Source organism: Streptomyces sp. NPDC002513, from assembly GCF_053595355.1.
Map to the genome: position 1 here is coordinate 1 of NZ_JBSFXK010000048.1, position 56,564 is coordinate 56,564.

Sequence of the window (56,564 nt, forward strand, 5' to 3'; positions counted from 1 at the left end):
CCGGTGATCACAGAGCGTCGCAACTCCATGATCGCCCAGACCTGTGCCTGCCTTGCTGTCGCGACTGCCTCGTGCCGCCTATCTGCGCGGCCTCTAAGGCCCGAGGAACCCGAAGTCCGGGAATCAGACGTCCTTTCGGCACAGAATTTCTCCGTGCAGCACCGCGAACCAGCCGTCCGCGTGCCGCCCCCATTCCCGCCAGGCCCGGGACACGGCCGCCAGTTGCTCCGCAGTCGCATGACGGCCCTCGGTGACGCGGTCGGCGTACGCGGAGGCGAGCGTGCGGTCCGCCCACAGCCCGCTCCACCAGTCCCGCTCCTGCGGCGTGGCGAAGGTCCAGGTGCTGGAGGTCGCCCTGACGTCTCGGAGGCCGGCCCGCAACGCCCATGACCGCAGTCGCCGCCCGGCGTCGGGCTCGCCCCCGTTCGCGCGGGCGACCCGCCGGTACAGCTCCAGCCAGTCCTCCAGGCCCTCGGATGCCGGGTACCAGGCCATCGCCGCGTAGTCGGCGTCGCGCACGGCGATGAATCCGCCCGGACGGGTGACCCGGTGCATCTCGCGCAGCGCCTGCACCGGGTCGCCCACGTGCTGGAGCACCTGGTGTGCGTGGACCACACAGAAGGTGTCGTCCGGGTAGGTGAGCGCGTGCACGTCCGCGACCGCGAAGTCGATGTTGGTGAGGCCGCGGGCGGCGGCCGTGTCCCGGGCCTGCTCCAGGATCTCCGGCGCGCGGTCGACGCCGGTGACATGGCCGTCGGGGACCAGCTCCGCCAGGTCCGCGGTGATGGTGCCGGGACCGCAGCCGATGTCCAGGATCCGCATGTGCGGCTTGAGCGAGTCGAGAAGGTACGCCGCGGAGTTGGCGGCGGTCCGCCAGGTGTGCGAGCGCAGCACCGACTCGTGGTGGCCGTGCGTGTAGACGGCGGTCTCCTTCGGCATGCCCGTCCTCTTCTCCTCGTACGGGTGGGGTGCCGCCCTGCGGATTTCGCCGTGGAGCGGTACGCATCACCGTAGGCGCTCATGCCGAATAATGAGACCTGCGTCTTGCCAGTCGGACGGGTTCGGGGGGTCGGTCCGGGCCGGTGCCGGGCGTTATCCGGTTGCCCGGTCCCGTCGTGGCCGTCCACAATGCGCCGCATGGGTCATCTGGAAGCCGCGCACCTCGAGTACTACCTCCCGGACGGGAGGGCGCTGCTCGGCGATGTGTCCTTCCGGGTCGGCGAAGGCGCCGTCGCCGCCCTCGTCGGGCCCAACGGGGCCGGGAAGACCACCCTGCTGCGGCTGCTCTCCGGTGAGCTGAAGCCCCACGGCGGGACCGTCACCACCAGCGGCGGGCTGGGTGTGATGCGCCAGTTCGTGGGGTCCGTACGGGACGAGACGACCGTGCGGGACCTCCTGGTCTCGGTCGCTCCGCCCCGTATCCGCGAGGCCGCCCGCGCCGTGGACGCCGCCGAGCACGCCGTCATGACCGTCGACGACGAGGCCGCCCAGCTCCGGTACGCGCAGGCCCTCGCCGACTGGGCCGAGGTGCGCGGCTACGAGGCGGAGACGCTCTGGGACATGTGCACCATGGCAGCGCTCGCCATCCCGTACGAGAAGGCCCAGTGGCGCCAGGTCCGCACCCTCTCCGGCGGCGAGCAGAAGCGGCTCGTCCTGGAGGCGCTGCTGCGCGGCACCGACGAGGTCCTGCTCCTCGACGAGCCCGACAACTACCTCGACGTACCCGGGAAGCGATGGCTGGAGGAGCGGCTCGCGGAGACCCGCAAGACCGTCCTGTTCGTCTCCCACGACCGGGAACTGCTGGCCCGCGCCGCGCAGCGGATCGTGTCACTCGAACCGGGTCCCGCCGGCGCCGACGCCTGGCTGCACGGCGGCGGCTTCGCCACGTACGACGAGGCCCGGCGTGAACGCTTCGCCCGCTTCGAGGAGTTGCGCCGACGCTGGGACGAGAAGCACGCACAGCTGAAGAAGCTGGTCCTGAATCTGCGTCAGGCCGCGACCGTCAGCCATGAGCTGGCGTCCCGCTACCAGGCCGCCCAGACCCGGCTGCGGAAGTTCGAGGAGGCCGGACCGCCGCCCGAGCCGCCGCGCGAGCAGGACATCAGAATGCGGCTCAAGGGCGGCCGAACCGGCGTCCGGGCCGTCACCTGCGCGGGGCTCGAACTGACGGGCCTCATGAAGGCCTTCGACCTGGAGGTCTTCTACGGCGAGCGCGTCGCGGTCCTCGGCTCCAACGGCTCCGGGAAGTCGCACTTCCTGCGGCTGCTCGCGGGCGGTGATGTGGCCCACGCGGGGCAGTGGCGGCTCGGGGCACGCGTCGTGCCCGGACACTTCGCCCAGACCCACGCGCACCCCGAACTTCAGGGCCGTACGCTCCTCGACATCCTGTGGCGCGAACACGCCCAGGACCGGGGCGCGGCCATGTCCCGGCTGCGTCGCTACGAGCTGACCGGGCAGGCCGAGCAGACCTTCGACCGGCTCTCCGGCGGACAGCAGGCCCGCTTCCAGATCCTGCTGCTGGAACTTCAGGGGGTGACGGCCCTGCTGCTCGACGAGCCGACGGACAACCTGGACCTGGAGTCCGCCGAGGCGCTCCAGAAGGGCCTGGAGGGGTTCGAGGGCACGGTCCTCGCGGTGACCCACGACCGATGGTTCGCCCGCTCGTTCGACCGCTATCTGGTCTTCGGCAGCGACGGCCGGCTCCGCGAGACGCCGGAACCGGTGTGGGACGAGCGGCGGGTGGAGCGGGCGCGGTAGGAGCGTGTGCCGTGGCGCACGTCGTGGCGGGCGGGCGCCGCGGAAACGTGCGCCCGGTGCGTCTCGGGCCCCGGGCGTACCGGGGACCTGGCGCGCAATGTCGGCTAGGACCAGCGCAGCAACGCCCCCACGCCGCCCACCGGTACGTCCGCCGTCGCCGCCGTCACCGACACGGCCTCCGCCCGCGTCTCCACCACGGAGCGCACCAGGGCGTCGTCCGCGCGGACCGGCCAGGTGTGCCGCTCGCCCCGTGCCCTGAGGTCCTTGCGGCGCATCGCGAGCTGGTCCGGGTCCTCGCCGACCCACACCTCCCGACCGGTGTCCGGGCCGTCCGGCCGGATCAGGAGTTCGTCGATCCGGTGTTCGCGTGCCGCCTCGACGACCGCGGACACGCCCTCGACCGCGCGCGCCTGTCCCTCCTCGTCCGGTGCCAGGGCCGCCAGGAACCGCTCCAGCTCCTCGTCCGCCCGCCGGCGCACATGCGCGTTCCGGATCCGCTCCACGTCCTCGTCCAGCAGCCGGCTGCCCACGCCGTGCGAGGCCTCGGCCACCCGGTTCCTCAGCCGTCGCGGCAGCCGCTCCCGCACGGCGCGTCGCTCACGCTGCTCGCCGACGAGGATCACCAGATCGGCACGGGTCTCCTCCTCGCAGACGGCGAGCGCGTCCGCGATCTCCGCCGCGTTGTGCTCCCAGGTGTTCTCCACCCGTAGCTGGAAGTGCCGCACCGACCAGTCCGAGGTGCCCGCCTGGTGCAGCGGCCACTGCTGCCCGGTCACCGGCCCGGCCTCCCCGCTGCCCAGCGCCCCGCGCAGCTCGAATTCGGCGCCCTTGCGGTCGATGTACGCCACCACGCACACCGGGTCCTCGCCGGCCAGCTCCAGCAGCGGCGCCGTATGGGGCAGCGGCGACCAGTGGGCCGAGGAGCCGGGCGGGGCGGCGACCAGGGGCGGATCCAGGACCACCTCGCCCGCACGGGCGAACATGGCCCTCCCGTACGGCTCGGGCGAGTGGCGCAGGTCCTCGACCGCCTCCCGCACGGCCCTGCACGTGGGCTCGTCCGCGCCCTGCCCGGCCAGCCACCGGGCGAGGGCCTGGGCGGTCAGGGAGAAGTCATGGGGGGTGGACTCGGTGTGCCGGGAGGTGTCGACGTATACGGAGGCCCAGGGGCCGGGATGTTCGTACAGTGGATGGAGGAACGCGAGATCCATGGCTCCCTCCCGGATGCTGCTCGGGGTAGTGCCTTTCCGGGCGGGTACCCGGACCACACCGAGGAACACGACGAGCGGGGTGCCACCATGACCGGAGTCGACCCGGGCCGGCTGACCGACCAGCAGCTCATGAAGGAGCTGCAGACGATCCACCGCACCCGTCACGACACGCTGCTGCACGGTTCGAACGACGCGCTGCGGGCGCACAACGACCGCATGGCACAGCTGGAGGGCGAGTACCTGCGCCGCCATCCCCGCCGCCCGGTCGTGGCGAGCCGGACCCGCAACGGGGCACGGGAACGGGGGGCGGCCGACATCGGGCCGTGCAGGGGAGCCGAACCGGCTCGGTGAACTCGCGCCCCGCGCCGACCGCCGCGCGTCCCCCGCCTCGTGCCGGCCGCCCCGGGCCACGGTGGCCGACCGGACTCCGTCCGGCTTCCTGAGTGCTAACCGCCGAACTCCGTCAGGATCGCCTCGTCGAAGGCCTTCAGGTCGTCCGGCTTGCGGCTGGTGATCAGCTTGTTCTGGCCCTGGTCGATCCGCACCTGCTCGTCCACCCAGGTACCGCCGGCGTTGCGGATGTCCGTCCGCAGGCTCGGCCACGACGTCAGGGTCCGGCCCCGTACGACATCCGCCTCGACCAGGGTCCAGGGCGCGTGGCAGATAGCGGCGACCGGACGGCCCTGCTGGAAGAAGGACCGGACGAAAGAGACGGCCCGCTCGTCCATCCGCAGGAAGTCCGGATTGGCCACGCCACCCGGCAGGACCAGCCCGTCGAAGGACTCGGCCTCCACCTGGCCGACGACCGCGTCCACCGGGAAGGTGTCCGCCTTGTCGAGGTGGTGGAACGCCTGGATGCGGCCCGGCTTCGTCGACACCAGGACCGGCTCGTGACCGGCGTCCGACACCGCCTTCCACGGGTCGGTGAGTTCGACCTGCTCCACGCCCTCGGGCGCGGTCAGGAACGCGATACGCATGATGTTCACCGTCCTTTCTCCGCCTCCGCGCACCCTGCGGCCTCGGGCACCGCGGTCCCGGCCAACTGCACGCACGGCAGAAGAGGGTTGACCTCGTAGCACCCGTCCGGCGCTGGTCATCCGCCCGGGCGGGGGAGCTCGGCCATCCGTTGTGGTTCATTCCCGGGTCCCCCGGCCGTCGCGGGGCACCTCAGCGGGACCACGCCCGCAGTACCCCCCAGCCGGGGACCCATGCCTTCCCCGCGATGCCTCATGCCTCCACGACGGCCTCGGCGAGCTGCTGGGCGTTGGCGTAGCGCGCCGAGCGCGGAAGCCGCGCCACGGTCTCGACGAGCGTGTCCGGGGCGTGGCTGCGGCGCAGGGCCTCGATCAGGTCGTCCCGGCGCGCCGGGAAGGCCGTACGGCCCAGGATCCGTGCGAACTCGTAGCGCACGTCGGCCACCGAGCGTGCGCCGCCCGGAACCGCCGGACCGCCCCAGACCGCCGGGTCGTCGTCGGCGCTCGGCTCGGGGTCGTGCCACTCCTCGGTCCGCGTCGGGTGACCGGACCGCAGCAGCCCTTGCAGTTCGTGCTTCATCTCGTCGTCGCGGTGAACGTTCAGCCGGTCGCTGCCTCGCTGCATGACTCCCTCCAGAGTTCGGGGGTGGCAGTCGCGTACCCGGTGGGTGGCGATCGACACGGAAACCCGGCAGGCGGTCGGCCGCCCGGGCGGCCCGGGGTGCGGGGTGAGTGCCGCGGAGGCGGCGGGGCAGGCGATGCAGCGCGCCACCGCCGGAGGGGGAGCCGGCCTCGCGGCTCGGCCTGCCTGCGGACGCGCGGGCGTCACCCGCGCGGAGGTCCCGGTCGCGCGAATGGGGCACGGCCGCGCGCGGGCCGGGGCCGGGCGGGCTGTCATGGGCTTTGCGAGGGCACGGCCGCCGTGTCCAGCAGGCCCCCCGCCGAAGGAGCACCTATGCGTCGTAGTGCACGCGTCCTGTCCGCCACCGCTCTGGCCGGTGCCGCCCTGGGCGCGGTCGGCCCGTCCGCGGTCGCCTTGGGCGCGATCACCCCGGTCACGTCCGCCGACCCCGCCGCCGACCTCACCTCACGCTCCGCGGGACCCGGCGGCACGGCCACGGTCCCGGTCTCCTGCGACTCGGCCGACGACCTCGACGGCTCCGACGACTCCGACGGCCCGGACAGCCCCGACGACCCGGACGACTTCGACGGCCCGGACAGCCCTGACGGTCTCGGTGGCTACGGCGGCAACGACGCGTCCCGTGGCCGCGCCGGCACGCCGACCGGGCGGGGCGAGGGCGGCGCGGGCGTCCGGTACGGCGGTACGGCGCGGATTCGGGCCGGCGCGTCCGCCTCCGGCGGCGGTACCGCCGCCGATGCCCGTGACGGGCTGGGGGGCGTGGACGGACGGTGCCCGGGGGACCCCGGCGGCGAGAGGCCGTGGGACACCGCGTCCACGGACACCGGCGACGGCAGCCCCCGCCGGACGGACGGCCGGGACCAGCCGCTGGTACGGCGGCAGCCGGAGACCCGGCCGGAGCAGCAGGGCCACACCAGACCGAGACCGCAAGGGGAGTACCTGGACGGGCTGCCGGGGGAGGGCGGGGTCCAGCGGCCCGGGCGGCAGTACGGGGAGGGCAGGCGGCCGGGGGGTGGCGAGGCGCCGCAGTCCGGGCGGCAGCCGGGCGGGACGCTGGACGACGGGCCGGGGTGGCAGGCGGACGAGGGCCGGTACGAGGGGCCGGGGCGGCAGCAGGGGCTGGGCGGGCGGCGGGAGGATGGCGAGGCACAGCAGTTCGGACGGCGGCCGGGCGACAGCGAGGCGCCGCAGTACGGACGGCGGCCGGGCGACAGCGAGGCGCCGCAGTACGGACGGCGGCCGGGCGACAGCGAGGCGCCACAGTACGGACGGCAGCCGGGCGGGCACGAAGCACAGCAGTACGGGCGGCAGCCGGGCGGGGAGCTGGACGACGGGTCGGGGTGGGAGCCGGATGAGGGCCGGTACACCGGGCCGGTCTCCCGGCCGGACGGGGGCCGCTACGAGGGGCTGAGCTTGCAGCAGGGGCGGGGGCAGGGGCAGGGCAGGCGGCCGGGCCAGATCCAGGATGACGGGTCGGGGTGCCTGCAAGGTCAGGGTCAGGTCGGCGGCGATGAGGCGGGGCGTTTGCAGGGCCGGGGTCAGGTCGGCGGCGATGAGGTGGGGCGTTTGCAGGGCCGGGGTCAGGTCGGCGGCGATGAGGTGGGGCGCCTGCAAGGCCCGGGTCGAGTCAGCGGCGATGGGGTGGAGCGGCAGCAGGATCAGGGTCGAGTCAGCGGCGATGGGGTGGAGCGGCAGCAGGATCAGGGTCGAGTCAGCGGCGATGGGGCGGAGCGGCAGCAGGATCAGGGTCAGGGCCAGGTGAGCGGCGACGGTCAGGGGCGCGGGCAAGGTCCGAGCCAGGCCCGTGGCGACGGTCAGGGACGCCGGCAAGGACCGGGTCAGGTGAGCGGCGACGGTCAGGGGCGCGGGCAAGCTCCGGGCCAGGCCCGTGGCGACGGTCAGGGGCGGCAGCAGGAGCCGGGACGAGGCAGGCAGCCGGGAGAGGCTCGAAAGGACGGGCCTGGGCAGCAGCAAGGGGCGCGAGGGCAGGGGGACAACGGCGACCGACCGCCGGTCGGGTCCCCGCACGGGGTCCACGCGGGCCTGGGCGGCTCCTTCACCGGCTCCGTCCCCGCGCTCGTCGTCGGCGGCCTGCTGATCGCGGGCGCGCTCGCCGCCGCCCTGCACCGGGTCTGGCCGCGCCGCGCCCGGTCGCGGCTGAACCCGTGATCCGTTGAACCCGGCCGAACGCCCATGATCGGCTCGAACCTTGGGTACTCAGATCCCTGGGGCACCACCAGCCCCGTAGGGGAACAGGGGTACGCCGGGCCGGGGTGCCGGTCGGCCGGGCAGCGGGTGCCCGTGGCGAGCCGGGACCGGGGACGGCATCAGGGACTGCGCGGAGGCACGCATGCGGCGGACGGATCCGGAAGGGCACGGCCCCGTCCGTTACGGCCCGTCCTTGCCCGGCCATGGACTGCCCCTCCTGCCCGCGCTGTCCACCGCGCTCGTCCACGCCGCGGGCCACGACGGCGCCGAGCCCACCGGCGGCGTGCCCGGACTGCCCGGCGCCGCCTGCGGCTACTTCGCACGACGCGGACTGCCCGTCCGGCCCGACGAGGTGGCCGCCGCGCCCGGCGCCGCCTCCCTGCTTCTCGCCATCACCGCCGCGCTCGGCGGTGACGTACTCGTCCCGCGGCCCTGCGCCGCCTGGTGGATGCCCGAGGTCAGGGCGCTCGGACGGGCCGTGTTCCCGGTGGCGACACCCGCCGAGTGCGGCGGCGTCCCCGACCCGTACGCCCTCCTGGAGACCGTACGCAGGATCCGCGCCGAAGGCGGCAACCCACGGCTGCTGGTGCTCGCGGTCGCCGACGACCCGACCGCCACCGTGGCGCCGCCCGAGCTGGTGCACGAGACCGTGGAGGCCGCCGCCGGGGAGGGGCTCCACCTGGTGAGCGACGAGACATGGCGCGACACCGTGCACCGGCGGCACGACACCGTGCTGCTCAGCCCCGCCGAGATGCTGCCCGAACGGGTCACCGTGGTCACCGACCTCGCCGGAGCCTTCCTGCCGACGGGCTGGCCCGCGGCCGTCGCCCGCTTCCCGGCCACCGCCGACGGCGCCGGGCTGCGCGCCCGCGTCCTCGACGTGCTCACCGCCCTCGGTGCCCGCATCGCAGACCCGGTCGCCGCCGCGGCCGCGTACGCCCTCGACGAGCCCCCCGAGATCGCGCAACGCCTCGGCGCCGGTATCGCGCTGCACGCGCGCGTGGCCGACGCCATGCACCGGACCGTGGTGTCCGCGGGCGCCCTCGCCCGCCCCCCGCAGGCGGGGCGCCACCTCTACGCCGACCTCGACCCGCTGCGCCCCGCGCTCGGCGCGCACGGCGTCGGCGACGCCCAGGAGCTGGAGGACTTCCTCACCGCCCGGCTCGGTATGCCCGTGCCCGGCGGGCACCGCTTCGGCGACGACCTGGCGGCGCTCCGCGTCCGGCTGTCCACCGGCCCGCTCCTCGGCACGACCGCCGAGGAACGCATCCAGTCCCTTCTTTCCCCCGCGCCGTTGGAACTGCCACATCTGCAACGCGCGTTGGACCTCCTGGGATCGGTCTTCGACGATCTACGCGACGACGCTCAGCGATGGGAGCCTCCTCGATGACGCAGCAGTCCGAGCCGGCCGCGAGCCCCGCTCCGGGGTATCAGAACCGGGGTGAGCCGATGCCCGCCTCCCTGCTGAGCGTGGTCCCCGGGCCGCCGGCCGCGATCCCACCGCTCGCCGAACCCCGTCCGCTCGGCGAGCGCCGTCTGTGGCCCCGCTCCTTCGCCGACCGGCTCACCGCACCCCTGCCCGGCTTCAAGGCCATGGCCCGCTTCGCCCGCGAGGGCGCGGTGCGGCCCGGGCCCGAGGGGCTCAGAGACATCCCGCTGCTGCCGTACGAACCGGAGCCGCTGCCCGCGGCCGGCACGGGCACGATCGCCGCCTCCTGGGCGGGGCACGCCAGTTGGGTGGTGCGCATCGGCGGGCTGACCGTCCTCACCGACCCCGTCTGGTCCCGGCGCATCCTCGGCACGCCGGCCCGGATCACCCCCGTCGGCATCGCCTGGGGCGCCCTGCCCCCCATCGACGCCGTCGTGATCAGCCACAACCACTACGACCATCTGGACGCCCCGACCCTGCTCCGGCTCCCGGTCACGACACCGGTGTTCGTACCGGCCGGGCTCGCCCCGTGGTTCCGGCGGCGCCGGTTCACCTGTGTCACCGAGCTGGACTGGTGGGAGGGCGCCGAACTCGGCGGCGTCCGCTTCGACTTCGTCCCCGCCCACCACTGGTCCAAGCGGACCCTGACCGACACCTGCCGTTCCCTGTGGGGCGGTTGGATCATGACGGCGCCCGACGGACGGCGCGTGTACTTCGCGGGCGACACGGGGTACGGCCACTGGTTCGAGCGGATCGGCCGCCGCTATCCGGGGATCGACCTGGCGCTCATGCCGATCGGTGCCTACGACCCGCGATGGTGGCTCCGCGACGTCCACTGCGACCCGGAGGAGGCGGTGCGGGCGACGGCCGACCTCGGCGCGCGCCGGATGGCGCCCATGCACTGGGGCACGTTCGTGCTGTCGGCGGAGCCGGTCCTGGAACCGCTGACCCGGGTGCGGGTGGCCTGGGAGAAGGCGGGGCTGGCCCGTGAGCACCTGTGGGACATGCCGGTCGGGGCGTCCCGGGTGATGGACTGACAGCCGCCGCTCAGGAGGCGGCGGAGCGGCGCACCCGGTGCCAGACCCCCGGCGCCGCGCCGATCACGAGGGTCAGCACGACCGCCGCCACCACGCCCTCCCAGGGCTTCGAGAACAGGGAGCCGCCCAGGATGCCGATCAGCTGGTACGTCACGGCCCAGGCGAGGCAGGCCGGGGCGTCACCGCGGGCGAAGTCCCTGAGCGGCATCCCGGCCAGCAGACAGGCGAGCATCACCGGGATTCGGCCGGCCGGGACGAGCCGGGAGAGAGTGAGCACCGCGATGCCGTGGTCGTTCAGCTTCTGCTGGGCCTGAGCCAGCCGTTCCTCCGGGGCGCGGTCGCGGATCGTCTCCAGCCAGCGGGAGCCGTTCTTCGACCGCATGCCGCGCTGCCCCAGCCAGTAGAGCCCGACATCCCCGAGGAAGGCCGCGGCCGAGGAGACGACGAAGACCAGTGCGAGCGAGTACGGCGTGGTGTGATGGAAGGCCACCGCCGCCGCCGAGCTGACGAGGGCCCCCGTGGGCACGACCGGCACCAGGGCACCGATCAGCACCAGCAGGAACAGCGACGGATAACCCACCACCTGCTGTGCGGACTCCGGGGGCACGGCCCCGCTTGTGACGGCGGAGAACATCACCGGGCGCCCCCCGGGGTCGTGGGTATGCGACCGTCCGGGGTCGTGGGGGTGCGACCGTCCCCCGGACGCCCAGGAGCGCGCCCGGTCTCCCGGTGACGGCAGCCGGCGGCGGTCATCGGGTGGTTTCCAGTCGTACGCTCTCCCCGTGGGAGAGGAGGTGCACCGTGACCTCCGGCGCACGTTGTGCGGCGAGGCGCACGAACTCCTGGCCCGGCGTGTGGAATTCATGGGGGCGCACGGCGTCCATTCCGATCGGCCAGTACGTGCCGTAGTGCACCGGCACCGCACTGCGCGGCTTCAGCTCGGCCAGCGCCTGTGCCGCGCGCCCCGCGTCCAGATGCCCCTCCCCGAGGTAGGGTCCCCAGCCGCCGACCGGCAGCAGCGCCATGTCGACCGGCCCGACCTCCTCGGCCATCGACGGGAAAAGGCCCGTGTCCCCGGCGAAGTACGTCCGGGCCTCGCCCTCGACGACGAACCCCAGGGCGGGGGAGCGGTGCGGTCCCACCGGCAGCCGGCGTCCGTCGTGCCGCGCGGAGACGACCCGTACCACCAGGTCACCGACCTGCACCCGGTCGCCGGGCACGACCTCCGTGACCCGCAGCAGGCCGCCGAGCCGCCGCAGCCCCGGCATCTGTCCGGGGGCACCGCGCGGCACCAGCAGACGGGTGCCCGGGGCCAGCCGGGCCAGCGAGGGGACATGCAGATGGTCGGCGTGCAGATGCGACACCAGCGCCAGGTCCGCGACCGCCGCCTCGGGCGTCGGCGGGGCACCCCGGCGCCGCCGCAGATGAGCCAGGCGCCGTGCGAACAGAGGATCGGTCACCACCCGCACACCGGAGTCCTCGACCGTGCAGGTGGCGTGTCCCCACCATGTGATCTCCACCGGCACCCCATTGCCTCCTTCGCGCGACTCCCCCCGAGCCTACGGGCAGCGGTAGGGTCAGCGGCGAAACCCTGAGGTGAGGGGGACCCCATGGGAGACACGCACGGCACCTCCGGCACACGCGACGCCTCCGGCGCTCCGGCCACGGTCCGGGTCACGGCGATCGCCAGTCTGACGCCGCTGGAGGAGCTGGACGCGGACCCCTTCCTCGTCGACTCCCGCGGCCAGCACGCGATGTGCGCCCGCTGGGCGGCGGAGCGCGGCTATGTCGTGACCCGGGAACTGCTCGTCCGGGGGCTGCGCCCCGACCACAGCGCGCTGTGGTCGGACGTGGACGCGGGCCTGGTCGACCTGTTCGTCGCCCCGAGCCGCCGCGTTCTGGAGCGCGCCCTGTCCTCCGTGGAGGAGTTCACCGCCGAGTGCGCGCGGCGGGGTGTGCGCGTCGAGACGGTCGGCCACGCGGAACCGTCGTACGACGCCCAGATGAAGGCCCGCGTCCACCGCCGCCTCTCGATGCCGACCGCGGGCTACGACGGCCGCTGACCCGGCGCCCGGCCCGGTCCGTGCTCCGCGGGCCGCCCAGGATCCCGCCGCGCTCCGCGGGCCGTCCAGGCTCCCGCCACGCGTCCCGGACCGTTGTGACAAGGTGGGGGTGGCGGCTCCGCGGGGTGCGGGCGACGGGTCAGGACGTGAGGTGTGGTGTGGGGCGCGGGCGTTGGCGGAGCCTGATCAGCGCAGTGGGTCGGAGCATCACCGTGTGGGCCGCGTCCACCGTCACCCTGCTCGTCCTCTCCGGGATCCTCCCGGACTTCCGGCTGCAGTCCGCGGGCGGCGACAGCGCCACCCATATCGCCGTCACCGCCGCGGTCGGCGCCGGTGTCTTCGGTCTGCTGTCGTCCCTCGTGTGGCCCCTGCTCGTCCGGCTGCTGCTGCTCGTGCCCGCCTTCGTCCTCGGACTGCTCGTCTTCTTCCTCAACGGCTCCCTGCTGCTGATCGCCCTGCGCATCAACCCCTCCGGGCGCGGCGAGGCCGCGCCCGAGACCGCCGTGGTGGTCGCCGCCGTGATGTCCGCCGTCGCCTCGGCCACCGGCGGCGCCCTCGCCGTCCGGGACGACGACGCGTACCGCAGAAGGCTCCACCGGCTCGCCGACCGGCGGCGCGAACGCGCCCTGGAGCAGGCCGGACCGCTCACCCCCGGTGTCGTCTTCGTGCAACTCGACGGCGTCGGACACGATGTGCTGCGGGCAGCCGTCGGCAAGGGGCTGATGCCGACCCTCGCCTCCTGGCTCGCCCCGGCCGACGGCAGCGGCGCCTCCCACCGTCTCACCGCCTGGCGCACCGACTGGTCCAGCCAGACCGGCGCCAGCCAGCTCGGCATCCTGCACGGCTCCAACCACGACGTGCCGGCCTTCAGGTGGTACGAGAAGGAGAGCCGCGAGGTGATGGTCTGCAACCGGCCGACCAGCGCCGCCGAACTCCAGCGCCGCGCCATCGAGCGGACCGGTGACGGCGGGCTCCTCACCGTCGACGGCGCGAGCCGCGGCAACCTGTTCAGCGGCGGCGCCGACCAGCTCGCCCTGGTGCTGTCCGTCGCCGCGCGGCGCGGCCGGGAGAACCGCTCCCGGGCCGGGTACTTCGCCTACTTCAGCGATCCCGCCAACGCCGTGCGCACCGCCCTGTCGTTCGTCGCCGACGTCGGCCGCGAGATAGGGCAGTCCACCCGGGCCCGGCTCGGCAAGCAGCGGCCACGGGTCGCCCGTGGCGGCCTCTACCCCTTCGTCCGCGCCTTCGCCACGGTCGTCGAACGGGACGTCGTCGTGGCCGCGGTGATCGGCGACATGCTCGCCGGGCGCAGCGCGATCTACGCGGACCTGGTGGCGTACGACGAAGTGGCCCACCACTCCGGCCCGCACAGCCGCGACGCCGAGCAGGTCCTGCGGAGGCTGGACAGCTCGCTGGCGCTGCTGGCGCAGGTCGCCGAGCGCGCCCCGCGCACGTACCGGATCGTGGTGCTGTCCGACCACGGCCAGAGTCCCGGCGAGACCTTCCGGAACCGCTTCGGACACAGTCTCGGCGATCTGGTGCGGGCCGGCTGCGCACTGCCCGCGCCGCGCCGCGTCGGGGGAGTCCCCTCACGTGGTGAGCGGTGGGAGAGCACCCACAGCGGAGCCGAGGCGCGCGCGGCGGTACGGGCCGCGCTGCGCCGGCCGGTCGAGGAGAGCGGCGGGGGGCACCCGGCGACGCGCCACCGTTCCGAGCCCGTGGTGCTCGCCTCCGGCAACCTCGGACTCGTCTCCTTCCCGGACGTGCCGCACCGGATGAGCAAGGAGGAGATCGACCGACGGTATCCCGCGCTGCTGTCGACGCTCGCCGACCACCCCGGTGTCGGTTTCGTCCTCGTCCGCAGCGAGGAGCACGGCGGGGTGGTGCTGGGGGCGCACGGCGTGCTGATCCCGGTCGACCGGCTCGCCGACGGGACCGGTCCGCTGGCCGTCTTCGGCCCCGGCGCCGCCGACGCCGTACGCCGCACCCACTCGTTCCCGCACACCGCCGACATCATGGTCAACTCCTGGTACGACGCGACCACGGGCGAAGTCCTCGCCTTCGAGGAGCAGATCGGCTCGCACGGCGGACTCGGCGGCGCCCAGGGGCGGCCCTTCCTGCTGTGGCCGGGGACCCTGTCCGCACCGGCCGGGGACGGCGTCGAACTCGTCGGCGCCGAGCGGCTCCACCAGGTCTTCCGCCGCTGGCTGCGCGAGAGCGACGGCCCCCAAGTGCCGCTGACCGGACACGAGGACGAGGCGGAGCGCGCCGCCTGACCGCCGCGAGCGGCGTCTCGCCCCCCGATCGCGTTCATGGACGTCGAGCCGGTCGTGGGGTGCGCCGGGCCCGAATGTGATCGGATAGGGCCTGGCACCCGGGAACGGGACCGTCTTGACGGGAATTCGCACGGCATGCGAAAGGACTCATCGTGGCAACCACGCGCACCGCACACACCGTCTGGGAAGGCAACCTGCTCGAGGGCGGGGGCGTCGTCACCTTCGACTCCTCCGGCATCGGCCGGCAGCCGGTCACGTGGGCTTCGCGCGCCCAGGAGGCGAACGGCAAGACCAGCCCCGAGGAGCTGATCGCCGCCGCCCACTCCAGCTGCTTCTCCATGGCGCTGTCGCACGCCCTGGCCGGCGCCGGCACCCCGCCCACCAAGCTCGACACGAAGGCCGACGTCACCTTCCAGCCGGGTGAGGGCATCACCGGTATCCACCTCACCGTCGAGGGCACCGTCCCGGGCATCGACAACGACGCGTTCGTCGCCGCCGCCGAGGGTGCCAAGAAGAACTGCCCGGTCAGCAAGGCCCTGACCGGTACGACGATCACCCTGGACGCCAAGCTCGCCTGAAGCGCACACGTCCACCGGCGCCGCGCCCGCTACAAGGGGGGCGCGGCACCGCCGTTTCCAGGGCGCGCGCCCCGCGCCTCGTGTCCGGTCGTCATGCGCGTGCTCCTGATGGGGTGGCGGTGTGCTCTCGGTGCGTCGTCCCGTGCGGCCGGGTCAGAAGGTGTCCCGGTACTCGCGCAGGATCGTCCTCGTGCGTTGGACGGAGGCCGCCGTCGCGGACATGTGGTCCAGGACCTCCAGGTACAGGGCCACCTCGTCCCGCGAGTCGAGATAGAGGGCGCCGGTCAGGTACTCGCTGTAGACCATGTCGGGCAGCTCCGGCTCCTGGAAACGGAACAGCACGAACGGGGTGGCCGTTCCGGGGTGTGGCCCGGCGGCGAATTCGGCCACCTGCAAGGTGATCCCCGGGTTCTCACTGGCCTCCAGGAGCCGGTCGAGCTGGTCGCGCATCACCTCGGGACGCGCGCTCACCGGTCTTCGCAGCACCGTCTCGTCCATGACCACCCACAGGCGCGGCGCGTCCTCGCGGGTGAGCAGCCGCTGCCGGGCCAGGCGCAGCGCCACATGCCGCTCGATGTCCTGGGGGCGGACCTGTCCGACGGTCCCCGCCTCCAGCACGGCGCGGGCGTAGTCCTCGGTCTGCAGCAGTCCGGGCACGAAGTGCGGCTCGTAGGACCGGATGAGGCGGGCGGCGCCCTCCAGACTGACGTACAGACTGAACCAGTCGGGCAGCACATCGTGGTACCGCTGCCACCAGCCCGGCCGGTTGGCCTCCTCGGCGAGCCGGACGAAGGCGGTGATCTCCTCGTCGGGAACGCCGTACCGCGTGAGCAGCACCTGCACATACGGGATCTTCAACGCGACATCGGCGGTCTCCATGCGCCGCACGGTCGCCGGAGCGACCCGCAGCACCTCCGCCGCCTCCTCGCGCTTGAGCCCCGCGGACTCCCGCAACTCCTGCAACCGCCGCCCGAGCACCACCTGCCCCACGGTCGGCGCAGCCCGCCGCTCACTCACGCCACGCCTCCCCTGCGCGTCCAAGTACCCCAGCAGTGTGGCATGTTCGGGTGCGCGTGCGATGGGGTCTGCGGGGAACGGATGATTTCCGTGACGGGAGCCGGTCTGTTGCGCCGGTGCCGGGAGGGGGACGCCGGAAGCGTGCGGGGGAGCATAACGGGCGGACGGCGCGTCGGAGACCGGCGAAACCCTCAGGACCCCAGTGACTGAAGGTATTTGACCGTCGCCGGGTCGGCGGGCAGGAACGTCTCGATGGCCAGCTCCGCCACGGTCACATCCATCGGGGTGTTGAAGGTGGAGATGGACGAGACGAAGGACAGCACCCGGCCGTCGTGCTCGATCCGCAGCGGCAGCGCGAAGTGCGGTGCGGGCTCGTCCGGTTCGGGCCCGGGTTCCGGCTCGCCCCGGTCCGGGACCGGATACGCCGCCACCTCCTCGTACAGCGCCCGCAGGGCCGGCGAGCGCTGCAGGGCGATCTGGCGCTCCATCTGCGCCAGCAAGTGCCCCCGCCACTGGCCGAGGTTGCGGATGCGCGGCGCCAGACCCTCCGGATGCAGGGTGAGCCGCATCGCGTTCAGGGGCGGGGCGAGCAGCCGCTCCGGGACGCCCTCCAGAAGCAGCGCGATGCCCCGGTTCGCGGCCACCACGTCGTACCGTGCGTCCACCACCAGGGCCGGATACGGCTCGTAGCCCCCGATCAGCCGCTCCACGCCCGCGCGCAGCGTCTCCATCGACGGGTCGTCCAGCGGCGTCTGCGGGTAGTGCGGGGCGTAACCGGCCGCCAGCAGCAGCGCGTTGCGCTCCCGCACCGGGACGTCGAGGTGCTCGGCGAGCTTCAGCACCATCTCCTCGCTCGGCCGTGCCCGTCCCGTCTCGATGAAGCTGATGTGCCGGGCCGACGAGCCCGCGCGCAGCGCCAACTCTAACTGGCTGACCCGTCTCCGCTCCCGCCAGCCCCGCAGCAGCGGGCCGATGGCCGGGCCGGAAGGGGCCGGTGAGGAGGCGGCGGCGCCGGTCGCGACAATGGTCATACGGAGGACCGTAGCCGAGGCGTGGTGCATGGACGACCGGCCGGACTGATCCCGGCTGGTGTCGTGGGCGGGACCGAGACCACCGTTGTCGCGGACGCCCTCGCGGCGGAGTGCGTCCGAAGCCGACGGCCCGGAGGCACGGCCGTGCGTACGGCGCGCCACGGAGGGGATGTGGCAAGGTGGGGCGCACCCCGCCCCCCTCGTACGGAAGGAGCAAAGGTCATGCCCGTCGAACCGCTGTCGCAGAAGGAGATCGAGGACCGGCTGGCGGAGCTGCCCGGCTGGTCACTGGACGGCGACCGGCTCGCCCGCTCCTACCGGCTCGGCTCGCACTTCGCGGCGACCGCGCTGGTCGTGCACATCGCCCAGGTGCAGGAGGAACTCGACCACCACTCCGACTGCACCCTCGGGTACAACACCGTCTCCCTCACGGTGAACACGCACAGCGTGGGCGGACGCGTCACCGAACTGGACTTCGGCCTCGCCCGCCGCATCGAGGAACTGGCACCCGGACACGGGGCGCACTGAACGGGGAACGGCACGTGCTGGACTACGACAAGGAGGCCGAGGAGTACGACTCCTCGCGCGGTGGCGAGCCGCGCGCCGCGGCGGCGGCCGACGCCGTGCTCGGACTGATACCGCAGGACGCGCGCCGGCTGCTGGACGTGGGCTGCGGCACGGGGATCGTGACCCGGCGGCTCGCGGCCGGGCGGCCGGGGCTGCGCGTCACCGGCGCGGACCTGACGTACGGGATGGTGCGCCGGGCCGCCGCCCGGCTGCCGGGCGCCGTCGTCCTCGCCGACAGCCGTCGACTGCCGTTCGCGGACGCGACGTTCGACGCGGTGACCAGCGTATGGCTGCTGCATCTCCTGGAGGGACCCGGGGCCGTCCGGGCCGTGCTCGCCGAGTGCGCCCGGGTGCTGCGTCCGGGCGGTGTGTACGTCACCACCGTCGACAAGGCCGCCGCCCACGACGTGGGCAGCGACATCGACGCCGCGCTCGCCCGGCGCCCGCGCCGGCCGGCCGGCGACGCCGCGGAGACGGTCGCGGCGCACGCCGCCGCGTGCGGTCTGGTGCCGGCCGGAGGGGCCCGCTTCCGCGGTGTCGGCCAGGGCCGCAGTCCCCGCGGCACGGTGGCGGACCTGCGGCGCGGCTGGTTCACCACGCTGACGCCGGGCGATCCGCTCGGGGAGCGGATAGCCGCCCGGCTGGCCGCACTACCGGACCAGAACCGGCCGCGCCCCGACCCGGTGTTCACCCTGCGGGCCTTCCGAAAGCCCCTGGTCTGACGGGAAGGTCACGGCATCGGCTGTCGAAAGCCCTTCTTTGAAAGGGAAGTTCACCGGACGAGCGCTGAGAGATCCCAGGTTCCGGCCGGACCCCGGCTCCCCGGGGGGCGGTGCGCCGGCCGTGGACGGTCCACGGGTCGGCGTACGGTCAGAACACGCTGTCCCCCGGGCAGGTGGACCGCGGCGAGGCCGGTGCGGGCCGTGAACGCAGCGGCCGCATGGGGTGGGCGAGCGCCCAGGCACCGATGAGGTTGCCGCCGCGGCACCCCGATTTTGCTGCTCCGGCAAGGGAAGTGGCCTTCGTGCGGTACGCCGGCGCAGGCTGGCGGTACCGAGACGAGAGGCTGACCCACCATGGCGCACGAGCAGCACCACGACCACCATGGCGAACGCGGCGAGCACGGCCATCACGGTCACCGGCATGGCCACCGCGGCGACACCGACATCGACTGGGCCGAGATGGCTTCGATGCTGGAGTCGCAGGCGGAACTGTTCGCCCCCTTGTACAAGAGCGTCATGGCGTGGCTGGCGCAGGAGGCGCCGGAGCCCGGCCTGATCGTCGACACGGGCAGCGGACCCGGCGTCGTCTCCGGTCTCTTCGCCGAGGCGTTCCCCGGCGCGCGGGTCGTCGCGGTGGACGGTTCCGGCCCGCTGCTGGAACGAGCCCGCGCCCGGGCCGCCCGTCTCGGCCTGACCGACCGCTTCGGCACCATCACCGGTGAACTCCCAGACGCGCTCGCCGAGTTGGATTACCCGGCCGACCTGCTGTGGGCCAGCAACAGCCTGCATCACCTGGGCGACCAGCGGGCCGCCCTCGCCGCGTTCGCGGAGCGGCTCGCGCCGGGCGGCACCCTGGCCCTGCTGGAGGGCGGGCTGCCCGCCCGGTTCCTGCCGCGGGACATCGGCTTCGGCCGTCCGGGACTGCAGGCGCGCCTCGACGCGGTCGAGGCGGAGTGGTTCGCGCGGATGCGGGCCGAGCTGCCCGGCGTCGTCGCCGAGGCCGAGGACTGGCCGGCCCTGCTGACCGCCGCCGGACTGAAGCACACCGGCACGCGGAGCTTCCTCCTGGACCTGCCCGCTCCGGTCGACGACCGGGCCCGGGCGTATGCCGCCGCCGCCCTGGCGCGGCTGCGCGAGGCCCTGGCCGACGGTGCCGACGCCGATGACCGCGCCACCCTCGACCGTCTCCTCGACCCGGAGGACGAGGCGAGCGTGCACCGCCGGACGGACGTGTTCGTGCTGAAGGCGCACACGGTGTACACGGCGGTGCGACCCGTCTGACGCGCGCGCCCGGTGCCGCGTGGCACGCGGCACCGGGCGGGCCTGCCCGATCGTCGGAATCGGCTGTTCCGGTCCCCCGGATCAGAGGTTCCGGGCGTCCCGGATCAGTTGCTGTTGATGAACTGCTGCGCCAGTGACTGGCCGAGCGAGACCGCCGCGCTGTGGCTCTCGATCGGCGACACCTTGGAGTTCTTGAACAGGATGTACGTCACGCCCGAGTCCGCGCCGCCGGTCTCCGGGTTGGAGTCGATGCCCAGTGCCTGCGCGGTGGCGTACGAGGCCTCGCCGATGATCTGCGTGGGGCCGGTGTCGCCGACGACCGCGTACTCGACCTTGTTGTTGTAGATGACCGCGACCACGCCGCCGCCCTTGATGCCGGCGTTGGAGTAGTTCCAGATGCTGCTGGAGCTCGGTACGACGACGTAGGGGAGCGAGTCGGCGCGCAGCGGGGCACCGTTGGACTGGTGGAAGGCGGTGTCGTTTTGGAACCAGGGGTCGGTGCCGCTGTTGCACTTGCTGGTGACCTGGCCGTCGCAGTCGATGTCCATGTCGGCCTTCCAGAACACCGCGCCGTTCTTGCCGCACACGGGGATCGTGGCCGAGGTCTCTTCGTCGGTCTTGTACTTGCCGTTCGATATCTGCGAACAGGACGTCACCTTGGCGAGGAGGGCGGCCGCGCTGACCGTGCCCTCCTGGGCGGACTTGGGGGTGGACGCCCCCGAGGCGTTGGCGGGGAGCGCCGCGGTGGCGAGGAGCGCGGCGCCGGCGGCTGCGGCGAGGGTCAGTGTTCGAGTGTTCACTGTGGGGAGACCCTTCTGTTAGGAAAGTTTCCTTACCGGGTGCGGTACAAGGTGGCCCTATCGCCATGGCCGCGTCAAGACCTCATACCAAGGCAGCGGGCACGAGTTGCGGACCGCGGAGGAAAACCCCAGCTCGTGGCCGCCCTCGCCGCATGAAGATTGCCGCGCAACACGGGCCGGTCGCCGCGCAACGCCCGGGTCGGCGGGCCGCACCGGGTCAGCGGGTCACACCGGGTCAGCGGGACATGCCGAGCCGACGGGCCGGGCCGCACCGGGCCGTTCCTCGCCGCCGCTCACACACGACGGCGCGCCCCGAAACCGCCGTGGAAGCGGTCCGGGGCGCGCCGCGGAGTCGTCGTCCGTCAGACCACGTCGAACGTCGCCGGGTCCGGGCCGATGCGCCGGTCCTCGTTGAGCGCGCTGATCGCCGCCATGTCCTCGGTGTCCAGCGAGAAGTCGAAGACCTCGATGTTCTCCTTGATGCGCGACGGCGTCACGGACTTCGGGATCACGACGTTGCCGAGCTGGATGTGCCAGCGCAGCACGATCTGGGCCGGGGTCCGGTTGTGCTTCTGCGCGATGGCCACGATCGCCGGGACCTCCAGCAGGCCCTTGCCCTGGCCGAGCGGCGACCACGCCTCGGTGGTGATGCCCTGCTCCGCGTGGTACTCCCGCGCCGCGTGCTGCTGCAGATGCGGGTGCAGCTCGATCTGGTCCACCGCCGGGATGATGGACGTCGCGTCGATCAGCGTCCGAAGGTGCTCCGGAAGGAAGTTGGAGACACCGATCGCCTTGGCGCGGCCGTCCGCGTAGATCGCCTCGAGGGCCTTGTACGTCTCGACGAACGTGCCCCGGGACGGCAGCGGCCAGTGGATGAGATACAGGTCCACGTACTCCAGGCCGAGCTTCTCCAGCGAGGTGTCGAAAGCGCGCAGCGTGGAGTCGTACCCGTGGTCGCTGTTCCAGAGCTTGGTGGTGATGAAGAGGTCCTGGCGCGCCACGCCGGAGGCGGCGACCGCCTTCCCGACCCCCTCTTCGTTGCCGTAGATCGCGGCTGTGTCGATGCTGCGGTACCCCGCCTCCAGGGCGGTGGCGACGGCGCTCTCCGCCTCGGCGTCCGGCACCTGCCAGACGCCGAAGCCCAGCTGGGGCATCTCGACGCCGTTGTTCAGAATGATCGGGGGGACCTTGCTGCTCACTAGCTCTCGATCCTTCAAGTCGTCGGGTGGTACTCCTATCGTCAACGATCACAGGTCCGTGTGCATTCCATCCCGGGGATTTCCCCGCGGAATCTCGGGCCGCACCCGACAGATCGGCCGGAAACGGATCGGACCTCCTTGGTTCGGACCATTGACCGGGTCTCCTCATCCCGTGACCGGGTCTCCTCATCCCGCAACGCTGCAACGCGGCACCGGACGAGTCACTGAACCAGGTGCACGCATGCACGCATGTGAACATCACCGCCTGCCAGGCTGGGGTCCTTCCTCGTACGGATCCGCCCCTCACCAGCACCGACACGACAGGGGCGCCGCCGCTCGAGGAGGCGGCGGCCCCCGTGTGCCGGGGTTCCCGCGCCGGCGGCGCGTTGGTCCGCGCGCGTTTCGTGCAGCCACGACGCGCCGTTCGTGCAGGCGTCGGCGGCAACGCGCCTTGCACACTCGGTGGTCAGGCAATGACGCTTCTTGACCGAGACGCGAAGGCGGAACTCCATGCGGACGTTCGTCTACACATCCCACCCCTCGCGGGTGATCTTCGGTTCCGGCACCATGGACCGACTCCGCGAGGAGATCGAGCGGCTCGGCCGTCGCCGGGTCCTGCTGCTGTCCGGCCCGACCCTCGCGCAGGCTTCCGCGCGGGTCCGTGCGGCGCTCGGCGATCTGGTGGTGGCCGAGTTCGACGGCGCGGCCATGCACACCCCGGTGGAGGTGACCGAGCGGGCGCTCACCGTCCTCCGGGGGGCGTCCGCCGACTGCCTGGTCGCGGTCGGCGGCGGATCGACGACGGGCCTGTCGAAGGCGCTGGCGCTGCGCACCGGCCTGCCGCAGGTGATCCTTCCGACCACCTACGCCGGCTCCGAGGTGACCCCCGTGCTCGGCGAGACTCAGGACGGGCACAAGGTCACGCAGTCCTCGCCCGCGATCCTGCCCGGCACTGTCGTCTACGACGTCGACCTCACGCTCACCCTGCCGGTTCCCCTGTCGGTGACCAGCGGCGTGAACGCCCTCGCGCACGCCGTGGAGGCCCTGTACTCAGCGGACGCGAACCCGGTCACCGACGGGCAGGCCCTGGAGGCGATCTCCCGGATCGGACGGGCGTTGCCCCGCCTCGCGGCCGACCCGGCCGACCGTGAGGCGCGCGCGGATCTGCTGGAGGCGGCCTGGCTCGCCGGCATCTGCCTGGCCACGGTCGGGATGGGCCTGCACCACAAGCTCTGTCACACGCTGGGCGGCAGCTTCGGCCTGCCGCACGCCCAGACCCACACCGTGATCCTGCCGTACGCCATGGCCTACAACGCGCCCGCGGCCCCCGAGGTGATGCGCAGGATCGCCGAGGCCCTCGGCGTGCCGGACGCCCCCGCCGGTGTCCACGACATGGTGGCGTCCCTGGGCGGGCCCACCTCACTGCGCGAGCTGGGCATGGCGGAGTCCGATCTGGCCCGTGCGGCCGAGCTGGCCGCCGCGACGCCGTACCCGAATCCGCGCGAGGTGACCGCGGAGGGCATCGCGGCCCTGCTGTCCGACGCCTGGCACGGGCGCCGCCCGGCCACCCGGCAGAGCGATGCGGACCTCCGGCTGAGGCGGCTGACCGACCAGGTCGTGGCGAGCTTCGCGAACGCCCCCGATCCCCGGGTCGGCGCCCTGCTCGCCGATCTCGTCCGGCACCTCCACACCTTCGTGACCGACAACGACCTCACCGAGTCCGAATGGCAGGGCGCGATCGACTTCCTCACCCGGACCGGACAGCTGTGCGGCCCCACCCGGCAGGAGTTCGTGCTGCTGTCGGACACGCTCGGCGTGTCCAGCACGGTGGATCTGCTGACCAACTCCCGCACCCCGGACACCACTCCCTCCGCGGTCCTCGGCCCCTTCTATGTGGAGGGCCCGCCCGAGGTCCCGCACGGCAGTGACATCTCGGGCGGACTCGGCGGCACCCCGCTGTGGGTGGACGTACAGGTGACGGACACGGCCGGCCTGCCCGTCAAGGACGCGGTCGTGGACGTGTGGCAGTCCAACGAGGACGGGTTCTACGACGTGCAGCTCCCCGATCTCGAGGGGCCGGTGCTGCGGGCCCGGCTGCGCACCGACGCCGAGGGACGGCTCACGTTCTGGTCGATCCTGCCCGCGGAGTACCCGATCCCGGACGACGGCCCGGTCGGGCAGATGCTCGCCGCGGTCGGCCGCCACCCCTACCGGGCGCCCCACCTGCACTTCATGATCGACGCGCCCGGCCACCGCAGGCTGGTCACCCAGCTGTTCGTGGCGGGCGGCGAGTACCTGGACAGCGACACCGTCTTCGGCGTCAAGGACGAACTCGTCGTCGACTACGCCCCGCAGACCGGCCCCACCCCCGACGGCCGCCGCGTCGACGGCGAGTGGCGCCGCCTCTCCCACACCTTCCGTATCGCCCCGTCGGCCGAGTGACCGAGGAGTGCCCCTCATGACCCGCACCACCACCGCCAACCCCGGCGGCTACGACACCGACGTCCTGGTCGTCGGCAGCGGCCCGGCCGGCGGCTCGGCCGCCCTGCTCCTGGCCACGTACGGCATTCGCACCCTGCTCGTGACGAAGTACGGCTGGCTGGCCAACACCCCACGGGCGCACATCACCAACCAGCGCACCATGGAGGTGCTGCGCGACCTCGGCCTCGAGTCCGAGGCGCTGGCCGTCGGCAGCCCGTCGCACCTCATGGGCGACACCGTGCTGTGCACGGCGCTCGCCGGCGAGGAGATCGGGCGGATCCGCAGCTGGGGCACCGGTCCCGACTCGCTGACCGAGTACGGTTCGAAGAGCCCCTCCACGATGGTCGACCTGCCGCAGACCTTCCTCGAACCGATCCTGGTGAACAACGCGGCGGCCCGCGGTGCCAAGGTCCGCTTCGACACCGAGTTCCTGAGCTTCACGCAGGACGAGGACGGCGTCACGGCGCTCCTGCGTGACCGGATCCGCGGCGACGAGTTCACCGTGCGGGCCCGCTATCTGATCGGCGCGGACGGCGGACGCAGCACCGTCGCCGAGCAGCTCGGTCTCCCGTTCGACGGCGAGATGGCCAAGGCGGGCAGCATGAACATCGTCTTCAAGGCCGATCTGAGCCGCTACACCGCCCACCGTCCCAGCGTCCTGTACTGGGTGCTGCGGCCCGGCGCGGAGACGGGCGGCATCGGCATGGGCCTGGTCCGCATGGTCCGTCCCTGGAACGAGTGGCTGCTGGTGTGGGGCTACGACATCGAGCAGCCGCCGCCCCAGGTGGACGAGGCGGAGGCACGGCGGATCGTGCGCGATCTCATCGGCGACGCCGAACTCCCGGTGGAGATCGAGTCGATCTCGCTGTGGACCGTCAACCACAGTTATGCCACGGTGTATTCGTCCGGCCGGGTGTTCTGCACGGGCGACGCCGTGCACCGGCACCCGCCGTCCAACGGCCTCGGTTCCAACACCTCGGTCCAGGACTCCTACAACCTGGCCTGGAAGCTGGCCATGGTGATCCGCGGCGAGGCGGACCCCACACTGCTCGACAGCTACACGGCCGAACGAGCCCCCGTGGGGCGGCAGATCGTCGAGCGGGCGAATCTGAGCCGCGACCAGTTCGGGCCGATCTTCGAGGTGCTCGGCGTCGGTGCCGGGAGCGACGAGGGGACCATCACCGAGGGCCTCGCGGCGGTGCGGGCGGCCACCGCGGAGGGTGCCAAGCGGCGGCTTCTGCTGGAGGAGGCCATCCAGCTCAAGAACTACGAGTTCAACGCGCACGGTGTCGAGCTGAACCAGCGCTATGCCTCCGGCGCGGTCCTCGCGGACGAGAGCGCCGCCGAGATCCGGGAGGACGACCCGGAGCTGGTGGCCAGGCCGACGAGCCGGCCGGGCGCCAAAGTGCCCCACGCCTGGCTCGTGGACGCCCAGGGCGAGCGGATCTCCACGCTCGACGTGGTCGGCAAGGGCGTGTTCACCGTGCTGACCGGCTTGTCGGGCGGTGTCTGGGAGGCGGCGGCCGAGGCGTGCCGGGACGAACTCGGCGTACCGCTGCGGTTCGTGCGGATCGGCGACGCGGACTTCCGTGACGCGTACGGCGAGTGGCGCCGGGCCGGCGAGATCGGCGAGGACGGAGTGCTGCTGATACGCCCGGACGGCTATGTGGCCTGGCGGCGCATGGCGGCTCCCGGCACCGAGGCCACGGCCCGGCAGGAGCTGACCGGGGCCCTGAGCCGGGTGCTGGGGCGGTAGGGTCCATCGGCGTGGGCCAGGGGCTCGCGCTGGTGCTCGAACGCTGACGGCAGGGGCGGGGCACGGCCCAAGGCCGGTGCCGCCCCTCCGCGGAGCTCTCAGCCCGCGCGCCGCACCGCGGCCGGGGTCGTCCCCAGCCGGGCACGCATCACCCGCGTCAGATGCTCCTGGTGGGAGAACCCGCAGTCGGCGGCCACCTGCCCGATCGGTGTGCATCCGGTGCGCAGCAGCCGGCAGGCCTGCTGCAGGCGCAGATTGAGGAGGTACTGGTGCGGGGACTGCCCCGTGCTGGCCCGGAACTGCCGGGTGAACTGGCTGCGGCTGAGCGAGGCGGCGGCGGCCAGGTCCGTGACCGGCAGCGGTTCGGCGAGCCGCTCCTGCATGAGGTCCCGTACGGCCGACAGCTGCCGCTCCGACAGCCCCGACGGCACGGGCGGCGGCTCGGCCGGGCGAGCCGCATGGCGCCGTACGAGCTGCGCGGCCAGCATGTCCTCCAACTGGTCCGCATACGTCTGCGCGGAGGGCTCCCAGCGGCGCACCGTGTCCTCCAGCGCCAGCACGAGCTGCTCGGTGAGCGGATCCGTGGCTCCCAGCTCCTCGGACAGCTCCACGGGACGGCCGTCATTGGCCTCCCGCAGCGCCTCGTCCGCCAGGTACGCGTGCACGGTGTCGAGCTGTCCGTCCAGCTCGACGGAGAGCGTCCGACCGGCCGGCTGGAGAAACAGTCCGCCGGCGGGGATCTTCCCCGCCCGCGCCTCGGCTCCCCGTCCCCGCCGTACGGTCACGGGCCCGCTGCGGTGCAGGATCACCAGGTGGGTCGGGGCGGGCTCGAAGTCCGCGTGGTAGGGCGCTTCCTCCTGGGCCGAGACGTACAGCCGCTCCCAGCCGAGCCCCGCGCTGCTGCCGCGCGGCCGCACCCCGGGCTGCCGGAGGATCCCGACCGTGTCGGCGATTCCCAGCTCAGCCATGGTGCGACCTCCTCGTGACACCGATCCGATTGCTTGAACATTAAATCACGATGGGGTGAACGCGTCGAGGCTCGCCATGCCCGACGGGCGCGGCGCGGGTGCGGCGCGGGTGCGGCGCGGGTGCGGCGCGCGAGTCGCGGAGCGCGGTGTCCGGCTCAGGTCCGGTACAGCGCCTCCACCTCGTTCGCGTACGCCTTCTCGATCGCCTTGCGCTTCAGCTTCAGCGACGGAGTGAGCAGCCCGTGCTCCTCGGTGAACTGGTGCGCGAGGATACGGAAGGTGCGGATCGACTCGGCCTGCGAGACCAGCGTGTTCGCCGCGACCACCGCCCGCCGCACCTCGGTCTCCAGGTCGCGGTCGCGCACCAGCTGGGCCGGGGTGAGCCGCGGCTTGTCGCGCATCTGCAGCCAGTGCTCCACGGCCTCGGCGTCGAGGGTGATCAACGCGGCGATGTAGGGGCGGTCATTGCCCACGACGACGCACTGCGCGACCAGCGGATGGTCCCGTACCCGCTCCTCCAGCGGCCCCGGCGAGACGCTCTTGCCGCCGGAGGTCACCAGGATCTCCTTCTTGCGCCCGGTGATGGTGAGGAAGCCGTCCTCGTCCAGGGACCCCAGGTCACCGGTGGCGAGCCAGCCGTCGTGCAGGGCCTCGTCCGTGGCCTTCTGGTTGTTGAGATAGCCCTGGAAGACATGGCTGCCGTGCAGCCAGATCTCGCCGTCGTCCGCGATGTGCACCGTGGTGCCGGGGATGGCCTGGCCCACCGTGCCGTACCGGGTGCGCCCGGGCGGGTTCGCCGTCGCGGCCGCCGTGGTCTCCGTGAGCCCGTAGCCCTCGTAGATCTGCACGCCCGCGCCCGCGAAGAACAGCCCGAGCCGGCGGTCCATCGCCGAGCCGCCGGACATCGCGTGCCGTACCCGGCCGCCCATCGCCGCACGGATCTTGGCGTACACGACCTTGTCGAAGAACTGGTGCTGCATCCGCAGGCCCGCCGAGGGGCCGGGGCCAATGCCCCACGCCTTCGCCTCGATCGCGTCCGCGTACCTGACGGCGGCCTCGACCGCCTTCTCGAAGGGCCTGGCGCGGCCCTCCTTCTCGGCCCTGCGGCGGGCCGCGTTGAAGACCTTCTCGAAGATGTACGGCACGGCCAGGAAGAACGTCGGCTTGAACGCGGCCAGGTCGGGCAGCAGCGCTGACGCGTTCAGCTGCGGCTGGTGGCCGAGCTTGACCCTGCCGCGCAGGGCCGCGACCTGCACCATGCGCCCGAAGACATGCGCCAGCGGCAGGAACAGCAGCGTGGCCGCCTCATCGCCTCTGCGGGAGTGGAAGACCGGTTCCCAGCGGTCGATGACCGTGTCGGCCTCGAACATGAAGTTGCCGTGCGAGATCACACAGCCCTTGGGCCGGCCGGTGGTGCCCGATGTGTAGATGACGGTCGCCGTCGTCTCGGGGGTGACCGCCTGCCGGTGCCGGTGCACCACCTCGTCCCCGACGTGCGCGCCCGCGTCGTACAGCTCGTGCAGGGCGCCGGCGTCCAGTTGCCACAGCCGGTGCAGCTGCGGCAGCCGGTCGATCACCGTCGCGATGGTCATCGCGTGGTCCTCGTGCTCCACCATCGCGGCCGACACCTGGGCGTCATGCAGCATCCAGAACACCTGCTCCGCCGACGAGGTGGGATAGACCGGCACCACCTCGGCGCCGATGGTCCACAGCGCGTAGTCGAACAGCGTCCACTCGTAGCGTGTACGGCACATGATCGCGACCCGGTCCCCGAACCGGACCCCCTGGGCCAGCAGGCCCTTCGCGAGGGCGAGGACCTCGTCACGGAACTCGGCGGCGGTCACCTCGCGCCAGTGCCCCTCCTCGTCCTTGCGGCCGAGGGCGATACGGAGCGGATCTTCCTGGGCGTACTCGAAGACGACGTCGGCCAGACCGCCCACCGGCGGTGTCGACGCCGCCGGTGGGTTGGTGAACTCGCGCAATCCCCGCTCCTTGTGGCGCTCCGCACAGCGCGGTGAAAGCTACCCCACCGCACGACGGGGCGGGAGGGGGTCGGAAACCCGCGGGCAGCGCGCAAAACGCACAGGTCAGCCCTGGAAAAATACGAGCAAAGTGGTTGGTGGCGGGACAAAATTCCTTACGGCGTCGTAGGTTCCGGCCCGGCAATCTCCACGGAATCTGTACGACGCGCTTACCGCCCCGCACACCCTACTCGCCAGTAGTACGGAGTGGTGACCCGGACCCCGGATCGCCCCGCCACGCCGCTGTCTCCTACAGCGCCCACGGCCCCGTTTCCGTCACCCCGGCCCACGTCGACCGCGCCCGTACCAGGACCAGCGCCCGCACGAGCCGTCCCCGCCACACAGGCGGCCGTCAGTGCCGCGTCGACCCCGGAGGGGCACACAGCCCACCCACCCGTGCCCGGCGCGGAGACTACCGGCGGTGCAGCCGGTCCCCGCTCGCCAGGATCGCCGCCGTGAGCGCCCGGGCCGTGTGCTGCGCCGGGCCCGGACGCTCGCCCTGGACCAGGACGAAGTCGACCTCTCCCAGCTCCGGCAGCCCCGCCCGCTCCGGAACCCGCACCAGGCCCGGCGGGACCATCCCCCGGGAGTGGGCCATCACGCCGAGGCCGGCCCGGGCCGCCGCGATCAGGCCGTTGAGGCTGCCGCTCGTGCACGCGATGCGCCAGGCGCGCCCCTGCTTCTCCAGCGCCTGAAGGGCACGCGCCCGAGTGATGCCCGGCGGCGGATAGACGATCAGCGGCACCGGCCGGTCGGGATCCAGCCGCAGCCACTCCGCGCCGATCCACACCAGCCGGTCGTGCCGGACCAGTTGGCCGCGCGGGTCCTGGAGACGCCGCTTGGCCAGCACCAGATCGAGGCGGCCCGCCGCGAGCTGTTCGTGCAGCGTGCCCGACAGCTCGACGGTCAGCTCCAGGTCCACCTCGGGGTGGTCGTGGCGGAAGCGCTCCAGGATCTCCGGCAGCCGGGTCAGCACGAAGTCCTCCGAGGCGCCGAACCGCAGCCGGCCCCGCAGCCGGGTGCCGGTGAAGAACGCCGTGGCCTGCTCGTACACCTCCAGGATCCGCTGCGCGAAGCCCAGCATCGCCTCGCCCTCCTCCGTGAGCCGGACGGAGTGCGTGTCCCGGGCGAACAGCGGGCGCCCGGTCGCGTCCTCCAGCCGCCGCACATGCTGGCTCACCGTGGACTGGCGCAGCCCGAGGCGCCGGGCGGCCTGGGTGAAGCTCAGCGTCTGGGCCACCGCCAGGAAGGTGCGGAGCTGCGCGGGGTCGTACACGTCCTCCAGGTTATCGCGTAACGCAATGACAGTCAGAGCGGTGTGCGGGATTCCCGATCGCTCGCCGCGGGAGGACGATGGGGAGGGCACGACCGTGTCCGACCCCCGACGTACAGCGACATAGTGGAGCACAGTGAAACGCCTGCGATGGCCGCGTTGGATGCCCGTCGACCCCTATATCCTCCTGCTGCTGGGTACCGTGGGACTCGCGGCCCTCGTCCCGGCGCGGGGCACGGCCGCGAACGTCTCCTCCGGAGCCTCCACGGCGGCCATCGGCCTCCTCTTCTTCCTGTACGGCGCCCGCCTCTCCACCCGTGAGGCGCTGACGGGACTGAAGCACTGGCGACTCCATGTCACCGTGCTGGCCTGCACGTTCGTCATCTTCCCGGTGCTGGGCCTCGCTGCCCGCGGCCTGGTGCCGGTGCTGCTGACGCACAGCCTCTACACCGGCCTGCTCTTCCTCACGCTCGTCCCCTCGACCATCCAGTCGTCGATCGCCTTCACCTCGATCGCCCGGGGCGATGTGCCCGCGGCGATCTCCGCGGGCACCTTCTCCTCCCTCGCCGGCATCGTGCTCACCCCCCTGCTCGCGGCGGCGCTGCTCGGCAACAGCGGCGGCGGGTTCTCCGCGGACTCGCTCGTCGCGATCGTGCTCCAACTGCTGGTGCCGTTCCTCGCGGGGCAGCTGCTGCGGCGCTGGATCGGCGGCTTCATCACCCGGCACAAGCAGGTGCTCGGGCTCGTCGACCGCGGCTCGATCCTGCTGGTCGTCTACACCGCCTTCAGCGAGGGCATGGTCCAGGGCATCTGGCACCAGGTGAGCCCGCTCAGGCTGGGCGAACTGTTCGTGGTCGAGGCGGTCCTGCTCGCCGTGATGCTCGCCCTGACCTGGTACGGCAGCCGGGCACTGGGCTTCAGCCGGGAGGACCGGATCGCGATCCAGTTCGCCGGGTCCAAGAAGTCCCTCGCCTCCGGACTGCCCATGGCGAGCGTCCTGTTCGGCGCGCACGCCTCACTGGCCGTGCTCCCGCTGATGCTCTTCCACCAGATGCAGCTCATGGTGGGGGCGGTGATCGCCAAGCGCCGCGCACACGACCCCGAACCGCCGGCGGTCAGCCCCGCGACAGCCGCAGCGCCACGAACCGCGGTCGGTACAGAGACACGTTCCGGCTGAGGCGCACCTGTGCCGCGGCACCCGTCGCCGTCGGACGCCCGTGTCGTCGCGCGCGCAGTGCCGCCGCTCTCCCGGTCGTGGTGCGGGAGAGCGGTGAGCAGCACGGCCGCGCAGACCAGGGCCGGGACCAGGCCGAGCCCGGTCCCGGCCCGCCGTCGTGCCGTGGCGTCGTCGGGCACGCCCGGGACGTCAGCGGCCGGCGCCCACCCGGTCCATGGGCAGCCACAGCACGGTGTCCCGCGCGGAGACCGCGGCGCCGGTGCGCAGCGCGGCGATCTCGTCGTCGCCGAGCGCCCGGTCGTAGACCCGTACGTCGTCGATCGCGCCGGTGAAGAAGGCCCGGCTGTCCATCCGCTGACCGATGTGCACACCGAAGGGGGAGTTGCGGCTCACGGAACCGGGCACGTCCGCCGTGCTGAGCGCCGTGCCGTCGATGAAGAGGGTGAGCCGGCCTCCGCCCCGGCGCAGCGCGAGATGGTGCCACTGGCCGTCGTTGTACGCGCCGGAGGTGCGCACATACGCGGACTGCGGGGCCGAGGCACCGTCGCGGACCGTGATCAGGCCCTGGACGCGGTGGGAGGCGGGCTCCCCGCGCAGCCACACCTGGGGCTGTGAGGTGCCGATGCCGCCCATCCAGAGCAGGGGCTGCTCACCGGTCGTCGCCGTGTACCGGAACCACAGCGAGGCGGTGAAGTCCTTGCTCCCGAGCGGCAGTCGGGACTGGTACGGCAGGCGTACGGCGTCGTCGGTGCCGTCGAACTGGAGGGCGCCGCCGAACACCCCGTCCGTCTGCCGCGCGCCGCCCAGGACCGCGGCGGGCCGGGCGCCCGGGGCCAGGTCGGGTGTCGTCGGGTCGGGGCCGCGCCGCGGCTGCAGCCAGTCCTCGGTGAAGCGGGCGAAGCGGATCTCGTCCCGCGCGTCGACCGCGCCGCCCTCGTAGAGGAGTCCCACGGTGTCCCCGCCGGCGCGGACCAGGTCCGAGTAACCGGACCAGTCCGTGGTGACGACCGTGCCGCGGTCCACGCTGTCCCAGGTGCGTCCGCCGTCGTAGGAGGAGCGGATCATCATCGTCCGGCGGCGGTCCGGGTCGCCGGGGCAGGCCAGCAGGATGCGGTCGCCGAGACGCAGCATCGAGCCCTGCACCTGGGGTGCGTACAGGTCCGGCAGATCGCGGAAGGGCGCGACGAAGCTGCTGCCGCCGTCGCGGCTGACGGTCTGGGTGCGGTGGCCGAGGTCGGTGCCGTCCTGCTCGCGCCCGCTGACGAGGACCGAGCCGTCCTGGCGTTCGGTGAGGGTGAGTTCGGACGGCTTCTGGCGGAAGGTGCCGTCGTCCGCGATCGGCCAGGAGTCGGTGGCGCCGATGCGCCAGTGGTCGCCGCCGTCGTCGCTGGTGATGAGAGCGGCATGGTTCGCGGTGACCCGGCTGCCGTTCCATGTCTCGGCGTTGACGCCGAAGACCAGGCGGCCCGCCTGCCGGCCGCGGGTGAGCTGGATGCCGTGCACGGGCCCGGTCGCGTACCAGGAGTTCCAGTCGGCGGGCAGGATCTGCGGGCTCAGGTCCCGCGGCGTGGACCAGGTCAGGCCGTCGTCGTCGCTGTACTGCAGATGCGGGGTGCGGTCGCAGGGCACCGAGCAGCTCGCGCTGTCGGTGCGGCCCGTGTTGTACGTCTCGGCGAGCAGGATGCGGCCCGTCTTCCGGTCCACGAGGGGGGCCGGGTTGCCGTGGGTGTTCCCTGCGCCCTCGTTGACGACCTGCAACGGGCTCCAGGTGCGGCCGCCGTCGGCGGAGCGCTTGACCACGATGTCGATGTCGGCCGCGTCGCCGCAGTTGAGCACGCGGCCCTCGGCGAACGCGAGCAGGGTGCCCTTCGCCGTCTTCACGACGGCCGGGATGCGGAAGCAGGCGTAACCGGGGTCCTGGGAGGCCTTGAAGAGCACCTGCTGTTCGAACTGGCCCTCGCTGCCAACTGGTTGCGCACCCGCCGGGCTCGGCAGCGCGAGGAGTGCGGCGGTGGTGAGGACGGCGGTGAGGGTCGATCTGAGTCGTGCACGGAGACTTGACGCCATGGTGCGGCCCGCCCTTCATGCGTCTGGACTCATGCGTCTGGACACACTGGACATCCCTTGTCCAACGTGCGGGCCACAGACGGTACTTGGGCTCTCAATCACCCCACAAGAAGCCTGCGGGCCATCTTCCCCGGCCGGGGCGAAGGAGTTGTCGTGGGGAGGCGGGGGCGCAGAACTCCGCGTGGACGACGGGCCTCAGCGTCCCCTCGCCGAACAGCCGCCACAGCTCCCTCGATCGTACGGCTCCGGCTGCCCGTGAGCGACCCGCGCCGCCGGCCCCGACGGCCTGCCGATCCGCACCGTCGAGGGCAAGTTCGCGTGCGTGGCGGCGGGCGTCGTGACCGCCCTGGTGCCGGAGTCCGCCGCCACGCGGTACTCCCGCCCGGACATCAGCTTGTGCCCGTCCCCGACGACGCCCTCCTCGCCCGGGCGGCGAGCCGCCGGTCACCCCTGGTCGCCGCACTCGTCCTCCTCGCCCGGGCGGAGGGCTGAGGCAGCGCCCCTGCGGCGCAGGGGCGCTCCCCGCCGGTCAGGGCCCCGCCGCCGTCCCGCGGGGAGCCGGTCAGCCCCGGGCGGCCTCGGTCCGCAGGGTGATGCGGTCCTCACCCGCGTACACGTTCATGGAGCTGCCCCGCAGAAAGCCCACCAGCGTCAGACCGGTCTCCGCGGCCAGGTCGACCGCCAGCGACGAGGGCGCCGAGACCGCCGCCAGCACCGGTATGCCCGCCATCACGGCCTTCTGCGCCAGCTCGAAGGAGGCCCGCCCCGAGACCAGCAACAGGGTCCGGGAAAGGGGCAGGTCCCCGTTCTGCAGGGCGCGCCCGACCAGTTTGTCGACCGCGTTGTGCCGGCCCACGTCCTCCCGGATGTCGAGAAGCTCCCCGTCCTCGGTGAACAGGGCCGCCGCGTGCAGCCCCCCGGTCCGGTCGAAGACCCGCTGGGCGGCCCGCAGCCGGTCGGGGAGGCTCGCGAGCAGCTCCGGGTCCACCCGGACCGGGGGGTTGTCGGCGATGGGCCAGCGAGCCGTCGTACGGACCGCGTCCAGGCTCGCCTTGCCGCACAGACCGCACGACGAGGTCGTGTAGACGTTGCGCTCGAGCGTGATGTCGGGGATGACCACACCCGGCGCGGTCTGCACGTCCACCACGTTGTACGTGTTCGATCCGTCGACGGTCGCCCCGGCGCAGTAGACGATGTTCCGCAGCTCGGAAGCCGCGCCGAGCACCCCCTCGCTGACCAGGAATCCGGCCGCGAGCGCGAAGTCGTCGCCCGGGGTGCGCATGGTGATCGCGAGTGGTTTGCCGTTGAGCCGGATCTCCAGCGGCTCCTCCGCCACGAGCGTGTCCGGTCGGGCGGAGACCGCGCCGTCCCGGATTCGGATCACCTTGCGTCGTTCAGTGACTCGTCCCATGTTCTGATCAGCCCCGGTTCTGTACGTGCTGGTAGCCGAAACGGCCCTTGATGCAGAGCTTGCCGTGGGTCACCGGGTTGTCGTGGGGAGAGGCGACCTTCACGATCTCATTGTCCTGCACGTGCAGGGTGAGCGTGCAGCTCACACCGCAGTACGCGCACACGGTCGTCGTACGCGTCTGCGCCGACTCGTCCCAGGTAGCCGCCACACGCCGGTTGAGCTGGTCCTGAAGGCGAAGCAACTGTTCACCGGGTGAGTCACCGGGTGGGCGTACCGCAGACTCCCGGACATCCGAGGGTCTGCGAAAAGCCGACAACACGGACGCCCCATTCCTGTCGCTTCACCCGCTGTCGTACCCATGAGTCAGTGATCAGACTGGTGAATCCCGCTACCCATGGCACCGAGGGGAACCACCCATGCACGGCTCACGCATCGCCGCCGTCGGCCACTACCAGCCCGCCAAGGTGCTCACCAACGAGGACCTGGCGGGCATGGTCGACACCAGCGACGAGTGGATCACGACCCGGGTGGGCATCCGCACACGCCACATCGCCGGCCCCGACGAGCCCGTCGACGAACTGGCCGCGCACGCCGCGGCCAAGGCGCTCGCGGCGGCGGGCCTGGCACCGGGCGACATCGACCTGGTCCTGGTCGCCACCTCCACCGCCGTCGACCGCTCGCCGAACACGGCCGCCCGCGTCGCCGCGCGGCTCGGCATCCCGCAGCCGGCCGCCATGGACATCAACGTCGTCTGCGCGGGCTTCACGCACGCGCTCGCCACCGCCGACCACACCGTGCGCGCGGGCGCGGCCACCCGCGCGCTCGTCATCGGCGCCGACAAGATGTCCGACGTGGCGGACTGGACCGACCGCACGACCTGCGTGCTGGTCGGCGACGGCGCCGGGGCCGCCGTGGTCGAGGGGTGCCCCGCCGGCGCCGAGACCGGGATCGGACCGGTGCTGTGGGGGTCGGTGCCCGGGATGGCGCACGCGGTGCGTATCGAGGGCATGCCCCCGCGGTTCGCACAGGAGGGGCAGAGCGTCTACCGATGGGCCACCACCCAGCTCCCGCCCATCGCCCGGCAGGTCTGCGAACGGGCCGGTACCGCGCCCGAGGACCTCGCCGCCGTGGTGCTGCACCAGGCGAACCTGCGCATCATCGAGCCGCTCGCGGAGAAGCTCGGCGCGGTCAACGCCATCGTCGCCCGCGATGTCGTCGAATCCGGCAACACCTCGGCGGCGAGCATCCCGCTCGCCCTGTCCAAGCTCGTGGAACGCGGGCAGATCTCCACGGGCGACCGGGTGCTCCTCTTCGGCTTCGGCGGGAACCTCTCGTACGCGGGCCAGGTCGTCCGGTGTCCGTGATGCGTCCCGTGTCTCCGTGACGCAGGGTGTGCCGTCCCTGCGTCGTCCCACGTGTACGGGTCCCCTGAGCCCCACGGTGGGCGTGCGGCGACGACCGATTCCCCCCTCCCCGGCCACCTGCGCGCCGTAGACTGTAGACGAAAGACAATCCATAGGGGCTTCCCGGCCGCCGCGTCGTCGTTGCCCTGGAGGTGGGGACCGCGATGTTGTCGACAGGACTGCCGCAGGGAGCGGTGCCCAGGCTGGAGCGCCCCGGCCCGCTGCGCGACCGTGTCTACGAGGCGCTGCTCGAACTCATCACGACGCGCGCCCTCCAGCCCGGCCAGCATCTCGTCGAGAGCGAACTCGCCGGGCATCTCGGCGTCTCCCGGCAGCCGGTGCGCGAGGCGCTCCAGCGGCTGAACACCGAGGGCTGGGTCGATCTGCGGCCCGCCCAGGGCGCGTTCGTGCACGAGCCGACGGAGGAGGAGGCCGACCAGCTCCTCACGGTGCGTACGCTGCTGGAGGCGGAGGCCGCCCGGCTCGCCGCCGCACACGCGGGCAGTGCCGGTATCGCGGCCCTCGAGGAGCTGTGCACACAGGGAGAGCGTGCCGTCGCCGAGGACGACGTGGACGGGGCGGTCGCGCTGAACGCCCGCTTCCACGCGAAGGTGATGCAACTCGCGGGCAACGCGGTCCTGGCGGAGCTGGCCGGTCAGGTCGACCGACGGGTGCGCTGGTACTACGCCCCGGCCGCCCGGCAGCGGGGACAGCAGTCCTGGATCGAACACCGGGAGCTGACCACCGCGATCGCCGCCCGTGACGAGCAGCGGGCCACCCATCTGATGCGCGAACACACCGAGCACGCACGGCGCTCGCACCACGCCCGGGCGAAGTCCTGAGCGATTCCGGCGACGGCCGCGGGGCGGATGGCGGGCAGAGAGCGGTGGCGACACGGAGCAGCGGGCCGCCGCCTGGATCCGCGACCATGTCACCAAGCCGGTCGTGGGCTATGCGGCGGGCTTCACCGCACCCGAGGGCAGGACGATGAGCCACGCGGGCGCCCTCGTCGTCGGCTCCTCGGGCACCGCGCAGGCGAAGAAGGAAGCGCTGGAAGGGGTAGAGGTGAAGGTGGGCGACACGCCCACCGAGACGGCACGCCTGGTGCTCACCCTGCTGGAAGCCGAGCGTGACGTCACTCATAGTTGAGGCGAAGTTACTTTCAGGCGCGGCGGCGCCCCTACCCGGACCTGGACTTCGGTCCGCTGATCAACGCGGCCAAGGCGAAGGAACTGGCGGACCAGGTGGCCGAGGCGATCGACCGCGGCGCGATCCCCCTGCACCGGAACCGGCCGGCCGACGCGCACTTCCTGCCGGGCCAGGACACCTCGGCCTACGTCCACCCCGTGACCCTCCTGAACCCGCCCCCGTCCTCGCCGCTGCACCACGCGGAACCGTTCGGCCCGGTCGACACGATCGTCCTGGTCGACACGGAGGCGGAACTGCTGGCGGCGATGAACGCGTCGAACGGCGCCCTGGTCGCCACGCTGTCCACGGACGACCGGGAGACCTACGACCGCCTGGCCCCGCAGATCCGCGCCTTCAAGGTGGGCCACGGCAAGCCCCGCTCCCACGGCGACCGCGACGAACTGTTCGGCGGCTTCGGCGCGTCCTGGCGCGGCGCCTTCGTGGGCGGCGACCTGCTCGTCCGCGCGGTGACCCAGGGTCCGGAGGGGGAGCGGCTGCCGGGGAACTTCCCGGAGTACCAGCTCAGGCCATGACGGACGGTTGGCCGGACGGACGGCCGGGCGACACACGCGCCACGCGGACGGCGCCCGGCCTGCCCACAGGACAGATGACCGGGTATCTGAATCATCGCCTCCACTGATGATCACCCAAGGCCGGAGGCCACCTCAACCATTGGGCCCCTGCCCCATCCCGCCAGCGGGGGAGCCGGCCCCAGAGTGCCGCCCGCTGCACGGATACGCAGGTGAAACGCACCCCGAAACCTTGGTATTGTTGTCCCTGTCGCCGCGGGGAAGACCCCCGGCCAGGCGGCAGACACCTAGTCCGGGTGGCGGAATGGCAGACGCGCTAGCTTGAGGTGCTAGTGCCCTTTATCGGGCGTGGGGGTTCAAGTCCCCCCTCGGACACTCGCTATAGCGATACGCGGATGAGGGCCTCGACCTGACGGTTGCGGCCCTACCTGCGTGTTCGTAGCTGATCGTGATCCCGAGGGCTTCGTAGAGCGGGCTCTTCTTCTCTGCGTCGACAGCCTGCACGCGTTGTGCGATGTCTCCGAGTCTTTCAGTGATCTCCCGGATCTGGTCGGCGCTGAAGGGAGTTTCCTTCTTTCGAGTGGCGGCGAGTGGGGTGTCGAGGTTCTTGCGTGCTGTCTCCTTGTCCGTCTGCGCCTCGTTGATCCATTGGGTGACGACGGCGGGGTCGGCGCCGGCTTCGAGGGCGCCTGGTAGCGGGCGAGACGCCGCTCGCACTCCTTGACGATTTTGCGGGCCTGGGTCTGCTGCGGGGTGAGCATCTCGGCTGCGTTCGCTGCTGCGCTGGCTTGGGCGAGGGCGGTGAGGGTGGCGGTGAGGCGGTCGGGGGCGAAGGCTTTCGCGATCCATCGGTCCAGAGCCCGGCAGACTACGTCCTCCCGGAGGTAGACGGTCCGGGGGTGGTCCAGGCCGGGGTGGAGGGACTGTTCCTGTTCCTTGAACTCGCAGCGGTAGTAGACGGTGTTGCGGATCGTCGCGGGCTGCATCTTGCGCCCGCAGGTCTCGCATCGCACCCCGTACGGCTTCAGAATGTCTGCATAGTCCGTGAGCTGCGGCTTTGCTGGGTGATCAGCTTGCTCGGTGGTACTGATTGATGAGGCCTGCGACGGCTTGTCGGCGCTGGATCCGAGCGGCGGGCAGTGGGATGACATTGGGGTCGTCGAGGGGCGCGAGCTGGTCCCGGCCCTGGTGCGGCCGATGAGCATTGAAGTGCCTCGCGTAGTCGTGGAGGATCTTCTCGGCATGGCCTCGATCAAAGATCAGGAGCCGGTCGGTGCACTCCTCGCGTACCGAGCGCACGAATCGCTCGGCGTGCGGGTTGCAGTTGGGGCTCCGCGGAGGGATCTTGGCCACGGTGATGTCCTTGCTGGCGAAGACGGCGTCGAAAGCTGCGGTGAATTTCGCGTCCCGGTCGCGGATCAGGTGGGTGAAGTCGTCGGCACGCTGGTCGAGTTGCCATATGAGCTGTCGGGCTTGCTGGGTGGCCCAGGTGGCGGTGGGGTGGGCGGTGACGCCCAGGATGTGCACGGTGCGGGTGCGTACCTCCATGACGAACAGGGCGTACAGCCGCTGCAGGCTGATGGTGTCGATGTGGAAGAGATCGGTGGCGAGCAGGCCGTGGGCCTGGGCCTTGAGGAAGGCGGCCCATTCGCCGCGCACGGGATGCCGGCGCGGGGCTGGGCCGAGGCCGGCGGCGCGCAGGATCCGGCGGACGCTGGCCGGACTGACCCTGTGCCCCAGGCGACGGAGTTCGCCGTGGACGCGCCGGAAGCCCCATCGTGGGTTCTCGGCGCCGAGCCGGATGATCAGGTCGCGCAGTTCCTCGGGCACAGGCGGGCGTCCCGGCGAGGCCGGTTGCGTCCACTTGTCCTTGATCAGACGCTGGTGCCAGGCCAGGAGGGTGCGCGGGGAGACGATGCGATGCTGGCGCAGCGCCCGCGGCAGGAGTCGGGCCAGAGCCGCGAGCAGCGCCCTGTCGGGCCAGGTGGGTTTGGGAGCGGCGACCTGCCGGCGCAGGATCGCAACCTCGTGCCTCAAGATCAGTATCTCGGCCTCCTTGGCCGCAGAGGTTCGGGACAGTAGAACCAGCCATGTGAAGATCCGCGTGGCGATCAGGTAGAGCATTCGTGCGAGCACAAGCTCCGATGGTGCCGGATCGGCCGTGCAATGCATCGTCCAAGGTGAGGGGCTGTGCAGCTATTCCGAAGCGGTACGGGCGCGGAGACGTGGGACCGGTGATCAACGGCCCTGCCGGATGCCCTGTGCTCCGGGCAGGTCGACGTGGTGGCGAGTCGGTGACGCGGCCGTCTTTGCCGTGGCGAGTGGCGGAGGCGTTGCCGGATACGGCGATGGCGGGTCGGGCCTGGGTCCTGTCGTCAAATAGACCCATCTCTGTGGCATGTTCGAGGGGTTCACCGTATTCCGCGCCGGCTCTCACCGCAGGGCGTGCGCCGTCGCCACCGCGAACACCGCCGTCACCCAGGTCCACAGTGCCGCGAGCCCGACATGGCCTGCGGTGCGCAGGCGGTGGCCGCGCCAGGTGCGGGGTGAGAAGTAGGCGAACTCCGTGATCCAGCGTAGGCCCCAGAACAGGGTCTGGCCACAGAGTAGGAACGTTGGCAGGGGTGCGCCGGTGAGCAGGGCCGGTGCGAAGGCCAGGGGTAGGGAGCCGAGCAGTGCGCAGGTCAGTGCGATGAAGAACAGGTGTGCGTAGGAGACCTGGCGGGTGAGCAGGCTGCTGGCGCGCAGGTCGGCGGGCCAGCCCAGTATGCGCGGGAGTGCGACGTGCACCAGTCCCATGAGCATCAGGGCGACGCCGACCAGGCGCAACTGACCGGCCAGGCTGAGGAGTTGGGTCACGGTCGATCCTTGGTGAAGGCGAATGCCCTGATCAGGCCTGCGAAGCGGCGCTCGGCGCTGTGTTCCAGCCCCGCGTGGGCGCCGAGCCGCAACCATTCCCGGCGGGGCAGGAAGTGCCAGGCGCCCGGCCCGAACACGGCCGTGTTGGCCGCGTCTCGCAGGTGCTCGGCGACCAGCAGCGTGCCGCCGGGCCGCAGCAGCCGGGCGCATTCGATGAACAGCCGTTCCCGGTCCTGTGCGTGGCGCAGTTCGTGCGCGCAGAAGACGAGCAGGACGGTGTCGGCCGAGTTCGCCGGGTGCGGCAGCGCCTCGGGGCGGCCCGGTGCGGCGTGGGCGGGGGGAGGCACCCGGCGCCGGGCGCGGCGCAGGGACCCCTCGCTCGTCAAGGCCGGGGCGTACAGGTCGATGGCGGTGCGCTGGGCCTTCGGCCAGCGTGCGGCGAGGGGGGCGCTGACCTCGTCCAGGCCGGTGCTCACCACCACGTAAGCCGACGGGATGCGAGGCAGCAGCGCCTCCAGCCAGTCGTAGGTGTACAGGCCGGAACGGTCGTAGACGTGCCAGCTCGCCGCCGTGGCGGTGCACAGCAGAGTGAGTGCCGCGACCGATCCCGTCCGGGCGAGGGGGCGCAGTGCGCGAGGCAGGTGTGGAGCAAGGAGGGCCGCGGCCGCCGCGGTGACCGCGCCCGCGGCGTACTGGGGCCAGTTGTAGGTGATGACGTCGCGGACGCCAGAGTGTCGTAGCGTCACCGTGTGCTGCCGTTCTCGGTGCGGCGCACACCGCGGTGCCAGTTGTAGTCGACGCCCGCGACGTGGAAGGCGTTGGCGAGGACGGGGTGGGTTCCGGCGAGCGGGCCGTGGTCGAAGAAGGTCAGCCGGCGCACATCGACGCGGACCGGCTGCGGGTCCCACTGCGTACGGAACGCCTTGATCACGATCATGGAGCGGGTCTGGGGTTCGTATTCGAAGGTGTAGGGCAGGGGTCCGGCGAAGCGGCGGGCGGCTCGGGCGTCGGCGAAGGGGCTGTGCGGGGGCAGCGGCGCCGGGGCGCTACGCAGGTCGGCACGCACCTGCAGGTCGGCGTGCCCGTCGGCGCTGTCGACCCGGAATTCCAGGGTGCCGTCCGTGACATCTGAACTGATATACGCCAGGCGGTAGTTGTAGCGGGTGAAGAGATTGCCGCTCAGGCACATCAGCCGGGTGTCGGTGTCGCTGCGCAGGATGCGCAGCCCCCGCATGGTTCGCCCGCCAGGGGTGCGGAAGCGGGTGAAGACGCGGTAGCCGGTCAGTAGGAAGTCGCGGCCCAGCCGGGCGGGCAGGAACGTCGGCCGTAGGGCACGGGTGTCGACCAGGGCGGCGGCCACGAAGCCGTGCTCCACGCCCTGCTCGCCGCGGCGGTACGTGTCGAGTTCCAGGCCCGGTGGCAGCAGCGGGTGCAGCACCTCGGCTGGCAGGGCGTATGTCAGGACGAGCGAGTGCGCGAAATGCGTGCTCATCGCCATGGGGTGACGTTGCACCAAGTGCCTCACGGGTCGATTCTCCTGTCCTCGGCGCCTGCGGGGTCTGCACCCAGCCGCACGACGCGCACGACGCCCCACAGCGCCGACCGGTCCTGCGCCGCCCAGCCGGGGCCGGTCGCCGTGGGCTCGCGGAAGCTGCGCAGGACGACGATGCCGCCGGGACGCACGGCACGACGCACGGCGGCACGCAGCCGGTCGGCGAAGGCAGAGCCAGGCCCGTCGAGCACGTTCGAGAGGGTCACCGCGTCGTAGCCGGCCCGCGGCGCCTGTTCCAGCGCATCGACCACATCGGCGTGGACGAGACGGACGCCCGGCGCGAACAGCGGTTGTGTCCCTGGGACTTCGACCCCGGCGAGCAGCCGCCACATCCAGGGGTTACGGGCATTGGGGTGCCCGGCGACGGTCCGCCCCAGGCGCCGCCTGAGCACCTCGTCGAAGCGCGCCGGGACCACGTGCGCGAACGAGGGGCGCAGCGCCACCGCAAGCGCCCCGCCCGGCCACAGCGCGAGCCGCATCAACTGTCTCAGCCCCGGGCCGTTTAGAGCAGTACGCCAGCGCCGGGCCTGTTCCGCCGGATCATCGAGGGCCAGAAAGGCGCGCAGGGCGGGCCCGCGCCAGGCCGGCAGCAGCGCGCCGGCCGTCCCACGTCCCAGCCGCATCAGTGCCTCCGCGGAACCTTCCGCAGCGGCTCCGCCCGCGAGCCGGTCGCGCGCGTAGGCGAGTTGTACGGGATTGACGTCAACGGCTGTCACGTCGTGACCGGCCTGCTGCAGGGCGGCGGCGGTGTCGCCCGCGGAGGCGATGCACAGCACCCGGGCGCCGGCGCTGGGCAGGACGCCGAGCTCGATGCCGTAGTCCTCGTACATCCGGCCGAACAAGAGGCGGGGGCCGCCTGACCCGCTGATGATCCGGCCACGCTCCCACGGTGTGCTGCTCACCGGACCGCCGCTCTGGGTGACGTCCGTTCCACCAGCCAGATCAGCGCTACAAAGGCCAGATTCTGGGTGAGCATCCGCCCCGGTTCCGCTATGTGATCCAGGCCGAACAGCAGTCCGCCCGCGTTGAACACCACCACGAGCGCCGTCTGCGCGACAGCGGCGTCCCGCGCCCACAGCCCGGAGAGCACCCACACACCGATGGCCGCCTCCGCGATCCCGATGGCGATCAGCGCCGCCGTCACCGCCCAAGCCGGCATATGGGGAACGTCCCCGACAATGGCCCGCTGATCGTCCCGCCCCGGCCAGACCTTGCACCACAAGCCCTCGTAGAACCACACCAGAGCAACAGCCCGGCGCGCCAAGACCCCTTGCCACCCCCTCACCACGCGTCGATCTCCCCGCCCTTCAGGTGGCGCGTCTTCGGCGTGCGGTACGTCGGACGCACCGGCGCGGTGCGCGGCCGGAGAAGCAGATCCGATCAGAAAGCTCATGGACACCACACCCGATCGCTAATTTGAACGCGTTCAAGAACAGCGTACTCGCGTGCGGCCGTGAGGGTGTCGGGCCTGAGACGAAGAGCTGCTGCCGAGGTGGAGCGTGGTGGTGCCGTAAAGGCTGACGGCTTGTCATTCACAGGGCACCGCTGTCAGGCCGAGCGTTGCGGGTGCCGATTCTTCATCCGCCCAGCTCAGGCTGCATGTCGGTACTCGCGAAGGATGCCGCCGAGCAGATCTCGTCAGCGGATCTCCAGGGTCTGATGTGTCCTGGCTCGGTGATCGGTTCCGGCAGCAGGCGGAGTGGGCCGCTTGATTCAAGGCTCGGTGCGCCCGGTGCTCGCCACCCCGGCGAGTATCCCGTCACGGGCATTGTCCTTGCCTCGCGCCACCTGGCCGGGCGGGGTGGAACGTGTTTACCAGAGCCGTCCTTGCGCGACCACGAGCGTATCGTTGGCGGTCAACTCGCCCCTCGGACACTCGCTATAGCGATACGCGGATGAGGGCCTCGACCTGACGGTCGCGGCCCTACCTGCATGTTCGTAGCTGATCGTGATCCCGAGCGCCTCGTAGAGCGTGTGGGGCTCGGAAAGTCATCGCCGCAGGTCAAGCAGCGTACCGGTGCTCGTTGATGGCACCACCGAGGATGCGGGTGCGCAGGAGTCTGTGGTCGTCGAGGTCGTGGACGGTGGCGGGCTGCCCGGAGGCGTGAGGGGGTCGTTGATCTCGGGCCCGGTGAGTCGGCGACGGCTCTGGTACTCCGCCGGGAACGACCGTACTCGCCGATGTGCTCGGTCCCTGTGAGGGAAGTCGGGGCCAGCATGCTGAGCCTGCCATGGCAACTCCGGGTATCACGCGTTCGAGTTCAGTAGCGTGGGGGGATGAGAACACGTGGGGGGAGGCTCGCCGCCGTCGCGAGCCTGATAGCCGGCGTGGCCCTGGTGCTGGGCGGCTGCGGCAAGATCAGAGCGGGCAACACCGATACGGGAGAGACGAGCGCGACAAAGCTCGGGTTCAAGAAGTACGCGGGCGCGGTGGGCTACCCGTCGGTGACCGGCCCGCACAACAAGGGGTACGTTGCGCCTGGCGAGGGCCTGCGCCAGCTGGTGCCGCTGGGCGACTGCGCCTTGGGAGAGGGAACGTTCGCCAACGGGTACCACTATGTGAACGTCAACTGGACTGGTTCCGACGGCTGTACGAAGCTCTCGATCACCCCGAAGCCGGGCGCCGACGACGAATCCGACGTGCCGTACTCCATGCGCAGCGGCTGGTCCGGTGGCGGTCTGCCGGGTGACGTGGTGGTGCCGTGGGACGACGGTTCGCTGATCGGTGTCGGCGCCACTCTGACCCGCCGGGCGCCGAACGGCGAGGAGTCCCGGCTCGCCGCACTGCCGCTGACGTTCAACACCCACCCCGAGCAGGAAACCGCGGACGACGCCTCGGTGAACACCGCGGTGAAGGTCGGCTCACGACTGCTGATCGGCGGCGGCCAGAGCGTCGACCAGGTGGAGTCTCCGTATGTGTTCGCGTCCGACGACGCGGGCAAGACCGTGCGTCGCGTGCTGTTGCCGGCGATCGACGGCCGGCAACCGTCCACGCCTGTAGGTGACTTCGGTGTCAACGGCAGGGAGGTCGTCGCCTTCGGCGCGGCTGCGACCAACGCCTACGACTTCCACGCCACGGGCACGATCCCGTTCTGGCGCAGCGCGGACGGCGGCGTGCACTGGACGTCCGGCGACATCACCGGGATGCCACCGGGCACGCAGGTGCACAGCGTCCTGTACGCGTCGGGCCACTGGTTCGCCGTGGGTGGCTACGCGAAGGCCGGCGCCTTCTACGACTCCCTCCCGCTGGTTCTCACCAGCCAGGACGGCACCCACTGGACTCGGACGGACAGTTCGGCCATGGGCACCGGCAAGATCACTGCCGCGACCGTCGACTTTGCGGGTCACCCGGTCCTGGTCGGCTCGGCCCCCCGGCCCAAGTCCAAGCCGAACACCCGCACATTGCTGTGCAGTTCCGTCTGGGTCGGCGACGGGACGACCACGGGCTGGCAACGCGGCGGCCTCGGCTGCAGCGAGGACCCCCCGAGCGCGGCGGCAACCCTCACGGACGGGCGCGTGCTGATCGCGGGCAACCGGGACCTCTGGCTCTCTCGAAGCCCGCGGCCGGGGCGCGGTCAAGTGTCTTGATCTCTGCCCGCGACGGGTGGGGCGTCACAGGATCCACGAGATCGGCGAGGCCCTGGAGCTGCTGCGGGGCGTCGCCGCGCTCGACGTCTGGAACGGCCGCCCGGCGGGGTGCCGTTCTGGCTGGGGCTGGGGCTGGGGCTGGGGCTGGGGCCGTGAGCCGCGGCCACGACACTCCTGCGGTGCCGGCCCGGGCAAAGCGACCGGGTGCCGGATTCGGAGTCCCGGCCCGCTCGAAGAAGGCGAGGGTGGGCGATGACGGCGCCGACCGCCCCATCGCCGTGGTCGAGCCAAGGGCAAGGCCGAGCGGAGCCGAGCCGGGGCCTCAACTCGTTGTCATACCCCTGTGGTGAGGTGAAGTCGGACGACGGAGAGCGGAAGGTGGAGGGGACGATGGGTGAGTCCACGGCGTGGCGGCCGTTTCTGGAGCAGTGGAGCGCGGAGTGGATCGTGGGGCACGACCCGGAGATGGACGCGCCGCTCGCGCCGGAGGTCGTGCGTGACAGTTGGCTCGGGTTCGCGTCGGCGAGTGAGGCCGAGGTCGTCGCGGCCGAGGCCCGGCTGGGGCGTCGGCTGCCGCCTTCGCTGCGGGAGTTCCTGCTGGTCACCAACGGGTGGCGGGACGCGGGTAACTTCATCTACCGGCTGGCGGGCACTGCGGAGCTGGAATGGCTGCGGGACACCGACGACCGCTCCTGGATCGAGGTCTGGGAAGACCTTGCGGAGGGCGATGTCGAGGAGGACGAGGAGGGCGGGGAGGCGTTCGGTGTTCAGGAGGCGAAGGTCCTCGCGCGCTCCCTGCGCCTGTCCCTCGAGGGTGACGCGGCGGTCATGCTGCTCGACCCGGACGACGTGGACGAGGGCGGCGAGTGGGCGGCGTACTGGCTCGCCTCCTGGTCCGGCGAGGGACCGGAGCGGTACGGCTCCTTTTACGACCTCATGCGCCGACAGTGGATGTCCTTTCACGCCCTGCGCAAGCCGCCGGGCGCCACCCGGGACCACTGGGACGCGGAGGTCGAGCGGGCCCGCTGCGATGCGCTGGCCGGGGCAGTCGACGGACCGCTGGCGGTGTTCGCCCAGGCGCACGAGTACGGGCGGGGGCGGGCCGACGTGCTGAGCATGCAGATGAAGGCGATGCTCGGCGGTTGGCGCGGCCACGTTGCGAGCTTGATGTGGTACCGCCCGGAGATTGACGACCTCCTGCTCAGTCCGCTGTTCGCCGCGCAACTCCTGCCGCTGCTGGTCCGGCAGGACCAGCTTGCGCACCCGCACGACCTGCGGCCCCTGCCGCGGCTCAAGGAGTACGCGCCCGTCCCTGTGCGGGCGCTCGTCGCCGATTACGAAGCCCGGACGGCCGAGCCGGGCTTCCGGCTCACCTTCGGCGGGCCCGAGTTCGATGCGGCCGTGCACGCCGTCGCCGACCGCCTCGCCGGGCAGCCGGCCTTCCAGGCTCCCGACGGGCCGCCGATCCGTACGGGTCCGATCGTCGTCACCCTGTACGCGGGCGACGGCTCGCGGCCGGAACCCGACCCGCTGTCCGACCCCGCCAAGGTCCGCGCGGCCCTGTGTGACGAAGCCTGGCCCGAACTCCGTGCGGCGCTGCACCTGTGGCACCCGGTGTGCGAGGACCATATCGCCCCGATATCCCTGTTCGCCGACCCGGTCCTGGCCCAGCTGATCACGCCGGACCGCGGCCGCGAGATCCTGGCCACGCCCCGTGGTACGGGCCCCGGCGCCCAGTAGGCTGCGCGCTCCAGCAGCCAGGGACAGCGACACCGTATAGGGGGGAAGGGCATGTGCGAGGAACGCCAGGTGTACTGACCCGTGATGTACTGGCGGCCCGGCTGCGTGTTCTGCATGAACCTGCGGCTGAGCCTGCTCTTCACCCGCCTGCGCTACACCAAGCGGAACATCTGGCGGGACAAGGACGCAGCGGCGTTCGTCCGCTCCGTCGTCGACGGGAACGAGACGGTGCCCGTCGTCACCGTTGCCGGGCACGCCGTAAGTGACTCGCCTGGCTTCCTACCGGGGCCGCATGCCCTCGCGGATCCCCTCCACCTGCTTCAGGTGGACAGCGGACACCAGCACAGGGTATGCACGCGTATCGCTCTGGTCGTCATCCCGGAACTCGAGGACAATCCATGCGTGCAACGCAACTCATACCCGGAGTGGCCGTCGTGCTACTCGCAGCCGCTCTCACGACCGGCTGCTCTGGTGGACACAGCACTGAGGCCGGGCCCGGGCCCGTGGATTCCTCCGTCACGGCGACTCCGACGCCCGGTACCACTGCGGCAAAAGAGGTCGGGAGTTCGCCAACGCCGAGCACCGCCACATCGACTGGCTACCCGACCACCTCTGCCGCTCCGGGCGCGGCCGTGCCACAGGTACGAGACGCCTTCGCAGTGTTGCAAGCAACGTACAACGACAGCTGTGGGACCCCCGGAAACTGCCAGTACTTCCTCAACCGTCTCCTGACCAACCTCGACGACCTCGGCAACTCGATGAAGGCCAGCCCGAAGGGCACAGCCCACTTCAGGCAGCCGCTCGCCTGGATCGGGCAGATGCAGAACGCGCTGGGCGGCGACTTCACGTTCGATAACCTCCACAAGCACCAGCGCCTGCTGGTCACGACCCGCGACAAGATCAACACTTGGATGCAGTCGTACCCGGATGATTACCGCTAGTCAATAAACGTGTTATCCACCGCAAATGAGCGTCGTCGTAGCAGGGGACTTCCGACAGCTGCCCGCCATCACCAAGGCCGCGGACGACCTCGGTTTGCCCCCCGAGGAATGCGCTCACGCGCGTCGCTGGTCCGCGACGGACGTGTTCCGTCAGGCCGGTGTGGTCACGGCGGCGGGAACCGTGCATCAGGACGACCCGCGACTGGTGGCGCTCGACACCCAGTACCGCATGCGTGCGCCCATCTGCGATCTCGTGAACGCGGTCGCCTATCCGGATGCGCCACTGCTGACCGACCGGGACGATGAGAGCCGCATTCCGTTCAGCCCACTCGTCGACGCCCCCGTCATGCTGATCGACACCTCCGGGCGCCGTATCGCCGGTCCCAACCACAGGACGAACGCGGTCCACCAAGCCGTGGTGCACGAGTTGGTGCGCGGGCTTCAGTACGACGGTGTGCTGCCCGCCCGAAAGCAGGAAGACGTTCCGTCGGGTGAGCGGGCGACCGACCGACTCGGGGTGATCGCGCCGTACCGGGACCAGGTCACAGCGCTCAAGGGCACGCTCAAGGAACGGCTGGGAGTGGACTACGACGGCCTGGTGGAGACCGTGCACCGGTTCCAGGGAAGCCAGCGCCCGGTGATCGTCCTCGACACGGTGGCAGGTTCCGCCGACTATCTGGGCCGCTTCTACCAGGGCATCGGCCTGAACTCGGAGACGTGCCGCCTCCTGAACGTGGCACTGAGCCGGGCTCAGGACCATCTGGTCGTCATCGCGGACGTCGAGCGCCTCCGCGCCAAACTGCCGCAGCGCAGCGAGGCGTGGACCATGCTCGACCATCTCGAGGCGCACGCCCAGACACTCTCGGTCGATCAGCTCATTCCGATCCGCAGCGCGGCAGATCTGGCCAGGCTGCCCGATGAGGATCTGACGCGACCCGCCTTCTTCCCGGCCAATGAGGTGGGCCGGGCGGTCCAGTGGGACACCGAGCTTCGGCCGACGCACCGCGCAAGAAGAATCCGCCCGCGGGCGGCGGTGTCGAAGTGGGCGCCGTCGTCTGGGGCCGCCTCTAGAAGCTGAGCGATCCAGGTCTGAGTGGGTGTCACCTACGTCCCTGTATCTTGTGCCATGCCTTCAGGGCCTGCGGGGTGGCGACGCCGACCCACGTCCTGACGGACTCCGGTCTCCTGCCAGACGATCCAGGCCTTGTGACCGTTGCGAGCCTTCTGGTAGATCTGTCTCGCTGCGCGGTGTTGATCCACTGGGTGACGACGGCTGGGTCGGCTCCGGCTTCGAGGGCGGCTTGGTAGCGGGCGAGGCGTCGCTCGCAGTCCTTGATCGCCTTGTGCCCACGGATGGGGTTTTCGGCACCCGCAGGACTCCGCGCGCCGACCGGTATGTGCCCGGCAGACCGCACCGCCCCCACTCTCGGTCGCCGGTCGCGGCTCGGCACTGATCACCGAGCCAAGCCGCGCCGGGGGCCTGACGACCACAGTGATGAGCTGGCCCGCACCGCACACAGGTCGGCAGAATACTCAGCGCCAGCCCAGCTCTGGTGCCACGTAGGTGAGGAGGCTCTCCAGCACGTGGGCGTTGTAGTCGACCCCTAGCTGGTTAGGGATGGTCAGCAGCAGGGTGTCTGCGGCCTGGATGGCCTCGTCTTCCTGGAGCTGCTTCACCAGCACGTCCGGCTCGGCGGCGTACGAGCGACCGAAGATCGCCCTGGTCGTGTCGTCGATCATGCCGAGCTGGTCGCGCGAGTTGCGGTCGCGGCCGAAGTAGGCCCGGTCCAGGTCGTTGGTCAGGGCAAAGATGCTGCGGCTGACCGACACCCGCGGCTCTCGCGCGTGGCCTGCCTCCTTGTACGCCTCCTTGTACGCCTCGATCTGCTTGCGCTGCTGGACGTGCAACGGTTCGCCCGTCTCGTCGTCCTTCAGTGTGGAACTCTGCAGGTTCATCCCCAGCTTTGCGGCCCAGACGGCGGTCGCGTTCGAGCCGGAGCCCCACCAGATCCGCTCGCGCAGTCCCTCGGAGTGAGGCTCGATGCGCAGCAGCCCCGGCGGGTTGGGGAACATCGGCCGCGGGTTCGGCTGCGCGAAGCCCTTGCCCTCGAGCACCTTGAGGAAGGCCTCGGTGTGCTGGCGGGCCATGTCCGTGCCGGTCTCGCCCTCGGCGGGGGTGTAACCGAAGTATCGCCAGCCGTCGACCACCTGTTCCGGTGATCCACGGCTGATGCCGAGTTGCAGCCGGCCGCCGGAGATGAGGTCGGCAGCACCGGCGTCCTCGGCCATGTACAGCGGGTTCTCATAGCGCATGTCGATCACGCCGGTGCCGATCTCGATCTTCGAGGTCCGTGCACCGATGGCCGAGAGTAGCGGGAACGGGCTGGCCGCCTGCTGTGCGAAGTGGTGTACGCGGAAGTACGCACCGTCCACGCCGAGCTCCTCGGCTGCGACCGCCAGGTCGATGGACTGGTGCAGGAAGTCGGCGGCGGACCGGGTCTTGGAGTGCGCACTCGGCGACCAGTGGCCGAACGAGAGGAAACCTATCTTCTTCACGCACGCTCAAAGCGTCCGGCGACCACTTTGATTCCCGGCGTCGGCACGCTGCGACCAAGCCGACCTGTGGGGTGCCGAAAGATCCGCACGCGCACTGACCTTGGTGTTTCGCCGACTGGTGGTGATCACTGTTAGGCGGCGTTGCGGCGTCCGGGAGGTCCAGGAAGCCGGAGTAGGTGTGCGTCACGACCTCGGAGGGCAGGCGGGTGCCCAGCGCCTCCAGGCTCCAGGTGGTCCAGTACGCGGCCGTCGCGTCCAGCGGGTCGCCGACCGTGGAGGAGTTGCCGGTGGCGGGGGTGGCCGCGCAGGAGTCGGTGGCGGTCCAGGCCTGGGTCAGCCGGACCCCACCACCGGCCGCTTCACCAGCCTCGACCCCCTCTTCGAAGCCACAAGCCCCCAAGAACTCAACGGCTACAGCGAGGATCCGGATGCGTCTCGTGGCGTGCTCGATGACCGCGAAGACATACATGCGCGTGGCCTGTCAGGGTGCAGGTCTCAAAGAAGTCGCAGGCGAGCAGTGCGTCGGCCTGGCTGCGGAGGAAGTCGGCTCAGGTCGTGTGCCGCCGTTCGGGTGCGGGCGGGATGCCGTGCCCGCGGAGGATCTCCCAGACGGTGGAGGCGGCGACCTTAGTGAGCTGGTGGCGTAGGGCCAGGATCTCGGTGTCCTTGTCGTGGTCGGTGATCGGCAGCAGTCGCAGGGCGGCGAAGGCGTTCGTGACGGCAAGATAGGCGAGGCGCAGCAGCACGAGCGATCTTCATGCCACTCGTGCGCTCTGGGCTTGCCAGTGGGCTGACCAGCTCGGATGACGTTTTCGGCACGCACAACTCAGGACGATCCCTCCTCCTTCGCCAATGGGGGATGTTGCGTTCTGCACGGCGAAGAACTGGCCGCGTGTCTCGATGGCGAAGACATGGTTGAAGTCGGCGGGTGTGACGACGTCCAGCTTGTTGAAATGCTCGATTCCGGCGTTGCTGACCAGACGTTCTCAACGAACAGCCTGAGGTCGGATTCCCGGCGGTCGGTTTCAGGAGCCGTGCTGAGGGCGCTGAGCTTGACGCGGATCCGGTCGGCGTGGGGGTGATCGAGTTCGGTGAGAATGTTCAAAGCATGTTGCCAGGCATCGTGGGTGGCTTCGGGGTCGTGCGCGGCGTGGTGGGCCTCGCCGAGGCGGTCGAGGATGTCCGCTTCCAGGTAACGATCGCCGAGGTCGCGGCACAGGCCGAGGGCGTGTTGGTAGCACGTGACGGCCTGGGAGCAGTGGCCAAGGTGGTGCTGGGCGTAGGCAATGCTGTCCCAGGCATAGGCCTGCCCTTCGCGGTCGTGGAATTCCTCAAGCAGAGGCAGGGCCTCTTGGCAGCAGACCAGGGCCTGTCCATAGTCCCCGAGGCGGGCGTGGGACCAGCCGATGGCGGTCAGTGCCTGGGCCTGCCCCAGTCGGTGGCCAGTGGCCTGGTACAAGGCATGGGCTTGGCGGGCGTGCGCGAGGGTTTCGGGGACGGCACGGGGGCCCTGTCGTGCCTGCACCCTGGCGAGGTCGATGTAGGCATCAGCCTGCCCGGGCATGTTACCGGCCCGGCCGAACAGGTCCAGGGCATGGCGCAGGTGAGAGCGCGCGCCGTCAAGGTTGCCGTGGCGGCGGTGGGCGCGGGCGACGATATGGCGGGCGACGGGCTGCCCGAGAGGGTCAGCCAGCCGGTCGGCAGCGTCCATCGCGGCGCTCCCGACGGCGGCCAGATCGTGCCAGTGTCCGCGCCGATCGAGGAAGGTCGTGAGGGCCTGCGCCAGCTGCCAGGTGTGGGCGTCGAATCCGGTGGCGACGGCGTGGCCTACGGCGGCCAGCACAGTGGCGTGTTCGGTGGTCAACCAGGCCAGCGCCCGCTCGTGGTTGGCGGGGTGCTCCGGCGAGACCCCGGGTTGTGGCGGGGGCAGGGTCAGCGAGTCCCGGGCCGGTTCCAGGAGCCGGGCGGCAGCGTGCGCGGTGTGCAAGTAGTGATCCAACATCCGATGTACAGCGGCGTGGCGTTCCTCTTCGGGGTCGGTGGAACCGGCCTGCTCCGTGGCGTACTCGCGCAGCAGGTCGTGGAAGGCGTACCGGCCGAAGGCGTGCTCGGTCAGCAGGCTGGCTCGGGTCAGCTCAGCCAGCAGCCCCCGAACACGGGGTGGGGGCAGGGCCGCCAGGCTAGCCGCTGCTGCAGCGGAGATGTCCGGTCCGGGATGCAGCCCGAGCAACCGGAACAGCCGGGCCGCCGATGGGGTGAGCGCGGTGTAGGACCAGGAGAACACCGCCCGCACTTCACTGGCCGGGTCATCGGCGGACAGGACGTCCAGCCGTTGGCTGGCCTCGTTCAGCTCCGCTGCCAGGGTGGCGAGGGGGAAGCCGGTCTGGGCGGCGCGGGTGGCAGCGATGGTCAGCGCGAGCGGGAGCCGGGCACACTGGGTGATGATCTGCTGCACCGCACGGGGTTCTGCGGCCACCCGCCCGGGTCCGAGCCGGCGGCACAGCAGCTCCCGCGCTTCATCCTGGGTGAGCAGGTCCAGGCTCATCGGGTGAGCGCCGTCCACGGCGACCAGGCCGGACAGCCGGTTGCGGCTGGTCACCACGGCCACTGCCCCCGCGGTGCCGGGCAGCAGCGGTCTGACTTGCTGGGCGTCTAGGGCGTTGTCCAGCAACACGAGGATTTTTTTGCCGTCCAGCAGACTGCGGTACAAAGCGATCAGCGCCTGTGGGCTCAGCGGCATGTGCTGCGGGGCAACGCCGAGGGCGTCGAGGAAGCCACGCACCGCTTCGGCCGGGTCCATCGCCTGCGCCCGTGGGTCAAACCCTCGGAGGTTCACATACAACTGTCCGCCGGGAAACCGGTCCCGAACCTGGTGCGCCCAGTGCACCGCCAGCGCGGTCTTGCCGATTCCGGCGCTCCCACCGATCGACGTGATCATCACGGTCCCCGCGTCGGCGGCCGACTCGACCTGCTCGGTGAGCGCGGTCAACTCGCGGACCCGACCGGTGAGGTGGGCGACTGCAGCGGGAAGTTGGTGTGGAACCACCGCAACCCTTGGCTCGAGGACGGACAGAGTGCCCGGCGTGGTCAGCGACGGATCGGCGGTGAGTATCTGGTGGTGCAGGCGCTGTACATCCGGACCGGGATCGGTGCCCAGCTCATCGGCGAGTCGACGGCGTAGCACCTGATAGTGCTCCAGGGCGTCGGCCTGGCGGCCACTGCGGTACAGGGCGAGCATCATCTGGCCGGCCACGCACTCGTCCAACGGGTACTGCGTTGCGCGAGCCGACAGGCTCGGGAGAAGTTCCGTGTGCTGGCCGCAGCGCAACGCGACGTCGGCGTGACTGAGTTCAGCGGCCAGCCGTTCGTTCTCCAAGGCGATACGGAGGCTGGTCGCCCACGGTGTCTCCAGACCGGACAACGGCTCGCTCCGCCACAGTTGCAGGGCTTGCTCCAGGAGCTCCAAGGCCTGCTGATCGTCGCGGACGGTCCGGGCTTGGGTGAGCAGGTGGCGAAAACGATGTACGTCCACGGTCTGTTCGTCAACGGCGAGTAGATAGCCGCCGGAGCGGCGGTCCAGGCGGACCTCGCCGTCGACGGCGCGCAGCGCTTTGCGTAGCCGGGACAGGTAGTTGTATACGGTCTCCCGCCCACGTTTCGGACAATGCTCGCCCCACACGCGGTCGAGCAACTGGTCTGTGGACACAAGGCGATTGGCCTCCACCAGCAGCACACCCAGCACCGCGCGCTGCTTCGGGTGCCCCAGGTCGACCTCCACGCCGCCGTCCTGGGCCTCGACGCTACCGAACAACCGGAACCTGACCGCCATCACAACCCCCACCCCGAGGCATTCCTACCCCGGTATAGCAACGTGATCAGCGAGTTTTAGGTTCTTCGCACAGTTCCCACACGGGCGAACCTTCATCGTGGTTCCGCAAGCTCGACGCGCGGCATGGTCGCACGTCGACTGCCATGGGGGACCGAGCAGTGCACAGCGTTGGTCGGCTTCCTTAGAACTCCTAACAAAGTTACGGCAGCTGTAGATAGCTGCTGCCGGACTTTCTGATCATGGTGTGGTCTCGGCGTACGCGTGCCATCGGCGGTGGCAGAGGCGGGCGCGGTGTTGGTGGCGGCGGCGCCAGGTGGACCACCACAGCAGGTGCTCGGGGTCTCGTTGGGGTGGCGGAAGAATCAATGCCCGTAGCAGGCGGAGGAGTTCGTGGCTGCTGAGGGGGACGAGGTCGGCCTCGGCGGGGTCGTTCCGGCCGGTCTGGGCCGCGCGTTCGAGGGCGGCGGTGACGGCCAGGAAGGCGTAGGCGACCAGGGCGGTCACGCTCCAGCGGTGCCAGGAGTTCCAGCAGGTGACCTGGCCTTTGTCGAGGTGGCAGATTTCCTTCGCGTCCTGGAAGTCGTCCTCCACCCGCCACCTGCGGCACACCAGTGACACCAAGCGCGCCAGTGACGCCAGCCCAGGGGCGAAGCAGCGGTAGTAGGACACGGTGCGGGTGTAGCGGTGCCGGCGGACCAGCAGGACGGACGTCCCCGTGTCGCGGTCGTGTCCGTCGGGGGTGTCGTCGGCGGTGACCTCGATCATCGCCCAGTCGTAGTCGCGTACGCCCTTCTGCCCCGCACCGGTCCGCATTCGCTGCCAGGCCCGCTTTGGCAGCCGGGCGGCGGCCTTGGCCACGCTCAGTTTCACGGGGCCGGTGGTGACCTGGTGGTTGGAGCGCACGCCCACGACGTAGCCCAGGCCCAGCTCACGGCAGGCGGTACGCAGCTCCCGCCCTCCGTAGACCTCGTCCCCCAGGAAGAACGAGGCGGATATGCCCTGCCGGCCGGCGGCACGGAGCATGTCCGCCGCGAGCTGTGGCTTGGTGGCGAAACACAGCTCGTCGGGGACACCGGCCAGCTCGCGGCGTTCCTCATCGGCGGCCCACTCCTGGGTGAAGTACAGGCGCCGGCCGATCAGGCAGTGCCCGGCGGAGGAGGCGAAGGTCAGGTGCACGGCGACCTGGCACAGATCCACACCGCCGACCGAGCCGGAGTACTGGCGGGCCGCGGCCACCGCATCGGTCGAGGACTTCGCGTCCCCCGTCTCGTCCGCGATCAGGATCCCGTCACCGTCGTCGAGCACGTCCACCGCCCAGGCAGCCGTACGCTCCAGCACCGCCTCCTCGTCCCACACCGCACGGGAGAGCAGATGGTGCAGGCGGTGCGGGCCCCGCTCACCTATGGCTTCGGCCAGGCTCCAGCAGTTGACATCCTC

General features: G+C 71.5%; 47 protein-coding genes, 1 tRNA gene and 4 pseudogenes (1 of these 52 running past the window's edge). 24 read left to right on the top strand and 28 right to left on the bottom strand.

Going from position 1 to position 56,564, the window contains the following annotated elements; genetic code table 11:
- Positions 1–123 precede the first annotated feature (123 nt).
- Positions 124–939 (bottom strand): class I SAM-dependent methyltransferase, encoded by an 816-nt coding sequence (locus ACWD5Q_RS26185; protein WP_451429491.1) that lies wholly within the window; start codon positions 937–939, stop codon positions 124–126.
- A gap of 198 nt (positions 940–1,137) precedes the next feature.
- Between ACWD5Q_RS26185 and ACWD5Q_RS26190 the strand changes: the two genes are divergently transcribed.
- Positions 1,138–2,757 carry an ABC-F family ATP-binding cassette domain-containing protein gene (locus ACWD5Q_RS26190; RefSeq protein WP_451429492.1) on the top strand — a complete coding sequence of 540 codons (1,620 nt, stop codon included), beginning with the start codon at positions 1,138–1,140 and terminating at the stop codon, positions 2,755–2,757.
- A 104-nt stretch (positions 2,758–2,861) separates the two neighbouring features.
- Here the strand turns inward: ACWD5Q_RS26190 and ACWD5Q_RS26195 are convergent, their stop codons facing one another.
- On the bottom strand, positions 2,862–3,965 hold the full coding sequence (locus ACWD5Q_RS26195; protein WP_451429493.1) for a baeRF2 domain-containing protein: 1,104 nt from the start codon (positions 3,963–3,965) through the stop codon (positions 2,862–2,864).
- 87 nt (positions 3,966–4,052) lie between these two features.
- Here ACWD5Q_RS26195 and ACWD5Q_RS26200 point away from each other — a divergent pair, with 87 nt between their 5' ends.
- The gene (locus tag ACWD5Q_RS26200) at positions 4,053–4,316 is read left to right on the top strand and encodes a DUF6158 family protein (RefSeq protein WP_451429494.1); all 264 of its coding nucleotides are present in this window, start codon (positions 4,053–4,055) and stop codon (positions 4,314–4,316) included.
- A 95-nt stretch (positions 4,317–4,411) separates the two neighbouring features.
- On the opposite strand, the gene ACWD5Q_RS26205 is transcribed toward ACWD5Q_RS26200, so the two are convergent.
- The 3 genes from ACWD5Q_RS26205 to ACWD5Q_RS26215 form a co-directional block, all read right to left on the bottom strand.
- The gene (locus ACWD5Q_RS26205) at positions 4,412–4,942 is read right to left on the bottom strand and encodes a type 1 glutamine amidotransferase domain-containing protein (protein WP_451429495.1); all 531 of its coding nucleotides are present in this window, start codon (positions 4,940–4,942) and stop codon (positions 4,412–4,414) included.
- A gap of 250 nt (positions 4,943–5,192) precedes the next feature.
- Positions 5,193–5,564, bottom strand: coding sequence for a DUF2795 domain-containing protein (locus tag ACWD5Q_RS26210; RefSeq protein WP_451429496.1), 372 nt, complete (start codon positions 5,562–5,564; stop codon positions 5,193–5,195).
- Between the two features lie 462 nt (positions 5,565–6,026).
- Positions 6,027–7,367 (bottom strand): hypothetical protein, encoded by a 1,341-nt coding sequence (locus ACWD5Q_RS26215; RefSeq protein ID WP_451429497.1) that lies wholly within the window; start codon positions 7,365–7,367, stop codon positions 6,027–6,029.
- Positions 7,368–7,421: 54 nt separating this feature from the next.
- Between ACWD5Q_RS26215 and ACWD5Q_RS26220 the strand changes: the two genes are divergently transcribed.
- The 3 genes from ACWD5Q_RS26220 (at position 7,422) to ACWD5Q_RS26230 (ending at position 10,253) form a co-directional block, all read left to right on the top strand.
- Complete coding sequence (locus tag ACWD5Q_RS26220; RefSeq protein ID WP_451429498.1) at positions 7,422–7,748, top strand: hypothetical protein; 327 nt, start codon at positions 7,422–7,424, stop codon at positions 7,746–7,748.
- A gap of 181 nt (positions 7,749–7,929) precedes the next feature.
- Entirely contained in the window at positions 7,930–9,177 is a 1,248-nt protein-coding gene (locus ACWD5Q_RS26225) for an aminotransferase class I/II-fold pyridoxal phosphate-dependent enzyme (protein WP_451429499.1), read from the top strand.
- Positions 9,174–10,253 carry an MBL fold metallo-hydrolase gene (locus ACWD5Q_RS26230; RefSeq protein WP_451429500.1) on the top strand — a complete coding sequence of 360 codons (1,080 nt, stop codon included), beginning with the start codon at positions 9,174–9,176 and terminating at the stop codon, positions 10,251–10,253. Before ACWD5Q_RS26225 ends, ACWD5Q_RS26230 begins: the two co-directional genes overlap by 4 nt.
- 10 nt (positions 10,254–10,263) lie before the next feature.
- On the opposite strand, the gene ACWD5Q_RS26235 is transcribed toward ACWD5Q_RS26230, so the two are convergent.
- Positions 10,264–10,887, bottom strand: a complete 624-nt coding sequence (locus tag ACWD5Q_RS26235) for a DedA family protein (protein WP_451429501.1) — start codon at positions 10,885–10,887, stop codon at positions 10,264–10,266.
- A gap of 115 nt (positions 10,888–11,002) precedes the next feature.
- Positions 11,003–11,779, bottom strand: a complete 777-nt coding sequence (locus tag ACWD5Q_RS26240) for an MBL fold metallo-hydrolase (protein ID WP_451429502.1) — start codon at positions 11,777–11,779, stop codon at positions 11,003–11,005.
- 84 nt (positions 11,780–11,863) lie between these two features.
- Here ACWD5Q_RS26240 and ACWD5Q_RS26245 point away from each other — a divergent pair, with 84 nt between their 5' ends.
- The 3 genes from ACWD5Q_RS26245 (at position 11,864) to ACWD5Q_RS26255 (ending at position 15,170) form a co-directional block, all read left to right on the top strand.
- A complete protein-coding gene (locus ACWD5Q_RS26245) occupies positions 11,864–12,316 on the top strand; it encodes a hypothetical protein (protein WP_451429503.1) in 453 nt (150 codons plus the stop codon).
- 158 nt (positions 12,317–12,474) lie between these two features.
- Positions 12,475–14,592, top strand: a complete 2,118-nt coding sequence (locus tag ACWD5Q_RS26250; RefSeq protein WP_451429504.1) for an alkaline phosphatase family protein — start codon at positions 12,475–12,477, stop codon at positions 14,590–14,592.
- Positions 14,593–14,744: 152 nt separating this feature from the next.
- Entirely contained in the window at positions 14,745–15,170 is a 426-nt protein-coding gene (locus ACWD5Q_RS26255) for an OsmC family protein (RefSeq protein ID WP_451429505.1), read from the top strand.
- Between the two features lie 153 nt (positions 15,171–15,323).
- Here the strand turns inward: ACWD5Q_RS26255 and ACWD5Q_RS26260 are convergent, their stop codons facing one another.
- Both ACWD5Q_RS26260 and ACWD5Q_RS26265 read right to left on the bottom strand, forming a co-directional pair.
- Positions 15,324–16,187 (bottom strand): helix-turn-helix domain-containing protein, encoded by an 864-nt coding sequence (locus ACWD5Q_RS26260; RefSeq protein WP_451429506.1) that lies wholly within the window; start codon positions 16,185–16,187, stop codon positions 15,324–15,326.
- A gap of 191 nt (positions 16,188–16,378) precedes the next feature.
- Positions 16,379–17,218 carry a helix-turn-helix domain-containing protein gene (locus tag ACWD5Q_RS26265; RefSeq protein ID WP_451429507.1) on the bottom strand — a complete coding sequence of 280 codons (840 nt, stop codon included), beginning with the start codon at positions 17,216–17,218 and terminating at the stop codon, positions 16,379–16,381.
- 222 nt (positions 17,219–17,440) lie between these two features.
- Between ACWD5Q_RS26265 and ACWD5Q_RS26270 the strand changes: the two genes are divergently transcribed.
- The 3 genes from ACWD5Q_RS26270 (at position 17,441) to ACWD5Q_RS26280 (ending at position 19,788) form a co-directional block, all read left to right on the top strand.
- Positions 17,441–17,746: a 4a-hydroxytetrahydrobiopterin dehydratase gene (locus ACWD5Q_RS26270; RefSeq protein ID WP_451429508.1), complete on the top strand. Its 306-nt coding sequence runs from the start codon at positions 17,441–17,443 to the stop codon at positions 17,744–17,746.
- 14 nt (positions 17,747–17,760) lie between these two features.
- Positions 17,761–18,507: a class I SAM-dependent methyltransferase gene (locus ACWD5Q_RS26275; RefSeq protein ID WP_451429509.1), complete on the top strand. Its 747-nt coding sequence runs from the start codon at positions 17,761–17,763 to the stop codon at positions 18,505–18,507.
- A 354-nt stretch (positions 18,508–18,861) separates the two neighbouring features.
- The gene (locus ACWD5Q_RS26280; RefSeq protein ID WP_451429510.1) at positions 18,862–19,788 is read left to right on the top strand and encodes a class I SAM-dependent methyltransferase; all 927 of its coding nucleotides are present in this window, start codon (positions 18,862–18,864) and stop codon (positions 19,786–19,788) included.
- Positions 19,789–19,892: 104 nt separating this feature from the next.
- Here the strand turns inward: ACWD5Q_RS26280 and ACWD5Q_RS26285 are convergent, their stop codons facing one another.
- Both ACWD5Q_RS26285 and ACWD5Q_RS26290 read right to left on the bottom strand, forming a co-directional pair.
- Positions 19,893–20,588, bottom strand: coding sequence for a glycoside hydrolase family 75 protein (locus ACWD5Q_RS26285; protein WP_451429511.1), 696 nt, complete (start codon positions 20,586–20,588; stop codon positions 19,893–19,895).
- Between the two features lie 362 nt (positions 20,589–20,950).
- Entirely contained in the window at positions 20,951–21,787 is an 837-nt protein-coding gene (locus ACWD5Q_RS26290; RefSeq protein WP_451429512.1) for an aldo/keto reductase, read from the bottom strand.
- Positions 21,788–22,297: 510 nt separating this feature from the next.
- On the opposite strand from ACWD5Q_RS26290, the gene ACWD5Q_RS26295 reads away from it, so the two are divergent.
- Together ACWD5Q_RS26295 and ACWD5Q_RS26300 are read left to right on the top strand one after the other, a co-directional pair.
- Positions 22,298–24,229 (top strand): maleylacetate reductase and hydroxyquinol 1,2-dioxygenase domain-containing protein, encoded by a 1,932-nt coding sequence (locus ACWD5Q_RS26295; RefSeq protein ID WP_451429513.1) that lies wholly within the window; start codon positions 22,298–22,300, stop codon positions 24,227–24,229.
- A gap of 16 nt (positions 24,230–24,245) precedes the next feature.
- The gene (locus tag ACWD5Q_RS26300; protein WP_451429514.1) at positions 24,246–26,024 is read left to right on the top strand and encodes an FAD-dependent oxidoreductase; all 1,779 of its coding nucleotides are present in this window, start codon (positions 24,246–24,248) and stop codon (positions 26,022–26,024) included.
- A 98-nt stretch (positions 26,025–26,122) separates the two neighbouring features.
- Here the strand turns inward: ACWD5Q_RS26300 and ACWD5Q_RS26305 are convergent, their stop codons facing one another.
- From ACWD5Q_RS26305 to ACWD5Q_RS26315, 3 genes are all read right to left on the bottom strand, one after another.
- Positions 26,123–26,992, bottom strand: a complete 870-nt coding sequence (locus ACWD5Q_RS26305; protein ID WP_451429515.1) for a helix-turn-helix domain-containing protein — start codon at positions 26,990–26,992, stop codon at positions 26,123–26,125.
- A gap of 155 nt (positions 26,993–27,147) precedes the next feature.
- Complete coding sequence (locus tag ACWD5Q_RS26310; protein ID WP_451429516.1) at positions 27,148–28,974, bottom strand: AMP-dependent synthetase/ligase; 1,827 nt, start codon at positions 28,972–28,974, stop codon at positions 27,148–27,150.
- 451 nt (positions 28,975–29,425) lie between these two features.
- On the bottom strand, positions 29,426–30,289 hold the full coding sequence (locus tag ACWD5Q_RS26315) for a LysR substrate-binding domain-containing protein (RefSeq protein ID WP_451429517.1): 864 nt from the start codon (positions 30,287–30,289) through the stop codon (positions 29,426–29,428).
- 133 nt (positions 30,290–30,422) lie between these two features.
- On the opposite strand from ACWD5Q_RS26315, the gene ACWD5Q_RS26320 reads away from it, so the two are divergent.
- Positions 30,423–31,463: a bile acid:sodium symporter family protein gene (locus ACWD5Q_RS26320; RefSeq protein WP_451429518.1), complete on the top strand. Its 1,041-nt coding sequence runs from the start codon at positions 30,423–30,425 to the stop codon at positions 31,461–31,463.
- A gap of 189 nt (positions 31,464–31,652) precedes the next feature.
- On the opposite strand, the gene ACWD5Q_RS26325 is transcribed toward ACWD5Q_RS26320, so the two are convergent.
- From ACWD5Q_RS26325 to ACWD5Q_RS26335, 3 genes and pseudogenes are all read right to left on the bottom strand, one after another.
- Positions 31,653–33,530, bottom strand: coding sequence for an exo-alpha-sialidase (locus tag ACWD5Q_RS26325; RefSeq protein ID WP_451429519.1), 1,878 nt, complete (start codon positions 33,528–33,530; stop codon positions 31,653–31,655).
- Positions 33,531–34,092: 562 nt separating this feature from the next.
- Positions 34,093–34,941, bottom strand: coding sequence for a formate dehydrogenase accessory sulfurtransferase FdhD (fdhD, locus tag ACWD5Q_RS26330; protein WP_451429520.1), 849 nt, complete (start codon positions 34,939–34,941; stop codon positions 34,093–34,095).
- Positions 34,942–34,948: 7 nt separating this feature from the next.
- Positions 34,949–35,152, bottom strand: a pseudogene (locus tag ACWD5Q_RS26335) (2Fe-2S iron-sulfur cluster-binding protein); the annotation flags it as partial.
- A 205-nt stretch (positions 35,153–35,357) separates the two neighbouring features.
- Between ACWD5Q_RS26335 and ACWD5Q_RS26340 the strand changes: the two are divergent.
- From ACWD5Q_RS26340 to ACWD5Q_RS26360, 5 genes and pseudogenes are all read left to right on the top strand, one after another.
- Complete coding sequence (locus ACWD5Q_RS26340; protein WP_451429521.1) at positions 35,358–36,305, top strand: beta-ketoacyl-ACP synthase III; 948 nt, start codon at positions 35,358–35,360, stop codon at positions 36,303–36,305.
- 203 nt (positions 36,306–36,508) lie between these two features.
- Positions 36,509–37,186: a GntR family transcriptional regulator gene (locus ACWD5Q_RS26345; protein ID WP_451429522.1), complete on the top strand. Its 678-nt coding sequence runs from the start codon at positions 36,509–36,511 to the stop codon at positions 37,184–37,186.
- Between the two features lie 37 nt (positions 37,187–37,223).
- Positions 37,224–37,493 (top strand): annotated as a pseudogene (locus ACWD5Q_RS26350) (succinate--CoA ligase subunit alpha); the annotation flags it as partial.
- A gap of 29 nt (positions 37,494–37,522) precedes the next feature.
- Positions 37,523–38,065 (top strand): annotated as a pseudogene (locus tag ACWD5Q_RS26355) (aldehyde dehydrogenase family protein); the annotation flags it as partial.
- A gap of 287 nt (positions 38,066–38,352) precedes the next feature.
- Positions 38,353–38,437: transfer RNA gene (locus ACWD5Q_RS26360), tRNA-Leu, on the top strand.
- On the opposite strand, the gene ACWD5Q_RS26365 is transcribed toward ACWD5Q_RS26360, so the two are convergent.
- The 7 genes from ACWD5Q_RS26365 to ACWD5Q_RS26395 all read right to left on the bottom strand — a co-directional run bounded on the left by ACWD5Q_RS26365 (position 38,402) and on the right by ACWD5Q_RS26395 (position 43,866).
- Complete coding sequence (locus ACWD5Q_RS26365; protein WP_451429523.1) at positions 38,402–38,779, bottom strand: hypothetical protein; 378 nt, start codon at positions 38,777–38,779, stop codon at positions 38,402–38,404. The genes ACWD5Q_RS26360 and ACWD5Q_RS26365 overlap by 36 nt on opposite strands.
- Positions 38,780–39,130: 351 nt before the next feature.
- A complete protein-coding gene (locus ACWD5Q_RS26370; RefSeq protein WP_451429524.1) occupies positions 39,131–40,198 on the bottom strand; it encodes an integrase core domain-containing protein in 1,068 nt (355 codons plus the stop codon).
- 297 nt (positions 40,199–40,495) lie between these two features.
- Positions 40,496–40,921 (bottom strand): hypothetical protein, encoded by a 426-nt coding sequence (locus ACWD5Q_RS26375; protein ID WP_451429525.1) that lies wholly within the window; start codon positions 40,919–40,921, stop codon positions 40,496–40,498.
- Positions 40,918–41,667 (bottom strand): methyltransferase domain-containing protein, encoded by a 750-nt coding sequence (locus ACWD5Q_RS26380; protein ID WP_451429526.1) that lies wholly within the window; start codon positions 41,665–41,667, stop codon positions 40,918–40,920. The genes ACWD5Q_RS26375 and ACWD5Q_RS26380 overlap by 4 nt, the downstream gene beginning before the upstream one ends.
- On the bottom strand, positions 41,664–42,419 hold the full coding sequence (locus ACWD5Q_RS26385; protein ID WP_451429527.1) for a DUF2071 domain-containing protein: 756 nt from the start codon (positions 42,417–42,419) through the stop codon (positions 41,664–41,666). The genes ACWD5Q_RS26380 and ACWD5Q_RS26385 overlap by 4 nt, the downstream gene beginning before the upstream one ends.
- A gap of 23 nt (positions 42,420–42,442) precedes the next feature.
- Complete coding sequence (locus ACWD5Q_RS26390; protein ID WP_451429528.1) at positions 42,443–43,375, bottom strand: hypothetical protein; 933 nt, start codon at positions 43,373–43,375, stop codon at positions 42,443–42,445.
- On the bottom strand, positions 43,372–43,866 hold the full coding sequence (locus ACWD5Q_RS26395) for a DoxX-like family protein (protein ID WP_451429529.1): 495 nt from the start codon (positions 43,864–43,866) through the stop codon (positions 43,372–43,374). The genes ACWD5Q_RS26390 and ACWD5Q_RS26395 overlap by 4 nt, the downstream gene beginning before the upstream one ends.
- A gap of 884 nt (positions 43,867–44,750) precedes the next feature.
- Here ACWD5Q_RS26395 and ACWD5Q_RS26400 point away from each other — a divergent pair.
- The 5 genes from ACWD5Q_RS26400 (at position 44,751) to ACWD5Q_RS26420 (ending at position 49,820) form a co-directional block, all read left to right on the top strand.
- Positions 44,751–46,061 carry a hypothetical protein gene (locus tag ACWD5Q_RS26400; RefSeq protein WP_451429530.1) on the top strand — a complete coding sequence of 437 codons (1,311 nt, stop codon included), beginning with the start codon at positions 44,751–44,753 and terminating at the stop codon, positions 46,059–46,061.
- A 390-nt stretch (positions 46,062–46,451) separates the two neighbouring features.
- Positions 46,452–47,801, top strand: a complete 1,350-nt coding sequence (locus ACWD5Q_RS26405; protein ID WP_451429531.1) for an SMI1/KNR4 family protein — start codon at positions 46,452–46,454, stop codon at positions 47,799–47,801.
- Between the two features lie 84 nt (positions 47,802–47,885).
- Positions 47,886–48,533: a glutaredoxin domain-containing protein gene (locus tag ACWD5Q_RS26410; RefSeq protein ID WP_451429532.1), complete on the top strand. Its 648-nt coding sequence runs from the start codon at positions 47,886–47,888 to the stop codon at positions 48,531–48,533.
- Positions 48,461–48,742 carry a hypothetical protein gene (locus ACWD5Q_RS26415; protein ID WP_451429533.1) on the top strand — a complete coding sequence of 94 codons (282 nt, stop codon included), beginning with the start codon at positions 48,461–48,463 and terminating at the stop codon, positions 48,740–48,742. The genes ACWD5Q_RS26410 and ACWD5Q_RS26415 overlap by 73 nt, the downstream gene beginning before the upstream one ends.
- A 25-nt stretch (positions 48,743–48,767) precedes the next feature.
- The gene (locus ACWD5Q_RS26420) at positions 48,768–49,820 is read left to right on the top strand and encodes an AAA domain-containing protein (RefSeq protein WP_451429534.1); all 1,053 of its coding nucleotides are present in this window, start codon (positions 48,768–48,770) and stop codon (positions 49,818–49,820) included.
- A gap of 455 nt (positions 49,821–50,275) precedes the next feature.
- Here ACWD5Q_RS26420 and ACWD5Q_RS26425 read toward each other — a convergent pair whose 3' ends face one another.
- From ACWD5Q_RS26425 to ACWD5Q_RS26440, 4 genes and pseudogenes are all read right to left on the bottom strand, one after another.
- Positions 50,276–51,298 carry an LLM class flavin-dependent oxidoreductase gene (locus ACWD5Q_RS26425; RefSeq protein ID WP_451429535.1) on the bottom strand — a complete coding sequence of 341 codons (1,023 nt, stop codon included), beginning with the start codon at positions 51,296–51,298 and terminating at the stop codon, positions 50,276–50,278.
- A gap of 418 nt (positions 51,299–51,716) precedes the next feature.
- Positions 51,717–52,044, bottom strand: a pseudogene (locus ACWD5Q_RS26430) (hypothetical protein); the annotation flags it as partial.
- 80 nt (positions 52,045–52,124) lie between these two features.
- A complete protein-coding gene (locus ACWD5Q_RS26435) occupies positions 52,125–55,127 on the bottom strand; it encodes an AfsR/SARP family transcriptional regulator (protein WP_451429536.1) in 3,003 nt (1,000 codons plus the stop codon).
- A gap of 237 nt (positions 55,128–55,364) precedes the next feature.
- On the bottom strand, positions 55,365–56,564 hold the 3' portion of the coding sequence (locus tag ACWD5Q_RS26440; protein ID WP_451429537.1) for an IS701 family transposase. 162 nt of this gene lie beyond the right edge of the window; 1,200 of the gene's 1,362 nt are visible here — the last part of the coding sequence; its start codon lies beyond the right edge, outside the window; the stop codon is at positions 55,365–55,367.

Excerpts from the sequence above, each read along its gene's own strand:
- ACWD5Q_RS26185 (WP_451429491.1), bottom strand. The coding sequence starts at position 939 with ATGCCGAAGGAGACCGCCGTCTACACGCACGGCCACCACGAGTCGGTG.
- ACWD5Q_RS26190 (WP_451429492.1), top strand. The coding sequence starts at position 1,138 with ATGGGTCATCTGGAAGCCGCGCACCTCGAGTACTACCTCCCGGACGGG.
- ACWD5Q_RS26195 (WP_451429493.1), bottom strand. The coding sequence starts at position 3,965 with ATGGATCTCGCGTTCCTCCATCCACTGTACGAACATCCCGGCCCCTGG.
- ACWD5Q_RS26200 (WP_451429494.1), top strand. The coding sequence starts at position 4,053 with ATGACCGGAGTCGACCCGGGCCGGCTGACCGACCAGCAGCTCATGAAG.
- ACWD5Q_RS26205 (WP_451429495.1), bottom strand. The coding sequence starts at position 4,942 with ATGCGTATCGCGTTCCTGACCGCGCCCGAGGGCGTGGAGCAGGTCGAA.
- ACWD5Q_RS26210 (WP_451429496.1), bottom strand. The coding sequence starts at position 5,564 with ATGCAGCGAGGCAGCGACCGGCTGAACGTTCACCGCGACGACGAGATG.
- ACWD5Q_RS26225 (WP_451429499.1), top strand. The coding sequence starts at position 7,930 with ATGCGGCGGACGGATCCGGAAGGGCACGGCCCCGTCCGTTACGGCCCG.
- ACWD5Q_RS26230 (WP_451429500.1), top strand. The coding sequence starts at position 9,174 with ATGACGCAGCAGTCCGAGCCGGCCGCGAGCCCCGCTCCGGGGTATCAG.
- ACWD5Q_RS26235 (WP_451429501.1), bottom strand. The coding sequence starts at position 10,887 with ATGTTCTCCGCCGTCACAAGCGGGGCCGTGCCCCCGGAGTCCGCACAG.
- ACWD5Q_RS26245 (WP_451429503.1), top strand. The coding sequence starts at position 11,864 with ATGGGAGACACGCACGGCACCTCCGGCACACGCGACGCCTCCGGCGCT.
- ACWD5Q_RS26265 (WP_451429507.1), bottom strand. The coding sequence starts at position 17,218 with ATGACCATTGTCGCGACCGGCGCCGCCGCCTCCTCACCGGCCCCTTCC.
- ACWD5Q_RS26270 (WP_451429508.1), top strand. The coding sequence starts at position 17,441 with ATGCCCGTCGAACCGCTGTCGCAGAAGGAGATCGAGGACCGGCTGGCG.
- ACWD5Q_RS26280 (WP_451429510.1), top strand. The coding sequence starts at position 18,862 with ATGGCGCACGAGCAGCACCACGACCACCATGGCGAACGCGGCGAGCAC.
- ACWD5Q_RS26295 (WP_451429513.1), top strand. The coding sequence starts at position 22,298 with ATGCGGACGTTCGTCTACACATCCCACCCCTCGCGGGTGATCTTCGGT.
- ACWD5Q_RS26300 (WP_451429514.1), top strand. The coding sequence starts at position 24,246 with ATGACCCGCACCACCACCGCCAACCCCGGCGGCTACGACACCGACGTC.
- ACWD5Q_RS26305 (WP_451429515.1), bottom strand. The coding sequence starts at position 26,992 with ATGGCTGAGCTGGGAATCGCCGACACGGTCGGGATCCTCCGGCAGCCC.
- ACWD5Q_RS26325 (WP_451429519.1), bottom strand. The coding sequence starts at position 33,530 with ATGGCGTCAAGTCTCCGTGCACGACTCAGATCGACCCTCACCGCCGTC.
- fdhD (WP_451429520.1), bottom strand. The coding sequence starts at position 34,941 with ATGGGACGAGTCACTGAACGACGCAAGGTGATCCGAATCCGGGACGGC.
- ACWD5Q_RS26340 (WP_451429521.1), top strand. The coding sequence starts at position 35,358 with ATGCACGGCTCACGCATCGCCGCCGTCGGCCACTACCAGCCCGCCAAG.
- ACWD5Q_RS26345 (WP_451429522.1), top strand. The coding sequence starts at position 36,509 with ATGTTGTCGACAGGACTGCCGCAGGGAGCGGTGCCCAGGCTGGAGCGC.
- ACWD5Q_RS26385 (WP_451429527.1), bottom strand. The coding sequence starts at position 42,419 with ATGGCGATGAGCACGCATTTCGCGCACTCGCTCGTCCTGACATACGCC.
- ACWD5Q_RS26395 (WP_451429529.1), bottom strand. The coding sequence starts at position 43,866 with ATGAGCTTTCTGATCGGATCTGCTTCTCCGGCCGCGCACCGCGCCGGT.
- ACWD5Q_RS26400 (WP_451429530.1), top strand. The coding sequence starts at position 44,751 with ATGAGAACACGTGGGGGGAGGCTCGCCGCCGTCGCGAGCCTGATAGCC.
- ACWD5Q_RS26405 (WP_451429531.1), top strand. The coding sequence starts at position 46,452 with ATGGGTGAGTCCACGGCGTGGCGGCCGTTTCTGGAGCAGTGGAGCGCG.
- ACWD5Q_RS26410 (WP_451429532.1), top strand. The coding sequence starts at position 47,886 with ATGTACTGGCGGCCCGGCTGCGTGTTCTGCATGAACCTGCGGCTGAGC.
- ACWD5Q_RS26420 (WP_451429534.1), top strand. The coding sequence starts at position 48,768 with ATGAGCGTCGTCGTAGCAGGGGACTTCCGACAGCTGCCCGCCATCACC.
- ACWD5Q_RS26435 (WP_451429536.1), bottom strand. The coding sequence starts at position 55,127 with ATGGCGGTCAGGTTCCGGTTGTTCGGTAGCGTCGAGGCCCAGGACGGC.